The sequence below is a fragment of the Streptomyces sp. iso_384 genome, from assembly GCF_056172905.1.
In genome coordinates this window covers 1,075,860-1,133,530 of the sequence record NZ_JBWBTT010000001.1, presented here as the reverse complement: position 1 = coordinate 1,133,530, position 57,671 = coordinate 1,075,860, and the positions used below count along the sequence as shown (strand labels likewise).

The 57,671-nt window shown below is 69.9% G+C and carries 41 protein-coding genes and 3 rRNA genes (2 of these 44 cut by a window edge); 17 read left to right on the top strand and 27 right to left on the bottom strand.

Annotation, left to right across the window (positions count from 1 at the left end):
• A protein-coding gene (locus AC0VY3_RS05105) for a hypothetical protein (protein ID WP_475549046.1) crosses the window boundary here: on the top strand, positions 1-1,187 show its 3' portion. It extends 52 nt beyond the left edge of the window; only the last 1,187 of its 1,239 coding nucleotides appear in the window; its start codon lies beyond the left edge, outside the window; its stop codon occupies positions 1,185-1,187.
• Between the two features lie 6 nt (positions 1,188-1,193).
• Here AC0VY3_RS05105 and AC0VY3_RS05100 read toward each other — a convergent pair whose 3' ends face one another.
• Positions 1,194-1,814 (bottom strand): TetR/AcrR family transcriptional regulator, encoded by a 621-nt coding sequence (locus tag AC0VY3_RS05100; protein ID WP_103512580.1) that lies wholly within the window; start codon positions 1,812-1,814, stop codon positions 1,194-1,196.
• A 144-nt stretch (positions 1,815-1,958) separates the two neighbouring features.
• On the opposite strand from AC0VY3_RS05100, the gene AC0VY3_RS05095 reads away from it, so the two are divergent.
• Positions 1,959-2,891, top strand: coding sequence for an ABC transporter permease (locus AC0VY3_RS05095; protein WP_103512579.1), 933 nt, complete (start codon positions 1,959-1,961; stop codon positions 2,889-2,891).
• Positions 2,884-3,675, top strand: a complete 792-nt coding sequence (locus AC0VY3_RS05090; protein WP_475549045.1) for an ABC transporter ATP-binding protein — start codon at positions 2,884-2,886, stop codon at positions 3,673-3,675. The genes AC0VY3_RS05095 and AC0VY3_RS05090 overlap by 8 nt, the downstream gene beginning before the upstream one ends.
• Before the next feature lie 158 nt (positions 3,676-3,833).
• Here the strand turns inward: AC0VY3_RS05090 and AC0VY3_RS05085 are convergent, their stop codons facing one another.
• Positions 3,834-8,816, bottom strand: a complete 4,983-nt coding sequence (locus AC0VY3_RS05085) for an NAD-glutamate dehydrogenase (RefSeq protein ID WP_475549044.1) — start codon at positions 8,814-8,816, stop codon at positions 3,834-3,836.
• Between the two features lie 432 nt (positions 8,817-9,248).
• Here AC0VY3_RS05085 and AC0VY3_RS05080 point away from each other — a divergent pair, with 432 nt between their 5' ends.
• The gene (locus tag AC0VY3_RS05080; RefSeq protein WP_103512576.1) at positions 9,249-9,803 is read left to right on the top strand and encodes a DJ-1/PfpI family protein; all 555 of its coding nucleotides are present in this window, start codon (positions 9,249-9,251) and stop codon (positions 9,801-9,803) included.
• 374 nt (positions 9,804-10,177) lie between these two features.
• On the opposite strand, the gene AC0VY3_RS05075 is transcribed toward AC0VY3_RS05080, so the two are convergent.
• Complete coding sequence (locus AC0VY3_RS05075; protein ID WP_475549043.1) at positions 10,178-10,864, bottom strand: HAD family hydrolase; 687 nt, start codon at positions 10,862-10,864, stop codon at positions 10,178-10,180.
• 73 nt (positions 10,865-10,937) lie between these two features.
• Positions 10,938-11,444 (bottom strand): DUF6912 family protein, encoded by a 507-nt coding sequence (locus AC0VY3_RS05070; protein ID WP_103512574.1) that lies wholly within the window; start codon positions 11,442-11,444, stop codon positions 10,938-10,940.
• A gap of 274 nt (positions 11,445-11,718) precedes the next feature.
• Between AC0VY3_RS05070 and AC0VY3_RS05065 the strand changes: the two genes are divergently transcribed.
• A complete protein-coding gene (locus tag AC0VY3_RS05065) occupies positions 11,719-12,165 on the top strand; it encodes an Rv3235 family protein (RefSeq protein ID WP_103512573.1) in 447 nt (148 codons plus the stop codon).
• A 68-nt stretch (positions 12,166-12,233) separates the two neighbouring features.
• Here the strand turns inward: AC0VY3_RS05065 and secA are convergent, their stop codons facing one another.
• Positions 12,234-15,053 (bottom strand): preprotein translocase subunit SecA, encoded by a 2,820-nt coding sequence (gene secA, locus AC0VY3_RS05060; protein WP_103512572.1) that lies wholly within the window; start codon positions 15,051-15,053, stop codon positions 12,234-12,236.
• Between the two features lie 240 nt (positions 15,054-15,293).
• Between secA and AC0VY3_RS05055 the strand changes: the two genes are divergently transcribed.
• Together AC0VY3_RS05055 and AC0VY3_RS05050 are read left to right on the top strand one after the other, a co-directional pair.
• Positions 15,294-15,905, top strand: a complete 612-nt coding sequence (locus AC0VY3_RS05055; RefSeq protein ID WP_103512571.1) for a GNAT family N-acetyltransferase — start codon at positions 15,294-15,296, stop codon at positions 15,903-15,905.
• Between the two features lie 73 nt (positions 15,906-15,978).
• A complete protein-coding gene (locus tag AC0VY3_RS05050; RefSeq protein ID WP_103512570.1) occupies positions 15,979-17,166 on the top strand; it encodes a winged helix-turn-helix domain-containing protein in 1,188 nt (395 codons plus the stop codon).
• A gap of 18 nt (positions 17,167-17,184) precedes the next feature.
• On the opposite strand, the gene AC0VY3_RS05045 is transcribed toward AC0VY3_RS05050, so the two are convergent.
• The 7 genes from AC0VY3_RS05045 to mtnA form a co-directional block, all read right to left on the bottom strand.
• Positions 17,185-17,940 carry a response regulator gene (locus tag AC0VY3_RS05045; protein ID WP_103512569.1) on the bottom strand — a complete coding sequence of 252 codons (756 nt, stop codon included), beginning with the start codon at positions 17,938-17,940 and terminating at the stop codon, positions 17,185-17,187.
• Between the two features lie 182 nt (positions 17,941-18,122).
• A complete protein-coding gene (gene hpf, locus AC0VY3_RS05040) occupies positions 18,123-18,812 on the bottom strand; it encodes a ribosome hibernation-promoting factor, HPF/YfiA family (protein ID WP_030089160.1) in 690 nt (229 codons plus the stop codon).
• Between the two features lie 327 nt (positions 18,813-19,139).
• On the bottom strand, positions 19,140-19,883 hold the full coding sequence (locus tag AC0VY3_RS05035; RefSeq protein WP_475549042.1) for a ComF family protein: 744 nt from the start codon (positions 19,881-19,883) through the stop codon (positions 19,140-19,142).
• Positions 19,884-19,968: 85 nt separating this feature from the next.
• Entirely contained in the window at positions 19,969-21,804 is a 1,836-nt protein-coding gene (locus tag AC0VY3_RS05030; protein WP_475551641.1) for an LpqB family beta-propeller domain-containing protein, read from the bottom strand.
• A 28-nt stretch (positions 21,805-21,832) separates the two neighbouring features.
• Positions 21,833-23,872 (bottom strand): MtrAB system histidine kinase MtrB, encoded by a 2,040-nt coding sequence (mtrB, locus tag AC0VY3_RS05025; RefSeq protein WP_475549041.1) that lies wholly within the window; start codon positions 23,870-23,872, stop codon positions 21,833-21,835.
• Between the two features lies 1 nt (position 23,873).
• Entirely contained in the window at positions 23,874-24,563 is a 690-nt protein-coding gene (mtrA, locus tag AC0VY3_RS05020; protein ID WP_007448372.1) for a two-component system response regulator MtrA, read from the bottom strand.
• Positions 24,564-24,567: 4 nt separating this feature from the next.
• Positions 24,568-25,710, bottom strand: a complete 1,143-nt coding sequence (mtnA, locus tag AC0VY3_RS05015) for an S-methyl-5-thioribose-1-phosphate isomerase (protein ID WP_475549040.1) — start codon at positions 25,708-25,710, stop codon at positions 24,568-24,570.
• A 152-nt stretch (positions 25,711-25,862) separates the two neighbouring features.
• Between mtnA and AC0VY3_RS05010 the strand changes: the two genes are divergently transcribed.
• Genes AC0VY3_RS05010 through AC0VY3_RS04990 form a run of 5 tightly spaced genes read left to right on the top strand, consistent with a single transcriptional unit; the run spans position 25,863 to position 31,364 of the window.
• Complete coding sequence (locus AC0VY3_RS05010; protein ID WP_103512564.1) at positions 25,863-27,074, top strand: DUF7847 domain-containing protein; 1,212 nt, start codon at positions 25,863-25,865, stop codon at positions 27,072-27,074.
• Positions 27,075-27,078: 4 nt separating this feature from the next.
• Positions 27,079-27,768, top strand: a complete 690-nt coding sequence (locus AC0VY3_RS05005; protein WP_475549039.1) for a DUF4129 domain-containing protein — start codon at positions 27,079-27,081, stop codon at positions 27,766-27,768.
• Positions 27,765-29,015, top strand: a complete 1,251-nt coding sequence (locus AC0VY3_RS05000; RefSeq protein WP_475549038.1) for a DUF4350 domain-containing protein — start codon at positions 27,765-27,767, stop codon at positions 29,013-29,015. Before AC0VY3_RS05005 ends, AC0VY3_RS05000 begins: the two co-directional genes overlap by 4 nt.
• Positions 29,012-30,040, top strand: a complete 1,029-nt coding sequence (locus AC0VY3_RS04995; RefSeq protein WP_475549037.1) for an AAA family ATPase — start codon at positions 29,012-29,014, stop codon at positions 30,038-30,040. The genes AC0VY3_RS05000 and AC0VY3_RS04995 overlap by 4 nt, the downstream gene beginning before the upstream one ends.
• Before the next feature lie 10 nt (positions 30,041-30,050).
• A complete protein-coding gene (locus AC0VY3_RS04990; protein WP_475549036.1) occupies positions 30,051-31,364 on the top strand; it encodes a DUF58 domain-containing protein in 1,314 nt (437 codons plus the stop codon).
• 108 nt (positions 31,365-31,472) lie between these two features.
• Here AC0VY3_RS04990 and rrf read toward each other — a convergent pair.
• From rrf to AC0VY3_RS04970, 4 genes are all read right to left on the bottom strand, one after another.
• Positions 31,473-31,589, bottom strand: a 5S ribosomal RNA gene (gene rrf, locus AC0VY3_RS04985).
• Positions 31,590-31,667: 78 nt separating this feature from the next.
• Positions 31,668-34,792 (bottom strand): 23S ribosomal RNA (locus AC0VY3_RS04980).
• A gap of 302 nt (positions 34,793-35,094) precedes the next feature.
• Positions 35,095-36,620 (bottom strand): 16S ribosomal RNA (locus AC0VY3_RS04975).
• The 16S, 23S and 5S rRNA genes sit together here, the layout of an rRNA operon.
• Positions 36,621-37,329: 709 nt before the next feature.
• Complete coding sequence (locus AC0VY3_RS04970) at positions 37,330-38,337, bottom strand: stage II sporulation protein M (protein WP_475549035.1); 1,008 nt, start codon at positions 38,335-38,337, stop codon at positions 37,330-37,332.
• 119 nt (positions 38,338-38,456) lie between these two features.
• Here AC0VY3_RS04970 and AC0VY3_RS04965 point away from each other — a divergent pair, with 119 nt between their 5' ends.
• Positions 38,457-39,407 (top strand): RDD family protein, encoded by a 951-nt coding sequence (locus tag AC0VY3_RS04965; RefSeq protein WP_475549034.1) that lies wholly within the window; start codon positions 38,457-38,459, stop codon positions 39,405-39,407.
• Here the strand turns inward: AC0VY3_RS04965 and AC0VY3_RS04960 are convergent.
• The 8 genes from AC0VY3_RS04960 to AC0VY3_RS04925 form a co-directional block, all read right to left on the bottom strand.
• Positions 39,404-40,072, bottom strand: coding sequence for a hypothetical protein (locus AC0VY3_RS04960; RefSeq protein ID WP_475549033.1), 669 nt, complete (start codon positions 40,070-40,072; stop codon positions 39,404-39,406). The two genes, AC0VY3_RS04965 and AC0VY3_RS04960, sit on opposite strands and share 4 nt — an antisense overlap.
• A 150-nt stretch (positions 40,073-40,222) precedes the next feature.
• The gene (ahcY, locus tag AC0VY3_RS04955; protein ID WP_103510261.1) at positions 40,223-41,680 is read right to left on the bottom strand and encodes an adenosylhomocysteinase; all 1,458 of its coding nucleotides are present in this window, start codon (positions 41,678-41,680) and stop codon (positions 40,223-40,225) included.
• Between the two features lie 277 nt (positions 41,681-41,957).
• Positions 41,958-42,962 (bottom strand): cation diffusion facilitator family transporter, encoded by a 1,005-nt coding sequence (locus tag AC0VY3_RS04950; protein ID WP_475549032.1) that lies wholly within the window; start codon positions 42,960-42,962, stop codon positions 41,958-41,960.
• Positions 42,963-43,049: 87 nt separating this feature from the next.
• On the bottom strand, positions 43,050-44,225 hold the full coding sequence (gene manA, locus AC0VY3_RS04945) for a mannose-6-phosphate isomerase, class I (protein WP_103510259.1): 1,176 nt from the start codon (positions 44,223-44,225) through the stop codon (positions 43,050-43,052).
• Between the two features lie 126 nt (positions 44,226-44,351).
• Positions 44,352-45,488 (bottom strand): SIS domain-containing protein, encoded by a 1,137-nt coding sequence (locus tag AC0VY3_RS04940; protein WP_475549031.1) that lies wholly within the window; start codon positions 45,486-45,488, stop codon positions 44,352-44,354.
• 224 nt (positions 45,489-45,712) lie between these two features.
• Positions 45,713-45,895 carry a Trm112 family protein gene (locus AC0VY3_RS04935; RefSeq protein ID WP_003968734.1) on the bottom strand — a complete coding sequence of 61 codons (183 nt, stop codon included), beginning with the start codon at positions 45,893-45,895 and terminating at the stop codon, positions 45,713-45,715.
• 248 nt (positions 45,896-46,143) lie between these two features.
• The gene (locus tag AC0VY3_RS04930) at positions 46,144-47,532 is read right to left on the bottom strand and encodes a phosphomannomutase/phosphoglucomutase (RefSeq protein ID WP_475549030.1); all 1,389 of its coding nucleotides are present in this window, start codon (positions 47,530-47,532) and stop codon (positions 46,144-46,146) included.
• 67 nt (positions 47,533-47,599) lie between these two features.
• On the bottom strand, positions 47,600-47,977 hold the full coding sequence (locus tag AC0VY3_RS04925; protein WP_030086004.1) for a DUF3499 domain-containing protein: 378 nt from the start codon (positions 47,975-47,977) through the stop codon (positions 47,600-47,602).
• A 424-nt stretch (positions 47,978-48,401) separates the two neighbouring features.
• On the opposite strand from AC0VY3_RS04925, the gene AC0VY3_RS04920 reads away from it, so the two are divergent.
• On the top strand, positions 48,402-48,830 hold the full coding sequence (locus AC0VY3_RS04920) for a metallopeptidase family protein (RefSeq protein WP_218526203.1): 429 nt from the start codon (positions 48,402-48,404) through the stop codon (positions 48,828-48,830).
• Positions 48,831-48,955: 125 nt separating this feature from the next.
• On the opposite strand, the gene AC0VY3_RS04915 is transcribed toward AC0VY3_RS04920, so the two are convergent.
• The 3 genes from AC0VY3_RS04915 to AC0VY3_RS04905 form a co-directional block, all read right to left on the bottom strand.
• Positions 48,956-50,512, bottom strand: a complete 1,557-nt coding sequence (locus AC0VY3_RS04915) for a DUF5719 family protein (protein WP_475549029.1) — start codon at positions 50,510-50,512, stop codon at positions 48,956-48,958.
• The gene (locus AC0VY3_RS04910; RefSeq protein WP_475549028.1) at positions 50,509-54,360 is read right to left on the bottom strand and encodes a glycosyltransferase; all 3,852 of its coding nucleotides are present in this window, start codon (positions 54,358-54,360) and stop codon (positions 50,509-50,511) included. Before AC0VY3_RS04910 ends, AC0VY3_RS04915 begins: the two co-directional genes overlap by 4 nt.
• 297 nt (positions 54,361-54,657) lie before the next feature.
• The gene (locus AC0VY3_RS04905) at positions 54,658-54,921 is read right to left on the bottom strand and encodes a WhiB family transcriptional regulator (RefSeq protein WP_003968728.1); all 264 of its coding nucleotides are present in this window, start codon (positions 54,919-54,921) and stop codon (positions 54,658-54,660) included.
• A gap of 671 nt (positions 54,922-55,592) precedes the next feature.
• On the opposite strand from AC0VY3_RS04905, the gene AC0VY3_RS04900 reads away from it, so the two are divergent.
• The 3 genes in view from AC0VY3_RS04900 to AC0VY3_RS04890 are tightly spaced (at most 13 nt apart) and all read left to right on the top strand, a layout consistent with a single transcriptional unit that may run on beyond the window.
• Positions 55,593-56,093, top strand: a complete 501-nt coding sequence (locus AC0VY3_RS04900) for a cysteine dioxygenase (protein ID WP_103510695.1) — start codon at positions 55,593-55,595, stop codon at positions 56,091-56,093.
• A 13-nt stretch (positions 56,094-56,106) separates the two neighbouring features.
• On the top strand, positions 56,107-57,063 hold the full coding sequence (gene cofD / locus AC0VY3_RS04895; RefSeq protein WP_103510696.1) for a 2-phospho-L-lactate transferase: 957 nt from the start codon (positions 56,107-56,109) through the stop codon (positions 57,061-57,063).
• A protein-coding gene (locus AC0VY3_RS04890; RefSeq protein ID WP_103510697.1) for a coenzyme F420-0:L-glutamate ligase crosses the window boundary here: on the top strand, positions 57,060-57,671 show its beginning. 702 nt of this gene lie beyond the right edge of the window; only the first 612 of its 1,314 coding nucleotides appear in the window; its start codon is at positions 57,060-57,062; the stop codon falls past the right edge of the window. The genes cofD and AC0VY3_RS04890 overlap by 4 nt, the downstream gene beginning before the upstream one ends.

The window sequence follows — 57,671 nt, the reverse complement described above, 5'->3', positions numbered from 1 at the left end:
CCGGCCTCCCGCCCGCCGCGACCGGAGGCGGCGGGGCCGACGGGGCGGTCCGGCCGCCCCTGTGGCTGCCGTCGCCGTACCTCGTGCTGGGCGGGCTGCTGTGGGCGGTGCTGTCGGCGGCGGCCTGGCAGGCTCCGCTGTGCTGCGAGGCCGGGCTCCAGGCGGCGGTCGTCGAACGGCTGCGGGTGAACCTGCTGCACCCGGCGTTCCCGATGACCGACCTGCCCGCCGTGGCGAGCGCGCACTACTCCCCGTACGCGCTGATCCAGGGGCTGGCCGCCCGTGCCGCCGGGTTCTCGGGTCCGTCCGTCGTCGCGCTGGCCGCGTCGGTGAACCTGCTGCTCCTGCTCACCGGGATCGGCCGGCTCACCCGGCTGCTGACCCCGAACCGCTGGGTGCCGGTGCTCCTCCTCGTACCACTGGCCCTGATCCACTGGGCGGACCCGGCCCGGTGGAGCGCGCCGAGCACGTTCGCGGTCGCGGTCACGCTGCACCTGTGGGCGTGGACGGGCCGCGCGGCAGCCCGGACCGCCCGCCCCGGCGACCCGAGGCCCGGCCGGGCGCCCCGGTGGCCGGAGGCGGCCGGGATCGGTGTGCTGCTCGGGCTGGTCCTGCTGGTCCACCCGCCGACGGCGGTCGGCGCGGCGATCGGGTGCCTGGCCCTGATCGCGATCCGGACGCGGACCCGGATCCGGCCGACCGTGTGGCGGTGGGCGTTCGCCGTCGTGTGCGCGGTGACGGTGGCGGCGCTGTGGCCGTACTACAACGGGCTCACCGCCGAGCGCACCCCCGCCGACGGCCGGACCACCGGGCCTCCGGCGGCCGAGGGGGTGCGGGCGGCCGGGGAGCCGTACGCCTGGGCGACCGCGTACGTGCCTCCGGGCGAGGTGGTCCTGACGGACAGCCGCCCGGCGATGTACGCGCTGGCCGGGCACGGGGCGTACGTGCTGGCCGACGCGCTGCCGGACGCGGGGCTCGCGACCACGGAGCGGCGGGAGCGGAGCCGGGCGGTCGCCGCCTACCTCGACACATCGACCCCGCAGGCCCGGCGGGACGGGATCACCGCCCGGTACGGGGTGCGGTGGCTGCTGCTGACCCGCTTCCAGCGGCTGCCCGAGAACGCGACGGTGCTGGCGTTCAGCCCGCGCACGGGCGAGGTGCTGGCGCGGGTGCCGGCGACGGGATGAGCGTCCTCAGGCGTGCTTGAGGGCGGCGACCGCCGAGGCCGCCAGATCGTCCAGGTAGCCCCGGGGCAGTTCGCCGCGGACGACGACGAGCCGCCAGTACAGCGGCCCGACGATGAGGTCGAGCGCCCGGTCCGGATCGCTCCCTTCCGGCAGCTCCCCCCGGGCCACCGCCTCCCGCACCACCACGGCGGCGACGCCCTGCTGCTGGTCCAGGAGCGCGGCCTTGATCGCCTCGGAGATCTCCGGATTGCGGGCCGCCTCGACCAGCAGGTCCGGGATGACCTGCGAGGCGACCGGGTGGCGCAGGGCGTAGGCGGCCAGTTCGAGGACGGCGCGCACATCCCCGTACAGCGATCCGGTGGCCGGGGCGGGCATCCCCTGGGCGGCGACGGCCGCGACCAGGTCGAGGACGAGCGCCAGCTTGGACTTCCAGCGGCGGTAGACGGCGGTCTTGCCGACGCCCGCGCGCCGGGCGATGCCCTCGATGGACATCCGGGCGAACCCCACCGCGGCGAGTTCCTCGAAGACGGCGGCGCGGATGGCGTCGGTCACGTCCTCACGCAGGACGGCGGCGCCTGCGGGGGCGCGGCGGCGGGTTCCCCGTTCGGTGGTCATGGCCCGCAGCATAGTCGGCCGCGACGAAACGGTTGCGTTGCGACGTACAAGCGTCCTACTCTCAGCGTTACGACGATACGGCCCCGTCCCAACGAGGGCGTCCCCACGGGACCGTACCGTCCCATCCCCCTCCGCTTCCGTCGAAAGCGATCGTCCGTGGTGAGCCAGACAGCAGCTCCGCCGTCCCCGGTGAGCACCCCCGGCCAGGCCGTTCCCACCTACGCACCCGGTGAGCTGGCGGCCCTGGCCGCCCGGCACGGCCTGACGGTCAGCGGTGCCCGGCCCTCGTTGCCCGCGTACATCCGGCAGCTCTGGGGGCGGCGGCACTTCATCGCCGCGTTCGCGACGGCCAAGCTGACGGCCCAGTACAGCCAGGCGAAGCTCGGCCAGATCTGGCAGATCATGACGCCGCTGCTGAACGCGACCGTCTACTACTTCATCTTCGGCGTCCTGATGGACACCAGACGCGGGGTGGAGGACTTCGTTCCGTTCCTGGTCACCGGGGTCTTCATCTGGACCTTCACCAGCAGTTCGATCACCGCGGGCACCCGGGCGATCAGCGGCAACATCGGCCTGGTGCGGGCCCTGCACTTCCCGCGCGCCTCGCTGCCGGTGGCGCTGGCGCTCCAGCAGTTGCAGCAGCTGCTGTTCTCGCTGGGCGCGCTGACCCTGATCCTGCTGGTGTTCGGCCAGTACCCGCGGCCGTCCTGGCTGCTGGCGATCCCGGCCCTGGCGCTCCAGGCACTGTTCAACACCGGCCTGTCGATGGTCATGGCCCGGCTGACGGCCAAGACCCCCGACATCGCGCAGCTGACCCCGTTCGTGCTGCGGACCTGGATGTACTCCTCCGGCGTGATGTGGAGCCTGGACCATCTACTGGCCGGCGACCGGGTGCCGCACGCGGTGCTGGTGCTGCTGGAGTACAACCCGGCGGCGATCTACATCAACCTCGTGCGGTACGCGCTCATCGACAGCTACAGCGGGCTGCCGGCGCACGTGTGGGCGGCGGCACTGGGCTGGGCCCTGCTCTGCGGAGTCGCCGGCTTCGTGTACTTCTGGAAGGCCGAGGAGACGTACGGACGTGGCTGACACCGAGAACGTTCCCGCGGACCGGCGCGTCCCGACCGTCGTCGTCGACGACGTCCACATCACGTACACGGTCAACGGCGCCCGTACGGGCAGGGGCAGCGCCACCTCGGCGCTCAGCCGGCTCACCACCCGCCGCGCGACTCCCGGCGCCCGCAAGGTGCACGCCGTGAAGGGCGTCAGCTTCGCCGCGTACAAGGGCGAGGCGATCGGCCTGATCGGCTCCAACGGCTCGGGCAAGTCCACGCTGCTCAAGGCCGTCGCGGGCCTGCTCCCGCCGACCCGGGGCCGGGTCCACACCCAGGGCCAGCCCTCGCTGCTCGGCGTGAACGCGGCCCTGATGGGCGATCTGACCGGCGAGCGCAACGTGGTGCTGGGCGGACTCGCGATGGGCATGACGCGCGAACAGATCCGCGAACGCTACGACGGGATCGTCGACTTCTCCGGCATCAACGAGAAGGGCGACTTCATCACGCTGCCGATGCGTACGTACTCCTCGGGCATGGGCGCACGGCTCCGCTTCTCCATCGCGGCGGCCAAGAGCCACGACGTACTCCTGATCGACGAGGCCCTGTCCACGGGCGACGCCAAGTTCCAGCGCCGCAGCAAGGACCGCATCAAGGAACTGCGCGCCGAAGCGGGCACGGTGTTCCTGGTGAGCCACAGCAACAAGTCCATCACCGACACCTGCGACCGGGCCCTGTGGCTGGAGGCGGGCACCCTGAGGATGGACGGCCCGGCAAAGGACGTAGTGGCAGCGTACGAGGCCTTCACGAACCGCAAGTAGCCTTCCCACCCGCACAACCCCAGCCCGCCCGGCGATTGAGGGCATCCTTTCAGCCCGTCCACACGCCCCCAGCCCGCCCGGCGCTTGAGGACAAACCCCCACGCCGAGGGGCCGGCACCCCACCAGGTACCGGCCCCTCAGACGTACGACAACAACCTCTACGCGTGCGTACGCAACAACGTCCGCATGGTGCGCATGGCCACCGACAGATTCGCCAGATCGAACGCGTCCGACCCCTGGATCTCCTCCAGCGTCGACCGCGACCGGGCAAGAATCGCCGCGTTCTTCGCCTCCCACGCCCGGAACCGCTCCTCCGGCGTCGAGGACCCGTTCCCCACGCTCAGCACGTCCGACGTGAGCGCCGCATGCGCCGCGTACAGGTCCTCGCGGATGGACGCGCGGGCCATGGACTGCCAGCGGTCGGCCCGCGGCAGCTCGATGATCCGGTCCATCAGCTGGGTGATCCGCAGCCGGTCCGCGAGGTCGTAGTAGACCTCGGCCACCTCCAGCGGCTCCTTGCCCGTACGGTCGGCGATGGCCACGATGTCCAGCGCCGGGAAGGCGGAGGAGAATCCGGCCACCCGCACCGCCAGCTCGTCCGGCACACCCGCGGCCGTCAGCTCGTCCAGGATCGAGTGGTACCAGTCCAGGTCCGCGCCCTTGACCAGCTTGGGCAGCTCGTTCCAGACCTGCTCGACGCCGTCCCGGAACAGGTCGATGGTCTCCGCGATGGCGACGGGCTGCGGCCGGTTGCCCAGCAGCCAGCGCGAACCGCGCTCGACCAGTCGCCGCGAGTGCAGCCGGATCCGGGTCTGGACATCGGCGGCGACCTTGTTGTCGAGCGCCTCGACGGCGTCCCACACCGAGGACAGGCCGAAGATCTCGCGGGCCGTGTACTGGGCCCGCACGATCTCCTCGATCGACGCCCCGGTCTCCTCCCGCAGCCGGTGCAGGAAGGTCGAACCGGCGGTGTTGACCGTGTCGTTGACCAGTACCGTCGTGATGATCTCGCGCCGCAGCGCATGCCCGTCGACCGCCTCGGGGAACCGCTCGCGCAGCTCGCTCGGGAAGTAGGCGTGCACCAGCTTCTGCAGATGCGGGTCGTCCGGCAGGACGGTGGAGATCAGCTCGTCCGCCGTCGTGATCTTCGTGTACGCGATCAGCACGGCCAGCTCGGGCTGGCTGAGCCCCTTCTCGTTGCTCAGCAGCTCCCGGATGTGCCGGTCGGCGGGCAGGAACTCCAGCGCCCGGTCGAGCGCGCCGTCCCGCTCCAGCCGGCGCATGAAGCGCTGCTGGGCGTGGAGCAGTGAGGGCGCCTGCGCGGAGGCGTTGGAGAGCGCCACGTTCTGCGCGTAGTTGTTGCGCAGGACGAGCGCGCCGACCTCGTCGGTCATGTCGGCGAGCAGCTTGTTGCGCTGCTTGACGGTCATGTCGCCGTCCCGGACCAGGCCGTTGAGCAGGATCTTGATGTTCACCTCGTGGTCGGAGGTGTCCACACCGGCGCTGTTGTCGATCGCGTCGGTGTTGATCCGGCCGCCGCTGCGGGCGAACTCGATCCGGCCGAGCTGGGTGGCGCCGAGGTTGCCGCCCTCGCCGACGACCTTGGCCCGCAGGTCCTCGCCGTTGACGCGGATCGCGTCGTTGGCCTTGTCGCCGACGTCGGCGTTGGATTCGGGGACGGCCTTGATGTACGTGCCGATGCCGCCGTTCCACACCAGGTCGACCGGGGCCTTGAGGATGGTCTGCATCAGGTCGGCGGGCGTCATCTTGCTCACCGAAGCGTCGATGCCGAGCGCCTCGCGGATGTGCGCGTTGAGCGGGATCGACTTGGCGCTGCGCGGGTGGATGCCGCCGCCCGCCGAGAGCAGGTCGGTGTCGTAGTCGGCCCAGGAGCTGCGCGGCAGGTCGAAGAGCCGGCGCCGCTCGGCGTACGAGGTGGCGGCGTCCGGGTTCGGGTCGATGAAGATGTGCCGGTGGTCGAAGGCCGCGACCAGGCGGATGTGCTCGGAGAGCAGCATGCCGTTGCCGAACACGTCGCCGGACATGTCGCCGACGCCGACGACGGTGAAGTCCTCGGTCTGGGTGTCGTGGCCCAGCTCCCGGAAGTGCCGCTTGACGGACTCCCAGGCGCCGCGGGCGGTGATGCCCATGCCCTTGTGGTCGTAACCGGCCGAGCCGCCGGAGGCGAACGCGTCGCCGAGCCAGAAGCCGTACGCGACGGCGACCTCGTTGGCGATGTCGGAGAAGCTCGCGGTGCCCTTGTCGGCGGCGACGACGAGGTAGGTGTCGTCCTCGTCGTGCCGGACGACGTCGACGGGCGGCACGACCTCGCCGGCCACCATGTTGTCGGTGATGTCGAGCAGCGCCGAGATGAACGTGCGGTAGGCGGCGATGCCCTCGGCGAACCAGGCGTCGCGGTCCACGGACGGGTCCGGGAGCTGCTTGGCGACGAAGCCGCCCTTGGCGCCGACGGGCACGATGACGGTGTTCTTCACCATCTGCGCCTTGACCAGGCCGAGCACCTCCGTACGGAAGTCCTCGCGCCGGTCCGACCAGCGCAGCCCGCCGCGGGCGACCTTGCCGAAGCGCAGGTGGACGCCCTCCACGCGCGGCGAGTAGACCCAGATCTCGAACGCCGGCCGGGGCGCGGGCAGGTCCGGGATGGCCTGCGGGTCGAACTTCATCGAGACGTAGGAGTGCGGCGTGCCGTCCTCCGTGTGCTGGAAGAAGTTGGTGCGCAGGGTGGCCTTGATGACGGTGAGGAAGGACCGCAGGATCCGGTCCTCGTCGAGCGAGGCGACCTGGTCCAGGGCCCCGTCCAGCTCCTCCAGGAGCCCGTCGGTCAGCTCGGTGCCGGCGCTCTGGCGGCCCGGCGACATACGGGCCTCGAAGAGCGAGACGAGCAGCCGGGTGGTGTGGACGTTGTTGCGGAGCGTGGACTCCATGTAGTCCTGGCTGAAGGTGGATCCGGCCTGCCGGAGGTACTTCGCGTAGGCGCGCAGCACCATGGCCTGCCGCCAGTTCAGCCCGGCGCCGAGGACCAGCGCGTTGAAGCCGTCGTTCTCGGCCTCGCCCTTCCAGACGGCGGCGAAGGCTTCCTGGAAGCGGACGCGGGCGTCGTCGGCGAGGTAGCCGCCGTTGCCGTTGACCAGGGGCATCCGCAGCCCGAAGTCGTAGATCCAGGCGTGCGTGCGGTCCGCGCAGCGCAGCTCGTACGGCCGCTCGTCGACGACCTCGACGCCGAGCTGCTGGAGCGCCGGGAGGACGGCGGAGAGGGAGACCTGCTCGCCGGTCCGGTAGATCTTGAAGCGGCGCTCGCCGGGGCCCGCGCCGACCGGCTCGTACAGGCTGAGGGCGAAGTCCTTCTCGCCCTGCTTGAGGGTTTCCAGGTGGACCAGGTCGGCCACGGCGGCGCGCGGCGAGTGGTCGGCCTTGTAGCCCTCGGGGAACGAGTGGCCGTACTGGCGCTGCAGTTCCGCGCCGCGTTCCTCGCCCAGCTCGGCGTTGAGCGCCTCCTGGAAGCCGTCGGCCCAGGAGCGGGCGGCCTCGACGAGACGGGCCTCGATCCGGTCGGCGTCGGCGTCCGTCAGATGCGGCAGCTCGGTGCCGGCCGGGACGCGGATGACGAAGTGCAGCCGGGAGAGGATCGACTCGGTGTTCCAGGCGGTGAAGTCGACGCTGTTGCCGCCGAGCTCCTCCTTGAGGATGTCGATCAGCCGCAGGCGTACGCCGGTGGTGTAGCGGTCGCGCGGGAGGTAGACGATCGCGGAGTAGTAGCGCCCGTACTCGTCCTGACGCAGGTAGAGCCGCAGCCGGCGGCGCTCCTGGAGGTAGAGGACGGAGGTCGCGATGGAGCGGAGCTGGTCGACGGGCGTCTGGAACAGCTCGTCGCGCGGGTAGGTCTCCAGGATCTGCAGCAGGTCGCGGCCGTCGTGGCTGTTGTACGAGAAGCCCGCGCCCTCGACGACCTCGGCGACCTTGCGGCGGATGACGGGCACCCTGCGCACGGACTCGGTGTAGGCGGCGGAGGAGAAGAGCCCGAGGAAGCGCCGCTCGCCGATGACGTTGCCCTTGGCGTCGAACTTCTTGACGCCGATGTAGTCGAGGTAGCTGGGGCGGTGCACGGTGGCCCGGCTGTTGGCCTTCGTCAGGACGAGGAGCTTGTGCTCACGGGCCTTGGCGCGGGCGTCGGCGGGCAGCCGGTCGAAGGACGGGCTGACCGGGTGGGCCTCGTCCTCGCTGTGCTGCGGGTCGGAGCGCAGGATGCCGAGGCCGGTGCCGGGCACGGCGGCCAGTGCGTCGCTGTCCTTGAGCTCGTACTCGCGGTAGCCGAGGAAGGTGAAGTGGTCGGCGGCCAGCCAGCGCAGCAGCTCGCGGGCCTCCTCGACCTCCTCGTCGGCGAGGTCGTCCAACGGTTCGCCGGGCAGGTCGTCGGCGATCCGGAGGGCGGCGTCGCGCATCTTCCCCCAGTCCTCGACGGTCTCCCGTACGTCGGACAGGACGCGCAGCAGGTCGGCGGTGATCTGCTGGAGGTCGGCGCGGTCGGACTCGCGGTCGGTCTCGACGTGGATCCAGGACTCGACGAGCGCGTCGTGCGGCAGCTCGGCCTTCTCACCGGGCTTCGGGGTGCCGGGTCCGCCGGAGAGGACCTCGATGAGCTTGCCGGTGACATCGCGGCGGACGGTGACCTGGGGGTGGATCACGAGATGGATGCCGCGCCCCTGCCGGGACAGCTCGTTGGTGACGGAGTCCACGAGGAAGGGCATGTCGTCGGTGACGACCTCGACGACGGAGTGGCTGCAGGTCCAGCCGTTCTCCTCGACGGTCGGGGTGTGCACCCGGACGTTCGCGGTGCCCTGGGGACGATTCTCGGCCAGCCGGTAGTGCGAGGCGGCGGCGCCGAAGACGTCGACCGGGTCACGGCCGCTGAGGTCCTCCGGAGCCGTATGCAGGTAGTAGCGCTGGAGGTAGGCGAGCACCGTGTCCTGACCGGGACGGTCGCTCGCGTCGGCCCCGGCAGCGGCGACCCGCGCCCGGGGGGCACCTCCCGGGCCACCGACACCACCGCCCGGACCGTCTTCAGCTACCTTGGCGGCCCCTGCGAGCAGCTCGGCCTTGGCTTCGTCCAGCTTGGTCTGCATGTCCTCTGGCTCCTGTCGCGCGCCGTTGCGTGACGTAGGTGAGAAAAGCGGCGTACCGCCACGACGCGGGGTTTCCGGTCTGGGTCGACGCTATGCCGCTTCGAGAGATACCCGGGACCATATTGGCCATTTTCGGCAGCCGGTCCGGAGTCGGAAGATCGCGGATCGCCCGGGTGCTGTGGCACTCCGGGCGGCGGCCGGGGGCTTCGCTGCCCCCGAGGCGTATCGCGCTGATCACGGCACCAGGCTATCGCCCTCGCACCCCACCGCGTCATGAGCTGCTTGTGTACAAAAGAACCCCCCGAACTTTGACACTCTGGACAGTGCGCCGCGCCGCCTTGGCGAACTCCCGGAACCGGGGCAATCTGTCCCTACCGCACGGATTCAGGCCCTGGACACGCCATCGGGGCCACCGGCCCCGAGGAGCCCGCCATGCCGCAGAAGATCCTCATCGTCACCGGCGACGCCGCCGAATCGCTCGAAGTCCTCTACCCGTACCAACGGCTGCTGGAGGAGGGGTACGAGGTCGACATCGCGGCCCCCGAACGCAAGACGCTGCGCTTCGTGGTCCACGACTTCGAGCCCGGCTTCGACACGTACACGGAGAAGCCCGGCTACACCTGGCCCGCCGACCTGTCCTTCTCCGAGGTCGACCCCGGCGCCTACATCGCCCTGGTGATCCCCGGCGGCCGGGCCCCGGAATACCTCCGCAACAACGCCGAGCTACGGAAGATCGTCGGCGCCTTCTTCTCCGCGGACCGCCCGGTGGCCCAGATCTGCCACGGCCCCCTGATCACCGCGGCCACCGGCAACCTCAGCGGCCGCGCCGTCACGGCGTACCCCGCCCTGGAACCGGACATGCAGAGCGCGGGCGCAACGTTCCAGGACACGGAGGCGGTGGTGGACGGCCCCCTGGTCTCATCGAGAGCCTGGCCGGACCACGCAGCCTGGATGCGAGAGTTCCTGAAGGTACTCCGCACCCGGTAAGCCCACCCGCCACGCACTCCCCTCAAGCCCGCCCGGGCACGCCTTCCAGCCCTTCCGGCACCCTCAAGCCCGCCGGGCACACCCTCAAGCCCGACCGGCACCCCCTCAAGCCCGACCAGCACCCTCAAGCCCGTCCGGCACACCCTCAAGCCCGACCAGCACCCTCAAGCCCGACCGGCACACCCTCAAGCCCGTCCGGCGATTGAGGACATCTTTCCCCCGGGAAGCGCCGCACCTCCAAGCCCGCCCGAGCACACCTCCAAGCCCGCCCGGCGCTTGAGGGCATCCTTTCCAGCCCGTCCGGCGCTTGAGGACCAGGGCCCGGGGCAGCGCCCCGAAAACCCGCACCACCCGCACCACACCCGCTACGCGGATTACGCGGCAAACGTCTCCGCCAACGCCACAGCCTCCCCCAGACTGTCCACGACCGGCACCCCCGCCCCCTCCAGACTGCTCCGGCTGTGCGACCCACCCGTGTACAGCACAGCCCGAGCCCCCACATGCGCCGCCGCCACCGCGTCATCGAGCGCATCCCCGATGACCACCGCGTTCTCCGGCGAGAACCCGTCGACACCCCCCGCCCCGGCCAGCGCGGCGAAGTGCCGCTCCATGTGCAGCGCCTTGCTCCCGCCCGACGGCCCCGTACGCCCCTCGACGCGGACGAACCGCGGCTCGATCCCGTACCCCCGCACCACCGGCACCAGCTGCTCGTGCCCGTACATGCTCAGCAGCGACTGACTGCGCCCGGCCCGCTGCCACTGGTGCAGCAGCTCCTCCACCCCGTCGGTGAGACCGCAGGCGGCCCGCTGCTCCGCGTAGTACCGGTGGAAGATGCCGTCCATCCGCTCCCACTCCTCCTCGGTGGGCAGCCGGCCCAGGAAACGCTCGTAGAACCGGGGTATGGGGATCGTGTACATCTCCCGGTAGTGCTCCAGCGTGATCGGCTCCAGCTCGACCTCCGCGAACGCGGCGTTCGTCGCCTGGATGACGGCATGAGTGTCGTCGAGCAGCGTGCCGTTCCAGTCCCAGACCAGATGTGTGCGTGTCGTCCCGGAAGTCATACAGAAAAAAATACCCGCCGGGTCCGACAACGCCGCCGGCTCAGCACCGACTCAGCACCGGCCCGCCGCCGGCTCAGCCGATGAGCTGCGGAATCTCCTGGACGCCGAACCAGAGCAGCTCATGGTCCTCCGCGCCGTCCACGGTGAACTGCGCGTCGTCGTCTCCGAGGTCCGCCGCCCCCAGGGCGGCCGCCGCGGCGGCCACGTCCTTCTCCGCGTCGTCGGCGTCCACGTGCACCGCCGCCGCCTTGGCCAGCTTCAGCGCGGCGGCGATCCGCACCTCGCCGAGCGAAGCCGCGCTCAGCCCGTGATCGGGGTCGGCGGCAACGGACCCGTCCGGTACGTCGACGGCGAGGACGACCCGGCGGCGCACCTCGTCCGGGTTCCCGGCGATCATCCGGAGCGAGGCGGCGGCGGCCCGGTTGAGCGCCGCGTACTCCAGCTCCTCGATGTCGTCGGAGACGTACCACTCGCGCAGCCCGGGCGTCACCGCGTAGGCCGTCAGCGGCCCGGGGCCGACCTCGCCCGCACCGTGCGCCGCTGCGAGACCGGAGAGGGTCAGGGGGACGTACACGCGCATGGCAGGTCGCTTTCGTAGAGGGAAACGTCCTCAGGATACGTGGGAGCGTCCCCTTTCGGGTTTCGGCAACCGGGGGCGTCCGTCCACCGCCGACGGCCCGTCACCCTCGCGGTAGCCCTTGTCGCACAAGGGGCGAGCCACTGATAGGTGAACCGTGCCGCACCCGTTCACCGCCGAGAGGCCCCTTGCGTCGCTGACGACCGCACCCGTAGAAGATTCCCGACACAAGTTACCGCCCGGTATTTACCGGGCCCGGTCAACGGGGGCGACGATCATGAGCACGGACAGGACGAGGCCCGCAGGACGACGCGACCAGAGCGGTCCCCGGTCGGTACCTCCGCAGCGGTCCCGCAGGCTGCAGCCCCACCGGCCGCAGCGGCCCCACCAGTGGTTCGCCGAACGCCTGCTCGCGGTCCTCAGCGGCCAGCGGCCGGTGCACTGGATGCTCGGCCACACCATCGGCGAGGCCTACGACCAGCTCGCCGAGCTGGCCCCGAGCACCCCGCTGGGGGCCGTCCGGGGCAGCCGCCCCGTCCTTCGGCACTGCCGAGGGGCCCAGCCCGCCACGGGCGTGGTCGAGGCCTTTGCCAGCATCACCGCGGGCGACCGGGTCCGGGCGATGGCCTTCCGCCTGGAACAGGGCGCCGACCAGCGCTGGCGCTGCGCCGCGGTGGAGCTGGGCGGCGAGCGCCTCACCGCCGGGGCCCCGGGCTCCCGGTGACCCGTCGGACGCGGCAGGGGCCGGACACCGCATGGTGTCCGGCCCCTGCCGGGGTACTGCCCGTGCTGCTACTTCTTGCGACGGCGACCGCCGCCGCCGCCGCTCTTCTGGGCCTTGCGGCGCTCGGCACGCGTCATGCCGTCCGAGGAACCGGACCGCGCGCCGTCCTCGTCGCTGGCGAAGTCGCCCTCGACGACACCTCCCTCGCCGTCCACCGTGGGAGCGGAGAAGTGGAGCCGGTCCGGCCGCTGCGGGGCCTCCAGGCCCTTGGCGCGGATCTGCGGGGCAGCGGTGGCGCTCTCCTTCTCCAGCGAGGTGCGCTCGGCGCCGTCCTGCACCGGAACCTCCTCGACCTGCTGCTCGACCTGGACCTCCAGGTTGAACAGGTAGCCGACGGACTCCTCCTTGATGCCCTCCATCATGGCGTTGAACATGTCGAAGCCCTCGCGCTGGTACTCGACCAGCGGGTCCTTCTGCGCCATGGCCCGCAGGCCGATGCCCTCCTGGAGGTAGTCCATCTCGTAGAGGTGCTCGCGCCACTTGCGGTCGAGCACCGAGAGGACGACGCGTCGCTCCAGCTCACGCATGATGTCGGAGCCGAGCGTGCTCTCGCGCTCCTCGTACTGCTCGTGGATGTCGTTCTTGACCGACTCGGCGATGAACTCGGCGGTGACGCCCGCCAGGTCCCCGGCCGCCTCCTCCAGCTCCTCGACGGTGACCTTCACCGGGTAGAGCTGCTTGAAGGCGCCCCACAGCCGGTCCAGGTCCCACTCCTCGGCGAAGCCCTCGGCGGTCTCCTGCCGGATGTAGTCGTCGATCGTGTCGTCCATGAAGTGCCGGATCTGGTCCTGGAGGTCCTCGCCCTCCAGAACACGGCGGCGCTCGCCGTAGATGACCTCGCGCTGCCGGTTGAGCACCTCGTCGTACTTCAGGACGTTCTTACGCGTCTCGAAGTTCTGCTGCTCGACCTGCGACTGGGCGGAGGCGATGGCGCGGGTGACCATCTTGTTCTCGATCGGGACGTCGTCGGGGACGTTCGCCATCGACATGACGCGCTCGACCATCTGCGCCTTGAACAGACGCATCAGGTCGTCGCCCAGCGACAGGTAGAAGCGGGACTCGCCCGGGTCGCCCTGACGGCCGGAACGACCGCGCAGCTGGTTGTCGATACGGCGCGACTCATGGCGCTCGGTGCCGAGCACATAGAGCCCGCCGAGGTCCTTGACCTCTTCGAACTCCGCCTTCACGGCCTCCTCGGCCTGCTCCAGCGCGGCGGGCAGCGCGGCCGCCCACTCCTCAACATTCTCCACCGGGTCGAGGCCGCGCTGGCGCAGCTCCGCCTCGGCGAGGTCGTCCGGGTTGCCGCCGAGCTTGATGTCGGTGCCTCGTCCGGCCATGTTCGTCGCGACGGTGACGGCGCCCTTGCGGCCCGCCTGGGCGACGATCGTCGCCTCCCGGTCGTGCTGCTTGGCGTTGAGGACCTCGTGCTGGACACCGCGCTTGGAGAGCTGCTGCGAGAGGTACTCGGACTTCTCGACCGAGGTGGTGCCGACCAGGATCGGCTGGCCCTTCTCGTGCTTCTCGGCGATGTCGTCGACGACCGCGGCGAACTTGGCGACCTCGGTGCGGTAGATCAGGTCCGACTGGTCGGCGCGGACCATCGGCCGGTTCGTCGGGATCGGCACCACGCCGAGCTTGTAGATCTGGTGGAACTCGGCGGCCTCGGTCATCGCCGTACCGGTCATGCCGGAGAGCTTGTCGTAGAGGCGGAAGAAGTTCTGCAGGGTGATCGTGGCGAGGGTCTGGTTCTCGTCCTTGATGTCCACCCCTTCCTTCGCCTCGATCGCCTGGTGCATGCCCTCGTTGTAGCGACGGCCGGCGAGGATACGGCCGGTGTGCTCGTCGACGATCATGACTTCGCCGTCGATGACGACGTAGTCCTTGTCCTTCTTGAACAGTTCCTTGGCCTTGATGGCGTTGTTCAGATAGCCGACGAGCGGGGTGTTCACCGACTCGTAGAGGTTGTCGATGCCGAGCCAGTCCTCGACCTTGGCGACACCGGGCTCATGGATGGCCACGGTCCGCTTCTTCTCGTCGACCTCGTAGTCGCCGGTCTCCTCGATGCCCTTGAGCTGGTTGCCCGCCTCACCCTTGGTGAGACGCGTGACCAGCTTGGCGAAGTCGCCGTACCACTTGGTGGCCTGGTCGGCCGGGCCGGAGATGATCAGCGGCGTACGGGCCTCGTCGACGAGGATCGAGTCGACCTCGTCGACCACGGCGAAGTTGTGGCCGCGCTGGACGAGCTCGTCCTTGGACCACGCCATGTTGTCGCGGAGGTAGTCGAAGCCGAACTCGTTGTTCGTGCCGTACGTGATGTCGCAGGCGTACTGCTCGCGGCGCTGGGCCGGGGTCATGTTGGCGACGATGCAGCCGACGGACAGGCCGAGGAACTTGTGGACCCGGCCCATCAGCTCGGAGTCACGCTCGGCGAGGTAGTCGTTGACCGTGATCAGGTGGACGCCCTTGCCGGAGAGCGCGTTCAGATACGCGGGCAGGGTGCCGACGAGGGTCTTGCCCTCACCGGTCTTCATCTCGGCCACATAACCGAGGTGCAGGGCGGCTCCGCCCATCATCTGTACGTCGTAGTGGCGCTGTCCGAGGACGCGCTTCGCGGCCTCACGGACCGTGGCGAACGCCTCGGGGAGCAGGTCGTCCAGGCTCTCGCCGTCCGCGTACCGTTCCTTGTACTCGTCGGTGAGCGCCCGCAGCTCGGCGTCGGAGAGGTTGACGAAGTCCTCTTCGATGGAGCTGACCTGGTCCGCGATGCGGTGCAGTTTGCGCAGGATCTTGCCTTCGCCTGCACGCATGAGCTTGTTGAAGACGGACACTGAGGCTGGTCTCCTTGCCGGTCGGGCCTGGCACTGGGTCGTGTAATGGACTCTGGCGCGGGCACGGCAGGTGGGCCCCACCGCAACGGCCATCGTAAGCGAGGACACCACCGCGTCGGGAGGGCTGCCGTCGCGTGGACCTCGCCGCACCCTTACAGGACAACGGTCCAAAGGCACGGAAGGTGCCGGGAAGCCCGAAAAGTGCTCGCATCGCGGGAGCGGGTTCACAAGAATCGGTTCATGGAACCGATCACGCTCACCACGGAACGACTGCTCCTGAGGCCCTTCGGCCCGCAGGACACGGCCGAGGTGTACGCCGCCTGCCAGGACCCGGAGATCCAGCGCTGGACGGTGATCCCTTCCCCGTACCGCCTCACCGACGCGGAGCTGTTCACCACGAAGCTCTGCGCGGCGGGCTGGCAGGACGACTCCGTCTACAACTTCGCCCTGGCGCTGCGGGAGACCGGGACGCTCGTCGGGGCGCTCGGCATCGACCGCCGCAGCCGGCCGGGGACGTACGAGGTGGGCTACTGGTCCGCCAAGGAGCACCGGGGCCGTGGATACGTCACCGAGGCGGTGCTCGGCTCCGCCCGCTGGGCCTTCGCCTCGCTGGGCGCGGACCGGCTGGAGTGGCGGGCCGAGACCGGCAACCTGGCCTCGCGGGCCGTCGCCCTGCGGGCGGGGTTCCGGCTGGAGGGCGAACAGCGGTCCGGGCTGCTCAACAAGGGGGTGCGGCGCGATGCCTGGACGGCGGCCCTGCTCCCGTCCGACCTGGGGCTCGCGGGCGCCCACCCGTACGTCCCCGGGCCGCACCCGCCCCGGTCCGGCGGATCCCCCGACTCCGGACGGTGACCCGGGCGGCGCCCGTGATCCACGGCCGGAATCCGGATCCGGACTGTCAGTGGCGCCGTCTAGGGTTCGACGTATGACGCCTGTGCCTCCTCCCGCAGTCGAACTCTCCGCCGACCAGGCCCGCCGCATCGCGCTGCGCGCCCAGGGCTTCCTGGGGGCCCCGGACCGCCGGGCGGGGGTGCCCGGGGTGCTGCGTCACCTCGGCGCGGTCCAGCTGGACACGATCTCGGTGCTGGCCCGCTCGCACGAGCTGATTCCCTACGCCCGGCTCGGCTCCGTGGGCCGCCGGACGGTGGAGGACGCCTACTGGTCGGGCGGCCGGACCTTCGAGTACTGGTCGCACGCCGCGTGCATCCTGCCCGTCGAGGAGTGGCCGCACTTCGCGTTCCGCCGCCGCGCCTACCGCTCCCGCTCGCACTGGGGCCACGATCTGCCCGACGGTGTGTACGACACCGTGATCAAGCAGCTGCGCGACGAGGGCCCGTTGACGGCGACCGAGCTGGGCGGCGCGAAGAACGGCGGCGAGTGGTGGGACTGGTCGGCGTCCAAGGTCGCCGTCGAGCGGGCCCTGATGTACGGCGAGGTGGTGTGCACCGAGCGGCGCGGCTGGAAGCGGGTCTATGACCTGGCCGAGCGGGCCATTCCGGATGCCGTGCTGCACGACGAGCTGAGCAACGCCGAGTGCCGGCGGCGGCTGGTCGCGCTGGCCGGCAAGTCCCTGGGCGTCGGCACCCGTAGCGACATCGCGGACTACCACCGGCTGAAGGGCGAGGAGTTCGACGCCGTGGTGGCGGACTCGGGGCTGGTCCCGGTCGCGGTGGAGGGCTGGGCGAAGCCGGCCTGGGCGGACCCGGAGGCCCTCGCCAAGGAGCCGCGCGGACGCCACCGTACGACGCTGTTGTCGCCGTTCGACTCGCTGATCTGGGAGCGGGCGCGCACGGAGCGGATCTTCGACTTCACGCACCGGCTGGAGGCCTATGTGCCCAAGCAGAAGCGGATCCACGGCTACTTCGCGATGCCGCTGCTGGCGGGCGGGAAGCTCCACGGCCGGGTCGACCCGGCGCGCGAGGGCACCACACTGGTCGCCAAGCAGGCGTCGTTGGCCGGCCCGAAGGCGGTGGCCCCGATGGCCGAGGCACTGGTGGAGGCGGCGGCCTGGGTCGGCTGCACGGACATCCGGGTGGACCGGGTCGACGCCCCGGAGCTGCGCGAGCCGCTCAGGACGGAGATCGGCCACGCGCTCCGGCGTGCCTACCGCTGACCGGCCACCGGCCTTCCGTTACCTGATCTCCAGAATCTTCTCGCGCATGGCATAGACCACGGCTTCCATCCGGGAGTGCAGCTGCAGCTTCTCCAGGATATTGCGGACGTGGTTCTTCACCGTGTTCTCGGAAATGAACAACTCCTTGGCGATATCCCGGTTGTTCATGCCGGTCGCCACGAGTTTCAGCACTTCCAGCTCGCGTTCGGTGAGCCGGGGCGCCGGAACGAGCCGACGCTCGTCGGTGCGCTGGATCATCGATTTGAACTCGGTGAGCAGCTTGGAGGCCATGGAGGGGCTGATCTGGGACTGTCCGTCGGCGACCGCGCGAATGGCCGTGGCGACCTCGTCGGTGGAGATCTCCTTGAGGAGATATCCGGTCGCGCCCGCCTTGATCGCCTCGTAGAGGTCGGCCTCCTCGTCGCTGATCGTCAGCATGATGATCTTCGCGCTGGGGGCTACCTCCTTGATGGCGGTGCAGGCCTCGATGCCGCCGCGCTTGGGCATCCGGACATCCATCAGAACGATGTCGGGCAGCAGGTCGGCGGCCTTGTCGACCGCCTCGGAGCCGTCCCCGGCCTCGCCGACGACCTGGATGTCCTCCTCCTGCGCGAGGACGATCTCCAGACCCCTGCGGAAGAGCGCGTGGTCGTCGACCACGAGGACCCTGATCGGCTCCTTGCGTGAGGCGCCGTCCGCGTCCGTGCCGGCATACGCACCGGCGTCGTCGTCGGAGCCATTCGCATCGCGCACGGGCCCGAAGGTGTCTGCCATCGTTCCTCCCCCTGAGGCCACGGCCTGAAGTGTCGGTCGTTCGCCAACGGCACTTCACAGAACACCGATTGGCTCGGGCCGCCATGATTCCATGCCCGGCCCCCGGCACGGTGGCCCCGTGCCCGTGCGCGGGTGCCCCCGGTGGCGTGAAAACGCCCCGGGGGCACCTCGCCGACAGTGCCTCAGCCTCCGAGCGCGCCGCCCGCGCCGCCTGCCTCGTCCGCGGCGAGCGGGTCGGTCCTCAGGTGGATGACGCCGTAGTCGTAGGCGTGTCGCCGGTAGACGACGCTGGGCTCCTTCGTCTCGGAGTCGACGAACAAGTAGAAGTCGTGGCCGACCAGTTCCATCTCGTAGAGCGCCTGGTCGAGCGACATCGGTGCGGCGGTGTGGGTCTTCTCGCGCATCACGAGCGGCCCTTCGCCCTGTACTTCGAGCGAGCCGATCTTCGTGGTGGGGACGGGCGCCGTCGGCTGGTCGCCGACCAGCTCACCGTCCTCGTCGAACGAAGCGACGCCGGGGACCACGTCCCCGACCTCGGCAGCAGACAGACGGCCGTTCCCACGGCGGCTGTAGCGCTTGTCGTGCTGCTTGCGCAGCCGGGCCTCCAGCTTTCCGGTGGCCAGGTCGAGCGCTGCGTAAGGGTCGCCCGCCGCCGCTTCCGCCCGGATGACCGGTCCCCGGGAGCGGAGCGTGATCTCCACCCGGTCGGAACGGTCGGCCTGACGGGGATTCGGCTCCTTGGACACCTCGACGTCGAGGCTGATCACCTTGCCGTCGAACTTCTGGATCTTGTCCAGCTTCAGCTTCTCGGCCACGTGCTTGCGGAACCGCTCGGGCACCTCGGTCTTGCGGCCCTTGACGACGATGTCCACGCAGAACTCCGTTCCCGGATCGCCCCGCTCAGCGGCGGAGTATCTCCCTTTTGCACCAGGCCCCGGAGATCACCAGGGCCTCGGACTCGGTGGCTTTCGCCTCCTCCTCCCCCGCCGGAAGGGTCGCAACCCCACCGACTTTGCGTGCTTCTCCTACCGGTGAGTTACCTGCCCGAAACCTGATGGTGCATTCATCGAGGTCCGGCATTCACCGTTCCTCACAACCGAACATAGCCTGCGCACCAGGGTCTCGGCACCCGCTACTGGCACGTACCTCCGTTCAGGGGGTATTGCCCTCTCATTACCTGCAACGATGCAGCTTCTCGGTCAGTTCCGGTTTATTTCGAAGGCGGAGGGAGAGGCTGCTACGACCGCCGCCCGGCACCCTCCGTGCACGAAGGGCTCCCGACCGGCGCCACGTGCCTCCCCGACGGCCCGTGCCGCCTCCGCCAGCGTCGATCCCGTCGTCAACAGGTCGTCGACCAGGATCACTCTGCTGTGACGGAACAGTCCGTGCCGGACCAGCCGCCCGCCCTCCGCCGTGAGCTCCAGGGCACCGGCCAGATTCGCCCGCCGCTGCCGCGCCCCGAGACCCGCCTGGTCGGCGACCGCGCGCCGCTGCCGCAGCAGCGGGAGCATCCGGGCCGGCAGACCCCGGCGCCGCAGGTCCCGGGCGGCCGTGGCGGCGATCCTGCGCACCGGGTCATGGCCGCGCGCGGCGGTCGAGGAGCGCGCGGAGGGCACCGGGACCAGCAGCAGGGGACCCGCGCCGCCCGGTCGCCCCGTCCCGGCCCGTACCGAACCCGCCAGGGCCCGTCCGAGCGCCCCCGCCAGCCCGAGTACCCCTCGCTCCTTGTGGGCCAGCAGAACCGCGCGTACGGCGTTCTCGTAGGGCGCGGCGGCGTACACCGCCGGGAGGCCCGGGGGCCGGGGCGAGGGCCGGACCCGGCGGGCCGGCCCACCGTGCAACGCAGCAGCGCAGGCCGGGCACAGCTCGGTGCGCGGCCTGCCGCAGCCGGCGCAGACCACCGGCAGGAGCAGACCGGACAGCTCGTGCCACACGTTCCGCATGACCCCACAGTGCCGGGCCCTCACGGACCGGACCACCCCTGTGGAAAACCCCGGGCGCTCCGGCCGGTCCGGGCGCGCTCCCGGATCAGCCGGGGTAGACCAACGACGTGCCCTGCTTGAGAACCGTCTGCCAGTTGTCGCCCGGCGAGAGCTTCACTATGCCGTCGCCGACGGTCTCCGCCATCAGCGGAAGCTGTTCGTCGTCGGCCGCGGCGACCGACTGGACCTGGTTCACCCCGGGCAGCGCACCCGAGGCCGACGTGGAGCCGTCCGCCTGCACGTAACGCACCTGCTGGACGCCTCCCTCCTCCTTGCCGACCACCACCAGACGGCTGCGTCCGGACCAGGAGATGGCCGTGACGTCCGCGAGCTGCGGTGCGGCCTGGCGCAGGTCCTCGACCGAGATCTCGGGCGACACCGAGGATCCCCGGCGCTCGACCCGGCCGATGTTCAGCGTCGTACGGCCGTCCTTCGCCAGCAGCAGGGCGATCCGCACCCCGTCCGCGGACATCCGCAGTTCCTCGATGCGGGCGCCGTCGAGGCCCGGCACCCGGACCTCCTGCGGCTCGCCCGCTCCGCCGGCCAGCCGCAGGAGCCGGGAACCGGCCGGATCACGGTCGGCGACCCACAGATCACCGCGGCCGTCCCAGCTCGGCGGCGACAGCCGGTCGGCGGCCTTCTTCGCCGCGCTGGTGACGAGGGGCTCGGCCAGCTCGCCGTCCGCCTCCAGGGAGGACACGTAGAGGTTCTGCCCGTCGGCGGAGACCGCGGCGGCCCGCTTCTCGTCCCGGGCCACCCCGACAGCGCCCATCGGAACGACGCCCACGCCGAGCGGACCGGTCACCGGCTCGGGTGTGCCGGTGCCGTCGGTGGCGCCGGGGATCCGCTCCACCTGGCCCTTGTCGTTGATGAAGTACTGGCTGTCGTCCCCATCCGAGCCGTGGTCGGCGGAGAGGTCCAGCGCGTCGTCGGCGTCCAACGCGCAGAGCTTGCCCTCGCCGCCCTCCAGCTCCACCCGCTCGACCCATGCCGAGGTCAGGTCCCGGAGCGTGAAGAGCACCTGGGCGGCCATCATCCGGCAGGCGCTCCGGCTCGCCTTGTCGGCCTTCTGGTTGAGCGGCACCTTCAGGACGTTCTGATCGTCAGGCGCCAGTGCGGTGACGCCCTTGCGCAGCGCGGTCCCGGTCGGGAACCGGGAGTCGACGACGGGCCGCAGCCAGTTCGTCGGCCCGGCCAGCAGCGTCCTGACGGTCTGGGTGGCGGTGTCCATGCGCGTGACCGGATCCGTACGGTTACGTACGTAGACGGGGTCCGCGACGAGCGTCGACCGGCCGTTCGTACGCCCGGTGGCGAAGTAGTACTTGTTCACGGAACGGTAGAGACGCTTGAAGTCGGACTGCCCGAGGACCAGGCCGTCCGGCACGGCGTCGATGCGCCACTCCTGCTTCCCCTCCGCCACCTTCTCCAGCACCAGGTGCAGGGTCTGGGAGTAGTCGGTGGGCGCGAGCGGCTGGTAGGAGCTCTGGGCGTCGACCGCCGCCACCTTCTCGCCGGTCAGCGTGTAGGTGGTCTCCCGGTCCCGGGTGGCCCGGTTGTCCTCGTCGTGGAGCAGAGGGCCGCTGCGGTTGGGGGCCTGGGCGAGCACCGTGGTGCCGCCGCTCGGCTGCCAGGTCTGCCGGGCGTCGGCGCTCAGATACTTCCGCGTGGTCGCGAACGCGGGATCGTCGCTGGTCATCGACTCCAGGAAGCCGTCGACGATCTCGCTGGGCGGCGCGCCCTCCCGGGGCGCCACCGCGTACACCTGCACCTGGGAGTCCCCGGGCTGCGAGGCGTCGACCGCCTTGACGTCCCCGGTCACCGGCATCGAGCCGCATCCGGCCAGCACGACGATGCCGCAGGCCAGCAGCGCGGACATCCGCACCGCCCGTCCGTGGCCGCCCGGACGGCGGTCAGTACCCACGAGTGGTGTCCTCCTGGTCGGAATTCGGTACGCCGTCGGCCGCGCGCCCACCGGGACGCTCCTGGGCCGGGCGCGTCACGACACGTGCTCCGTTGCCGGGCAGCGCGGCGGGGTGCACCGACGAGGGGGCGGCGGTGCGGACGGCGGGGCCGCGGCCGGGCACGGGCAGCGGCGAACGGTCGCCGGCCCCGGGCTGCGGCGGCACCGACATCAGCCGGTGGTCGTCCGAAGCGGACGCCCCGGCCTCCTCACGCTCCCGGCTGTCCCGGTTGCGCCGCGAGTCCTCGGGCTCCAGCGGTATCGGCGAACCGCGCAGGGGCTCGTCCGCCGTACGCGGCAGGGTCAGCCGGAACTGGGAACCGCCGCCCGGCTCGCCCCAGGCCTGGAGCCAGCCGCCGTGCAGCCGGGCGTCCTCCACGGCGATCGAGAGGCCGAGACCGGTCCCGCCGGTCGTCCGGGCGCGCGCCGGGTCGGCGCGCCAGAACCGGTTGAAGACCCGGGTCGCCTCGCCGGGCTTGAGCCCGACCCCGTAGTCCCTCACGGCCACGGCGACCGCGCCCTGTGCGACACCCATCCGCACCACGACGTCCCGGCCCTCGCCGTGCTCGACGGCGTTGACGACGAGGTTGCGCAGGACGCGTTCGACGCGACGGGCGTCGGCCTCGGCTATCACCGGCTGGTCGTCACCGATCACGAGGATCCTGCTGCCCTTGCGCTCGGCGAGCGGCTCGGCGCCGCCGATCACCCGGTGCACCACGGTCCGCAGGTCTATCGGCTCGGCCTCCAGGGCAGCGGCGCCCGCGTCGAAGCGGCTGATCTCCAGCAGATCGGCGAGCAGCGACTCGAACCGGTCGAGCTGGTCGCCCAGCAGCTCGGCGGAGCGAGCGGTGACGGGGTCGAAGTCGGCACGCGCCTCGTGGATGACGTCGGCGGCCATCCTGACCGTCGTGAGGGGGGTGCGCAGCTCGTGCGAGACGTCGGAGACGAAGCGCCGCTGCATCCGGGAGAGCTCCTCCAGCTGCTGGATCTTGAGCTGGAGGTTCTGGGCCATCTTGTTGAAGGCCTCGCCGAGCCGCGCGATGTCGTCCTCGCCGGTGACCTTCATGCGTTCCTGCAGCTTGCCGGCGGAGAGCCGCTCGGCGATGCCCGCCGCCATCCGCACCGGTGTCACGACCTGCCGCACCACGAACCAGGCGATGGCCCCGAGCAGCACGACGACGAACAGCCCGGCGGTCGCCAGGGTCGTCTTGACCAGCGTCAGGGACTTCTCCTCCTGCGTGAGCGGGAAGAGGTAGTAGAGCTCGTAGGGGTGCTGATCGATGTCGTAGAGGCGCTTGCCGACGACGAGCCCCGGCTGCGACTCCTTGCCGTACGAATACCGGATCAGGGAGTACGTCTGGAAGGCGCCCTGCCCCTTGCCCACGTCCTGGCGCAGGCGCTCGGGCACGCTGGACGCCTCGACGCTGCCCGAACCACGTGGGGCACGACTGCTCGCACCCTCGGTGACCGAGTCCACGCTGAGCGCGACCACGTTGAAGGCGTTCTTACCGCCGCTGGCGAGCTGGTCGACGAGTTCGGTGCGCCAGGAAGTGCTGCCGGTCATGCCGTCGGTGCCGTCGCTGCCCTGCCCACCGGGGGTGAGGGGAGCGTTCGCCTTCTCCTGGGCCGCGGCGAAACCGCCGGCGGCCTGTGTCTGGGCGGCCTTGCCCTTCGCGTCGAGCAGGCCGTTGCGCACCTGTCCGATGACGACGAAGCCGAGCAGCAGCACGACCCCGATCGACATCAGCAAGGTGCCCGCGACGACGCGAAGCTGCAGGTTGCGCCGCCACAGACGGACGGCGGGCAGCAACGGACGGCGTACCCACCGCATCAGCAACCGCGGTACGGGCCCGCCGGGCGTCCGGTCCTCGAACAGCCGGCCGCCCTGCAGGAAACGGCTCATACGTGACGCCTTCCGTCCCGGGCCGGCAGCCCGCTCCGTACGGACTCCCGGCTCCCCGGGCCCCGGAGCAGCACTGCCTCCGGCCATCTCAGCTCGGACCGGCCTTGTAGCCGACGCCTCGGACCGTCACGACGATCTCCGGCCGTTCCGGGTCCTTCTCGACCTTGGAACGCAGACGCTGGACATGCACATTCACCAGGCGGGTGTCGGCCGCGTGGCGGTAACCCCACACCTGCTCCAGCAGGACCTCACGGGTGAAGACCTGCCACGGCTTGCGGGCGAGCGCGACCAGCAGGTCGAACTCCAGCGGAGTCAGGGCGATGGACTGCCCCTCCCGCTTCACGGAGTGGCCGGCCACGTCGATGACCAGGTCACCGATGGTCAACTGCTCCGGTGCGGGCTCTTCGGACCGCCGCAGACGTGCCCTGATCCGGGCAACCAACTCCTTAGGTTTGAACGGCTTGACGATGTAGTCGTCGGCCCCTGATTCCAGGCCGACCACGACATCGACGGTGTCGCTCTTGGCAGTGAGCATGACGATCGGCACACCGGACTCGGCCCTGATCAGCCTGCACACCTCGATGCCGTCCCTTCCGGGCAGCATGAGGTCGAGCAGCACCAGGTCCGGCTTGGCCTCACGAAATGCGGCCAGTGCCTTGTCGCCGTCCGCTACGAACGACGGCTCGAAACCTTCTCCACGCAGCACAATCCCGAGCATCTCGGCCAGTGCGGTGTCGTCGTCGACGACAAGGACGCGTCCCTTCATAATCGACATCATCCCATTAGCTAATCGTTACCTGCGATGACCTGGCACACAGCTCTGCCAGTCCGACCCCCGTGACCGGCGAAATGGCGCCCTCCTCGGTGACGATCGCCGTGATCAGTTCCGGCGGTGTGACGTCGAAGGCCGGGTTGTACGCCGGGGCCCCGAGGGGTGCGACGACCATCCCGCCTCCTTCACCGGCCGATACACCCTGCGGCGATGTGAGCTCTGTCACTTCTCGCCCGGAACGCTGTTCGACGATGATCGACGTGCCGTCCGGGGTCTCCAGATCCACGGTCGTCGTCGGCGCCACCACGATGAGGGGTACGTGGTGGTACTTCGCGAGCACGGCCAGCGGATAGCTCCCCACCTTGTTGGCCACCGAACCGTCCGCCGCGATGCGGTCCGCACCGATGAGCACCGCGTCGACCTCCCCGGCCGCGAACAGCGACCCTGCCGCGTTGTCCGTGAGCAGGCTGTACGCCAGACCGTTGCGCGCCGCCTCGTACGCGGTCAGCCGGGCCCCCTGGAGCAGCGGCCGGGTCTCGTCCACCCACAGCCGACGCAGCCGCCCGTGCCGGTGCACCCGCAACGCCACGGCGAACGCCGTCCCCTCACCCCCGGAGACCAGCGCCCCGGTGTTGCAGTGGGTCAGCAGCTGATACCCGCGGCCCGGCAGCAACTCCTCGAGCAGCGCCTCACCGAATTCCGCCATACGCCTGCTGGCCCGGGCATCCTCCTGGTGCAGGACCCGCGCCTCGGCCAGTGCCGCCGCAGCCGCCGCCTCGTCCCCCGCTCCCTTACGGGCCGCTTCCCAGTAGGCCGCCGCCACCCGCCGCACCCCGTAGCCGAGGTTCACCGCGGTGGGCCGCGCCCCCTCCAGCAGACCGGCCGCCTCCGCGACGTCGTAGCCCCGCGCCGCCGCGAGCGCCACCCCGTACCCCCCGGCGATCCCGAGCAGCGGAGCCCCTCGCACCGCCAGCGTCCGGATCGCCCGCACCAGCGCGGGCACATCGGTGCACACCAGCTCGACCTCCTCGGCGGGCAGCCGCGTCTGGTCGAGAAGCACCAGCACGGGCCCTTCCGGAGGCTCGTCCCAGCGGAGTACGGAAAGGGCGGGAGGCTCGCTGCCCACCGGTGATTGCGCGTCCTGATCAACCATCTGTCCAGTCTGCCCGGTGAGCCGCCCGCACATGAAGGCACGAAGGAGATCGCGCGGGAGACAGAGCGGCCGGTCCGCCCCGGGCCGCCGCGTGGCACGATGGCTGCCAACCTGCCGCCCCGATGAGCGGTCAGGACGGTGAAGGAGCGAGAATGAACGACTCTCCGGGCTGGGCGTCGCCCGGATCTGCCCCCTCCGACGGCAAGGAGGCGGCGATTCCCCGCCCCTCCGACCCCCAGGACGGAAGCGGTGCGACGGGACAGTGGTCCCCCGAGCAGCCGCCGCCCGGGCAGTGGTCCCCACCGAGCAACCCCGGCAGCGGCCCCGGAACACGGCCGCCGGCACCCGGCTGGGGCGGCGGCCCACAGCGGCAGGGCTGGGCAGGACCGCCGCCGGCCGCGAAGCCCGGCGTCATCCCGCTGCGCCCCCTGAGCCTCGGCGAGATCCTCGACGGCTCGGTGTCCGCCCTGCGCGCCCACTGGCGTACCGCACTCGGCTTCAGCCTCGCGGTCTCGGTGGTCACCCAGATCGGCATCATCCTCATGCAGCGCTACCTGCTGCCGGAACCGACCTCCGTCGACCCGAACGCCACCGGCGCCGAGGCCCTCCGCCAGACCGCCGATTCGGCCCGCTCGACACTGCTCTCCCTGGGCCCGGCCTCTCTCGTCTCGATGATCGCCACGCTCTTCACCGCGTCGATCGTCACTGTGGTCATCAGCCGCTCCGTGCTGGGCCGTCCCACTACGCTCTCCGACGCCTGGGCAGAGGCCCGCCCCCGGATCCTGCCGCTGCTCGGACTGACCGTCCTGGTGGCCGTGATCATGGCGACGGTCATGGCCGTGGGCATCGGCCCCGGTCTGCTGCTGGGCTCCGAGGCAGGAGCGGCACTCGCCTTCCTCGGCTTCGCCGCCGCCTGCGTCGTGATGCTCTGGCTGAACGTCAGCTTCGCCCTCGCCGCCCCCGCACTGATGCTGGAACGACAGAGCATCGTGGCCGCGCTGCGCAGGTCGGCGAAGCTGGTCCGCGGCGCCTGGTGGCGAACCTTCGGAATCCTCGCCCTGACCTGGCTGCTGACCTTCCTGCTGACGTTCCTCGTCTCCATCCCGTTCGGCGCCATCGCGGTGATCGCCGACGGAACCGACGTCAGCGAGTTCTTCAGCAGCAACCCGCCCTCCTTCGGCTGGCCCTTCCTGATCATCACCGGGATCGGCGAAGTGATCGTCTCGACGCTGATCTATCCCTTCGTCGCCGGTGTGATGGCCCTCCTCTACGTGGACCAGCGCATCCGCCGCGAAGCCCTGGACCTGGACCTGGCACGGGCCGCGGGACTTCCCGGCTACGGCGCCGACACCTCCGGGAGCTGATGCCGTGTCGGGGGCGGGGGGCATCACCACAGCAGGGCGGGACACCGCAGCGGGCGACATACCCGTGGACACTCCACGTCTCCCCGCGCGGGAGGCGGCCGAGAGCGAGCTGTCCAAGCCGATGTACCACGAGAACGACCCGAACTTCCTCCAGCGCGCCCTGAACCGGTTCTGGGACTGGGTCGCCGGGGTGTTCGACGCCGCCGCGGGCGCCGCCCCCGGTGGCCCGGCCGGACTCGTCGTCCTGGTCGTCATCGTCGTCGGCCTGGCCGCCGCCCTCTGGTGGCGGCTCGGCACTCCGCAACGCTCCTCCCGGAGCGCCGACGCCCTCTTCGACAGCGACGGCCCCCGCAGCGCGGCCCAGCACCGCACCGCGGCCGAGACCCACGCCGCGGCCCTGCGCTGGACCGAAGCCGTACAGGAACGGATGCGCGCCATCGTCCGGTCCCTGGAGGAGCGCGCCCTGCTCGATCCCCGCCCCGGCCGCACCGCGGACGAGGCCGCGGCCGAAGCGGGCCGCAGTCTGCCCGAGCACACCGCCCGACTGCGCGCCGCCGCCCGGAGCTTCGACGACGTGACATACGGCGGCCGCACCGCGGACCAGACGGCATACCTGTCCCTGCGCACCCTCGACCTGGAACTCGACGCGGCCAAGCCGCTGCTGCCCGGAACCTCCCGAGGAGCCACCGGATGACCGCGGCGACCACCACTTCCCCCACCTCGACGGCGCCCACCCCCGGCCAGGTCTGGACCCGAGCCCGGGCCGTCCTGGCTGTCGTCCTCATTCTCGTCGTCGCCGGCATCGCATTCGCCGCCGTACGCTCCGGAACGAACTACGGACAGCTCGACCCCCGCTCCGCGGAGCCCAAGGGCAGCCGCGCCGTCGCCGAACTCCTCGAAGCACGCGGCATATCCGTCACCGTCGTCACCACCCTCGACCAGGCCACCGCCGCGACCGGCCCGGACACCACCCTCCTGGTCGCCGGCCCCAACCTCATGACCCGGTCGCAACAGCTCCGGCTGAACGAGGCGACCGCCGCCTCCCCAGGACGCACCCTGCTGATCGCCCCGGGCCCGGGGGCCACCGCCCGGCTCGCCCCCGACGTCCGCGCCGAAGCCCACCACGCCGTCAGCGCTCTCGCCCCGTCGTGCGAGCTCCCCGCCGCCCGCAGGGCCGGCACTGCGGACCTGGGCGGCACCCGCTACGCGACGCAGGACCCGGCCGCCGTCACCTGCTACCCGAGCGCAGGCCTCCCCAGCCTGGTCGTCCTCCCGACCGGAACGAGCGGCGACACCGTCGTCCTCGGCTCCCCCGACTTCCTCCACAACGAGCGTCTCGACAAGCAGGGCAACGCCTCGCTCGCCCTGCAACTGCTCGGTTCCCGTCCCCATCTCGTCTGGTACCTCCCCTCTCTCACCGATCCGACCGCAACAGCCGATGACAACGCCCCTGGCGACGGAAGCGAAGACCAGTCGGAGGGCGGGGCGCGAGACGAAGCGTCCGACGAGAGCAGCTTCCTCGACCTCGTCCCCTCCGGCTGGCTGTGGGGAACGCTTCAACTCGCTCTCGCCGCAGTCCTCGCCGCAGTCTGGCGGGCCCGCCGACTCGGCCCCCTCGTGACGGAACAGCTGCCGGTAGCCATCCGAGCATCCGAATCCGCCGAAGGCCGTTCCCTCCTCTACCGCAAGGTCAACGCCCGCGACCGGGCCGCCGACGCCCTCCGAGCCGCCACCCGCACACGCATCGCCCCCCTCGTCGGCGTGCCCGCCCGCGACGCGCACACCCCCGACGTCCTCCTCACCGCCGTGTCCACCCGCGTCACCGCAGTCGGCCAGGACCTCATCACCCTGCTTTTCGGCACGGCTCCCGCCACCGACGCAGCCCTGGTCCTGCTCGCCGATCAACTCGACGCCCTCGAAAGAGAGGTACGCACTTCATGAGCGCCCCGACCCCCGAGCCGGCCGAGCCCACGGCGCCCGCTGCGGCTCCCGCGAGGCCCGCGGCACCGGATCCTTCCGACAGCGCCCGCGCGTCCTTGGAGGCTCTGCGCTCCGAGATCGCCAAGGCCGTCGTCGGCCAGGACCCCGCTGTCACCGGACTCGTCGTCGCGCTGCTCTGCCGGGGGCACGTGCTCCTCGAAGGCGTGCCCGGCGTCGCCAAGACCCTGCTGGTGCGGGCCCTTGCATCTTCGCTCGAACTGGACACGAAGCGGGTCCAGTTCACCCCTGACCTGATGCCCAGCGACGTCACCGGCTCACTGGTCTACGACGCGCGCACCGCCGAGTTCTCCTTCCAGCCCGGCCCTGTCTTCACCAACCTGCTGATCGCGGACGAGATCAACCGCACCCCTCCCAAGACGCAGTCCTCCCTCCTCGAAGCGATGGAGGAACGGCAGGTCACCGTCGACGGAACACCGCGGCCACTGCCTGACCCCTTCCTCGTCGCCGCGACCCAGAACCCCGTCGAGTACGAAGGCACCTATCCCCTCCCCGAAGCACAGCTGGACCGCTTCCTGCTCAAACTGACGGTTCCGCTCCCCTCACGGCAGGACGAGATCGACGTCCTCACCCGCCACGCCGACGGTTTCAACCCACGCGACCTGAAGGCCGCAGGGATACGGCCGGTCGCCGGCCCAGCCGATCTGGAAGCGGCACGCGAAGCCGTCGCGAAGACGACCGTCTCCCCCGAGATCGCCCGCTATGTCGTGGATATCTGCCGTGCCACGCGCGATTCCCCCTCGCTCGCCCTCGGTGTCTCCCCCCGAGGCACCACCGCACTGCTGTCGACCGCCCGCGCCTGGGCCTGGCTGACCGGCCGGGACTATGTCATCCCGGACGATGTGAAGGCCCTGGCGCTTCCCACGCTCCGTCATCGCATCCACCTGCGGCCCGAGGCGGAAATGGAAGGAGTCACCCCGGACTCCGTCATCGCCTCAGTGCTCGCCCACGTCCCCGTACCCCGATGAGGCGGTGACCATGGCCCTCACCGGACGTACTGCTCTGTTGGCCGCTCTGGGGTCACTCCCCGTGGGCATCCTCGCTCCTAGTTGGACCGGGATGCTCGCGGTCAACGCACCGCTCTCACTGGCAATTCTGTGTGACTATGCCCTGGCAGCGCCAGTGCGCACGCTTCGATTCACTCGATCCGGTGATACATCTGTTCGACTCGGTGACGCGGCGGAAGTGCAACTGACGGTGACCAACACGTCGCGGCGCCGTCTGCGCGCCCAGCTCCGGGACGCCTGGCCCCCCAGCAGCTGGGCCGGGGGCACCGAGCAGGGCGCTTCACGTCACACGCTGACGATTCCCGCCGGCGAACGTCGACGCCTGGTCACGGTCCTGCGCCCGACCCGGCGCGGTGAACGGCGGTCGGAGCGCATCACGATCCGCTCGTACGGCCCGCTCGGCCTAGCCGCACGGCAGGGGCAGCACCGGGCCCCGTGGACCGTACGCGTCCTGCCCCCGTTCACCAGCCGCAAGCACCTGCCTTCCCGGCTCGCCCGACTCCGCGAACTCGACGGCCGCACCAGCGTTCTGACACGCGGTGAGGGAACGGAGTTCGACAGTCTGCGGGCCTACGTACCCGGCGACGACACCCGCTCCATCGACTGGCGGGCCACCGCACGCCAGTCCGCCGTAGCGGTCCGGACATGGCGACCCGAGCGTGACCGGTACATCCTGATCGTCCTCGACACCGGGCGCACGTCCGCGGGCCGGGTGGGCGACGTCCCCCGCCTGGACGCCTCGATGGACGCCACACTCCTCCTCACCGCACTCGCCACGCGGGCGGGCGACCGCGTGAGCCTCCTCGCCTACGACCGCCAGGTACGAGCCAGGGTCCAGGGCCGGACAGCCATGGGAAATGTGCTGGCGACCGTCATCGACACCCTGGCCACGCTGGAGCCCGAGCTCATCGAAACGGATGCCCGCGGCCTCAGCAACGCGGCCCTCACCGACGCACCCCGCGGTTCGCTGATCGTTCTCCTCACGACGCTGGAGGCCGCTCCCATCGAGGAAGGGCTCCTCCCGGTACTGCCTCAGCTCACCCAGCGCCACACCGTGCTGCTGGCCGCAGTCTCCGATCCCAGGATCGAGGAGATGGCCCACGGCCGGGACACGGTGGACTCGGTGTACGACGCGGCAGCCGCCGGCCAGGCCCAGGCCGACCGTCGCCGCACGGCCGACAGGCTCCGTCGCCACGGCGTCGTCGTCGTGGACGCCACCCCGGACAATCTTGCTCCCACACTTGCCGACACGTACCTGGCCCTGAAGGCCGCAGGCCGCCTCTGAGAGCTCTGCTGAGGCGGCCTGCCGGCTGTCTGCCGGACTCGCTGCTGATTGTGCCCAGAACGCAGGAAAGCCCCGCACCAAAAGGTGCGGGGCTTTCCCGGAAAAATTGTTCGGCGGCGTCCTACTCTCCCACAGGGTCCCCCCTGCAGTACCATCGGCGCTGAAAGGCTTAGCTTCCGGGTTCGGAATGTAACCGGGCGTTTCCCTAACGCAATGACCACCGAAACACTATGAAAATTTGAACACCGGATGTTTACACGGCTGTTCATTATTTCAGAACTAACACAGTGGACGCGAGCAACTGAGGACAAGCCCTCGGCCTATTAGTACCAGTCAGCTCCACCCGTTACCGGGCTTCCACATCTGGCCTATCAACCCAGTCGTCTACTGGGAGCCTTAACCCTTCAAGAGGGTGGGAATACTCATCTCGAAGCAGGCTTCCCGCTTAGATGCTTTCAGCGGTTATCCTTTCCGAACGTAGCCAACCAGCCATGCCCTTGGCAGGACAACTGGCACACCAGAGGTTCGTCCGTCCCGGTCCTCTCGTACTAGGGACAGCCCTTCTCAATATTCCTACGCGCACAGCGGATAGGGACCGAACTGTCTCACGACGTTCTAAACCCAGCTCGCGTACCGCTTTAATGGGCGAACAGCCCAACCCTTGGGACCGACTCCAGCCCCAGGATGCGACGAGCCGACATCGAGGTGCCAAACCATCCCGTCGATATGGACTCTTGGGGAAGATCAGCCTGTTATCCCCGGGGTACCTTTTATCCGTTGAGCGACAGCGCTTCCACAAGCCACTGCCGGATCACTAGTCCCGACTTTCGTCCCTGCTCGACCCGTCGGTCTCACAGTCAAGCTCCCTTGTGCACTTACACTCAACACCTGATTACCAACCAGGCTGAGGGAACCTTTGGGCGCCTCCGTTACTCTTTAGGAGGCAACCGCCCCAGTTAAACTACCCATCAGACACTGTCCCTGATCCGGATCACGGACCCAGGTTAGACATCCAGCACGACCAGAGTGGTATTTCAACGACGACTCCACAACCACTGGCGTGGCCGCTTCAAAGTCTCCCACCTATCCTACACAAGCCGAACCGAACACCAATATCAAACTATAGTAAAGGTCCCGGGGTCTTTCCGTCCTGCTGCGCGAAACGAGCATCTTTACTCGTAGTGCAATTTCACCGGGCCTATGGTTGAGACAGTCGAGAAGTCGTTACGCCATTCGTGCAGGTCGGAACTTACCCGACAAGGAATTTCGCTACCTTAGGATGGTTATAGTTACCACCGCCGTTTACTGGCGCTTAAGTTCTCAGCTTCGCCGACCCGAAAGTCAGCTAACCGGTCCCCTTAACGTTCCAGCACCGGGCAGGCGTCAGTCCGTATACATCGCCTTACGGCTTCGCACGGACCTGTGTTTTTAGTAAACAGTCGCTTCTCGCTGGTCTCTGCGGCCACCCCCAGCTCACCGAGTAAATCGGATCACCAGTGATGGCCCCCCTTCTCCCGAAGTTACGGGGGCATTTTGCCGAGTTCCTTAACCATAGTTCACCCGAACGCCTCGGTATTCTCTACCTGACCACCTGAGTCGGTTTAGGGTACGGGCCGCCATGAAACTCGCTAGAGGCTTTTCTCGACAGCATAGGATCATCCACTTCACCACAATCGGCTCGGCATCAGGTCTCACCCTTAACGTGTGACGGATTTACCTACCACACGGGCTACACCCTTACCCCGGGACAACCACCGCCCGGGCTGGACTACCTTCCTGCGTCACCCCATCGCTTACCTACTACAAGTCTGGTTCATCGGCTCCACCACTACCCTCAACTCCGAAGAGATCGGGCCGGCTTCACGGACTTAGCATCGCCTGATTCAGTACTGGGCGTTTCAAAGCGGGTACCGGAATATCAACCGGTTGTCCATCGACTACGCCTGTCGGCCTCGCCTTAGGTCCCGACTTACCCTGGGCAGATCAGCTTGACCCAGGAACCCTTAGTCAATCGGCGCACACGTTTCTCACGTGTGTATCGCTACTCATGCCTGCATTCTCACTCGTGAACCGTCCACAACTCGCTTCCGCGGCTGCTTCACCCGGCACACGACGCTCCCCTACCCATCCACACAGGCGTTGGCCCTATATGTGTGAATGACACGACTTCGGCGGTACGCTTGAGCCCCGCTACATTGTCGGCGCGGAATCACTTGACCAGTGAGCTATTACGCACTCTTTCAAGGGTGGCTGCTTCTAAGCCAACCTCCTGGTTGTCTCTGCGACTCCACATCCTTTCCCACTTAGCGTACGCTTAGGGGCCTTAGTCGATGCTCTGGGCTGTTTCCCTCTCGACCATGGAGCTTATCCCCCACAGTCTCACTGCCGCGCTCTCACTTACCGGCATTCGGAGTTTGGCTAAGGTCAGTAACCCGGTAGGGCCCATCGCCTATCCAGTGCTCTACCTCCGGCAAGAAACACACGACGCTGCACCTAAATGCATTTCGGGGAGAACCAGCTATCACGGAGTTTGATTGGCCTTTCACCCCTAACCACAGGTCATCCCCCAGGTTTTCAACCCTGGTGGGTTCGGTCCTCCACGAAGTCTTACCTCCGCTTCAACCTGCCCATGGCTAGATCACTCCGCTTCGGGTCTAGAGCGTGCAACTCAAACGCCCTATTCGGACTCGCTTTCGCTACGGCTTCCCCACACGGGTTAACCTCGCTACACACCGCTAACTCGCAGGCTCATTCTTCAAAAGGCACGCAGTCACGACTGACAGCACAAGTACTGCCAGCGACGCTCCCACGGCTTGTAGGCACACGGTTTCAGGTACTATTTCACTCCGCTCCCGCGGTACTTTTCACCATTCCCTCACGGTACTATCCGCTATCGGTCACCAGGGAATATTTAGGCTTAGCGGGTGGTCCCGCCAGATTCACACGGGATTTCTCGGGCCCCGTGCTACTTGGGTGTCTCTCAAACGAGCCGTTGATGTTTCAGCTACGGGGGTCTTACCCTCTACGCCGGACCTTTCGCATGTCCTTCGCCTACATCAACGGTTTCTGACTCGTCTCACAGCCGGCAGACTATGAAAGAGAGATCCCACAACCCCGAATGCGCAACCCCTGCCGGGTATCACACGCATACGGTTTGGCCTCATCCAGTTTCGCTCGCCACTACTCCCGGAATCACGGTTGTTTTCTCTTCCTGAGGGTACTGAGATGTTTCACTTCCCCTCGTTCCCTCCACACTGCCTATGTGTTCAGCAGCGGGTGACAGCCCATGACGACTGCCGGGTTTCCCCATTCGGAAACCCCCGGATCAAAGCTTGGTTGACAGCTCCCCGGGGACTATCGTGGCCTCCCACGTCCTTCATCGGTTCCTGGTGCCAAGGCATCCACCGTGCGCCCTTAAAAACTTGGCCACAGATGCTCGCGTCCACTGTGCAGTTCTCAAACAACGACCAGCCACCCATCACCCCACCCTTCACAGGCGAGTTCACTGGGGCCGGATCAGAAGGACAGCCATTCCGGCCGCACCCTCAGACACCCAACAACGTGCCCGACACAACCGATCTCTCACCACGTTCCACGCCGAAGCAGTACTAGCAGTAATCAACCTGTCGTGCCGAATAGTCAACGTTCCACCCATGAGCAACCAGCACCGAACATTCGCCGGTGTACTGGCCTCTGACCAAACCGAAGCCTGGTAAGAAGTGCTCCTTAGAAAGGAGGTGATCCAGCCGCACCTTCCGGTACGGCTACCTTGTTACGACTTCGTCCCAATCGCCAGTCCCACCTTCGACAGCTCCCTCCCACAAGGGGTTGGGCCACCGGCTTCGGGTGTTACCGACTTTCGTGACGTGACGGGCGGTGTGTACAAGGCCCGGGAACGTATTCACCGCAGCAATGCTGATCTGCGATTACTAGCAACTCCGACTTCATGGGGTCGAGTTGCAGACCCCAATCCGAACTGAGACCGGCTTTTTGAGATTCGCTCCGCCTCGCGGCATCGCAGCTCATTGTACCGGCCATTGTAGCACGTGTGCAGCCCAAGACATAAGGGGCATGATGACTTGACGTCGTCCCCACCTTCCTCCGAGTTGACCCCGGCAGTCTCCTGTGAGTCCCCATCACCCCGAAGGGCATGCTGGCAACACAGAACAAGGGTTGCGCTCGTTGCGGGACTTAACCCAACATCTCACGACACGAGCTGACGACAGCCATGCACCACCTGTATACCGACCACAAGGGGGGCACCATCTCTGATGCTTTCCGGTATATGTCAAGCCTTGGTAAGGTTCTTCGCGTTGCGTCGAATTAAGCCACATGCTCCGCTGCTTGTGCGGGCCCCCGTCAATTCCTTTGAGTTTTAGCCTTGCGGCCGTACTCCCCAGGCGGGGAACTTAATGCGTTAGCTGCGGCACCGACGACGTGGAATGTCGCCAACACCTAGTTCCCAACGTTTACGGCGTGGACTACCAGGGTATCTAATCCTGTTCGCTCCCCACGCTTTCGCTCCTCAGCGTCAGTAATGGCCCAGAGATCCGCCTTCGCCACCGGTGTTCCTCCTGATATCTGCGCATTTCACCGCTACACCAGGAATTCCGATCTCCCCTACCACACTCTAGCTAGCCCGTATCGAATGCAGACCCGGGGTTAAGCCCCGGGCTTTCACATCCGACGTGACAAGCCGCCTACGAGCTCTTTACGCCCAATAATTCCGGACAACGCTTGCGCCCTACGTATTACCGCGGCTGCTGGCACGTAGTTAGCCGGCGCTTCTTCTGCAGGTACCGTCACTTTCGCTTCTTCCCTGCTGAAAGAGGTTTACAACCCGAAGGCCGTCATCCCTCACGCGGCGTCGCTGCATCAGGCTTTCGCCCATTGTGCAATATTCCCCACTGCTGCCTCCCGTAGGAGTCTGGGCCGTGTCTCAGTCCCAGTGTGGCCGGTCGCCCTCTCAGGCCGGCTACCCGTCGTCGCCTTGGTAGGCCATTACCCCACCAACAAGCTGATAGGCCGCGGGCTCATCCTTCACCGCCGGAGCTTTTAACCCCGTCCCATGCGGGACAGAGTGTTATCCGGTATTAGACCCCGTTTCCAGGGCTTGTCCCAGAGTGAAGGGCAGATTGCCCACGTGTTACTCACCCGTTCGCCACTAATCCACCCCGAAAGGCTTCATCGTTCGACTTGCATGTGTTAAGCACGCCGCCAGCGTTCGTCCTGAGCCAGGATCAAACTCTCCGTGAATGTTTACCCGTAATCGGGTGCACACATCACGAGAGCGGAACAACCGGTCGGAATAAGACCCGTTGTTCACAGCGTCCTCGCTGTGTAATTGCCTACCCGGTCACCGAAGTGAACCCGGTAGGACTTTCAAAGGAACCACCAACCTGCCGAAGCAGGCCGGGGTATCAACATATCTGGCGTTGACTTTTGGCACGCTGTTGAGTTCTCAAGGAACGGACGCTTCCTTCGGTCCCGTTTCACCGGGGCCCTCCGGGCGCTTCCCTTCGTTCTTGCGTTTCCGACTCTATCAGACTCTTTCGTGTCCGATTCCCGGCCGAAGCGGGTCAAGCAGTTTTCGCTTTCCAGGTCCTTCGCTTTCGCGTTTTCCCTTTCCGGCGGTTCCAACTTTACCAGACTCTTTTTCGTTCCGTTTCCGGTCCGAATTCGATTTCCGGTGGCCTGTGGAGTGGCCTTGCCTTTCGGCGGATCCGACTTTATCAGAAATTCTCGGGGTGAAACGAACGGCCCGGAGATTCGAAAAAGGAGAATCATTTGGCCCGGCGGAGCGACAAGTCCTCCTGCACGAGCGGGGTAGACGCTACGCGCTCAACTCGGACTTGTCTAGTCCGAGGCAACCGTTCGAATCTACCTCCCCACATCTGCCGTGTCAACGGTTTTTGTGGGCGAGGAGGACACTAGCAGTTCAGCCGGGGTGAAGGCACATCGGCGGTCAGGCTGCGGTGGGGAGTTCGGCGCTGCGTTCGACCGCTGTGAGGTCACCCGTGTCGCCGGCGCGTGCCGCGCGGCCGCCCAGGATGTAGACGTACGCGAGAAACGCCAGCTCAGCGGCGATGCCGATGGTGATCCGGGCCCAGGTCGGGAGGCCGGACGGGGTCACGAAGCCTTCGATGAGTCCGGAGACGAACAGGACCAGCGCCAGGCCGATGGCCATGCCCAGTGCGGCGCGTCCCTGCTGGGCCAGGGCGGTCCGGCGTGACAGGGGGCCCGGGTCTATCACGGTCCAGCCGAGGCGCAGTCCCGTGCCGGCGGCGACGAACACGGCGGTCAGTTCGAGCAGGCCATGGGGAAGCACCAGGCCGAGGAAGACGTCGAGGCGGCCCGCCGAGGACATGAGGCCTATGCCGACGCCGAGGTTGAGCATGTTGAGGAAGAGGATCCAGATCACCGGTATGCAGAGGAACGCCCCCAGGACCAGGCAGAGGGCCGCGGCCTGCGCGTTGTTCGTCCATACCTGGGCCGCGAACGACGCCGCCGGATGGCTGGAGTAGTAGGTCTCGTACTCGCCACCCGGCCGGGTCATCGCACGGAGGTCCTCCGGTGCGGCGATCGCGGCCTGGACCTCGGGGTGGGTGCCGATCCACCAGCCCAGCAGTGCCGCCAGCGCGGTCGAGAGCACCGCGGTGGGGACCCACCAGTGGCGCGAGCGGTAGACGGCGGCGGGGAATCCCTCGGTGAGGAATCGGGCCGCGTCCCGCCAGGAGGCCTTGCGGGTGCCGGTGACCGTGGACCTGGCACGGGCCACGAGCTGGGTGAGTCGGCCGGTGAGGAGCGGGTCGGGGCTGCTCGACTGGATCAGCGAAAGATGGGTCGCGGTGCGCTGGTAGAGGACGACGAGTTCGTCCGCTTCCGCGCCCGTGAGGCGGCGCCCGCGGCGCAGGAGGTGTTCGAGGCGGTCCCACTCCGTGCGGTGGGCGGTAACGAAGACGTCGAGGTCCATGGGCGTCTGTTGCTCCAGGCAAGGGTGCGTACGGGTCCGTACTACTGCGGCGCGCTGGCGGTCAGCTTGGCAGACTGGGCCCGGCTGGGGCAGAGAAGGTCGGCGAAGGGTGGGGCCCGATGAGTGAGCTGGTGACCGGGGACGCGGTCGTTCTGGGGTTGAGGCCCGCGCGGCTGCCGAGCCGGGCGCTGGCCTCGGCGATCGATCTGGCGGTGGTATTCACCGTCTTCATCCTGATATCGGTCGTACTCGGTATCGCTTCCGCTTCTTTGGACGAGGCGGCCGTGGCGGCGATCGGGGTCGCCTCGTTCCTGCTGATCCTGATCGGTGGGCCGGTCGCGGTGGAGACGCTGAGCCATGGCCGGTCCCTGGGGAAGCTCGCCTGCGGGCTGCGGGTGGTGCGGGACGACGGTGGGCCGATCCGGTTCCGGCACGCGCTCGTTCGAGGGGCCATGGGGCTCGTCGAGATTCTGATGACCTTCGGCGCCCTGGCCTCCATCGCGTCCTTGGTGTCGGCACGGGGGCGGCGGATCGGTGACGTGTTCGCCGGGACGCTGGTTGTCCGGGAGCGGGTCGCGGCCACGGGCCGGTCCGTCGCCGTGCCGCCTCCCCCGCCTTGGCTGGTCGGCCGGTTCGCGCAGCTGGATCTGTCGGCCGTGCCGGACGAGCTCTGGTCCTCGATACGGCAGTACCTGACGCGGATGCAGCAGCTGGACCCCGGCGTGGGGCGTTCGATCGCGGAGCGGCTGGCCGGTGAACTGGTCGCGCGGACGGGAGCCACCGCGCCGCAGGGCGTCCCCGCGGCCGCGTTTCTGGCCGCGGTGGTTCATGAGCGGCAGGCGCGGGATGCGCGGCGTGTGTTCGCCGGGCCCCGCGCGGAGGGGCCCGTGGGCTCCGTAGCGGTTGTACCTGGTGTGCCGTCCGCGACTGCCGGGCCGTCTGTACCTGCCGGGCCGTCTGTGCCGTCCATGCCTGCCGTGCCTGCTGCGCCTGCCGGGGGCGGTGCCGGTGGTGCTCGTGAGCAGTGGCGTGGGGATGCGTCCTCGGGCGGGTTCGCTCCGCCCGGCTAGGCGAGGTCCTGCCTTGGTCCGGGCGATGTCTCCAGGGTGGCCGGGTCGCCCGCCGCGCGGGGGGACGGGGGTGATTCCAGGTGTTCGAGTTCGATGCCGGGGGCCGCGAGGACCACGTCGCCGGCGATGTGGACGGTGTGCTGTTCGCCGGTGTCCAGGGCGCTGACCTGGTATGCGTCCACGATCAAGGGGCCGTTGTCAGTGGTGTGCGCTTCACTGTTCACCAGAGCCCAGGACTGGTCGACGGTCCTGGGTGCGAGGACCGGGTCCGTGAAGGTGACCACGCGGACGCGGGTCGTGGGGGAATCGGGGGTGAGACGCAGAAGGCGGGTCATGGCGATGAGGAATGCGGGGGATGTGCCGGAGAAGGTGTGGGCGCGGACGTTGCCTTCGGTGGCGTGGCTGCCGGTCGGGTCGGTCCGGACCCAGGTGACCCCTTCGAGGGCGGCTCCTCGCACCTGCCAGCTCGCGGCATGGAGTTCGAGGCGGATGGGGCGGCCCAGCTCGTCCAGGGCGAGGTCGACGGAGCCGAGGTGGTCTCCGGAGGGGGACGTGGTCTGGGAGACGTAGCGCCAGCCGGAGGGGCCGGGGGCGCAGTGGAAGTGTTCTTCACCGAGGGGGGTGTGATCGTGAAGGTCGTGGAGCGAATACCTGCCGCGGGGCATGGGGTCCTTCGGGTTCCTCGGGCTGTGCGGGGGCGGTGACGGGAGCAGGCCCCCGCCACGGGGGTGCGGGGGCCTGCGCTCGGATCTGCTGCTGAGGGCTTGACGCCGTCCGGTGTTCGGGAGGTCGGCCTCCCGAACACCGGGGGTGGATCAGTAGCGGTAGTGGTCGGGCTTGTACGGGCCTTCGACCTCGACGCCGATGTACGCCGCCTGCTCGGGGCGCAGGGTGGTGAGCTTGACGCCGAGGGCGTCGAGGTGGAGGCGGGCGACCTTCTCGTCCAGGTGCTTGGGCAGCACGTAGACGTCGGTCGGGTACTCCTCGGGCTTCGTGAACAGCTCGATCTGCGCGAGGGTCTGGTCGGCGAAGCTGTTGGACATCACGAAGGACGGGTGTCCGGTCGCGTTGCCCAGGTTGAGGAGGCGGCCCTCGGACAGAACGATGAGGACCTTGCCGTCCGGGAACGTCCAGGTGTGGACCTGCGGCTTGACCTCGTCCTTGACGATCCCGTCGATCCGGGCGAGACCGGCCATGTCGATCTCGTTGTCGAAATGACCGATGTTCCCGACGATCGCCTGGTGCTTCATCCGGGCCATGTCCTTGGCCATGATGATGTCCTTGTTGCCCGTCGTGGTGACGAAGATGTCCGCCTGCTCCACCACATCGTCCAGCGTGGCGACCTGGTAACCGTCCATCGCCGCCTGCAGCGCGCAGATCGGGTCGATCTCCGTGATGATCACCCGGGCGCCCTGGCCGCGCAGGGACTCCGCGCAGCCCTTGCCGACATCGCCGTAGCCGAAGACGACGGCCGTCTTGCCGCCGATCAGGACGTCGGTGGCACGGTTGATGCCGTCGATGAGGGAGTGGCGGCAGCCGTACTTGTTGTCGAACTTCGACTTCGTCACCGCGTCGTTCACATTGATCGCGGGGAACAGGAGGGAGCCGTCGCGGTGCATCTCGTACAGGCGGTGGACGCCGGTGGTCGTCTCCTCGGTGACGCCGCGGATCTCGGACGCCAGCTGCGTCCACTTCTGCGGGGCCTCGCCGAGGGTGCGGTTCAGCAGGGTGAGGATGTGCGCGAACTCCTCACTGTCCGCCGTCGACGGATCCGGGGCCGCGCCGGCCTTCTCGAACTCGACACCCTTGTGGACGAGGAGAGTGGCGTCGCCGCCGTCGTCCAGGATCATGTTCGGACCGCCGGTCGGGGTGTTCGGCCAGGTCAGCGCCTGCTCCGTGCACCACCAGTACTCCTCCAGCGTCTCGCCCTTCCAGGCGAAGACGGGGACGCCCGCGGGGGCTTCCGGGGTGCCGTTCGGGCCGACCGCGATGGCGGCTGCGGCGTGGTCCTGGGTGGAGAAGATGTTGCAGGAGGCCCAGCGGACCTCGGCGCCGAGGGCGACGAGGGTCTCGATGAGCACGGCGGTCTGCACGGTCATGTGCAGCGAACCGGTGATCCGCGCGCCCGCCAGCGGCTGAGCGGCGGCGAACTCCTTACGGATCGACATCAGACCGGGCATCTCGTGCTCGGCGAGCGTGATCTCCTTGCGCCCGAACGGGGCGAGGGAGAGGTCGGCGACCTTGAAGTCCTGGCGGTTGGTGGCCGTCGTCATAACGGGCTGCTCCTCGTGATGGGTCGAGGGTGGGCTGTCTGGGCTGACTCTGCGGCGCGGCGGGCACACGAATGCCCGGGCAGTTCGCAGTGCAGTCCGTCGGAGGCCCTCTGTCCCTCGCCCGGCTCGCTCCCGCCAGCCGGTCGACCGCCATCAGCAGCGACGTCTGTTTTCCGTATCCGAATCTACACCGAACGGCCCAGTGAGCCCCAGCCCGTTCGAGGAGAGGGGCGTGTGTGAGGCGTCACCGGGCCGATCGGGGCTGGTGCGTGGTGGGTCAGTGGCCGGAATCCGTCGGGGCCGGGCCCTCGTCGGCGCCGGCGTCCGGGGCTTCGGCCGTCCTGCCCGGGTTGGTGCCGGTCACCGCGGCCTCCGCGTTGTAGATGTCCGGCTCCAGGTAGATGACCCGGGCGATCGGGACCGCTTCGCGGATGCGGTTCTCGGCGGCGTTGATGGCGTCGGCGACCTCGGCCGCGGTCTCGTCGTGCCGGACCGCGATCTTGGCCGCGACCAGCAGTTCCTCGGGGCCGAGGTGAAGGGTGCGCATGTGGATGATGCGGGTGACGGTGTCGCCGTCGACCATGGACGCCTTGATCTTCTCGACGTCCTCCAGGCCGGCGGACTCACCGAGCAGGAGGGACTTCGTCTCCACGGCCAGGACGATCGCGATGAGGATCAGCAGGACGCCGATGCAGAGGGTGCCGATGCCGTCCCAGACGCCGTCGCCGGTGGCGAGGGCGAGGCCGACGCCGCCGAGCGCCAGGATCAGGCCGACGAGCGCGCCGAGGTCTTCCAGGAGGACGACCGGCAGCTCCGGGGCCTTGGAGCGGCGGACGAACTCGGTCCAGGAGCGGTCGCCGCGCGTCTGGTTGGACTCCTTGATCGCCATACGGAAGGAGAAGAGCTCGGCGATGATCGCGAAGACCAGCACCCCGACCGGCCAGTACCAGGCCTCGATCTCGTGCGGGTGCTTGATCTTCTCGTAGCCCTCGTACACCGCGAACATGCCACCGACCGAGAAGAGGACGATGGAGACGAGGAACGCGTAGATGTAGCGCTCGCGCCCGTAGCCGAAGGGGTGCTCGGGGGTGGCTTCGCGCTTCGCCTTCTTGCCGCCGAGCAGCAGCAGTCCCTGGTTGCCCGAGTCGGCGAGCGAGTGGACGCTCTCCGCGAGCATCGACGAGGAACCACTGAAGAGGAACGCTACGAATTTGGCCACGGCGATCGAGAGGTTGGCGGCGAGTGCCGCCACGATCGCCTTGGTTCCGCCTGACGCGCTCATGAGTGCGTGGTGTCCCTTCGTCGGTGCGCGGCACGTGCCGTCGCGGTGAGGCGGCACATTGTTGCAGCCGTCGGGATGGTCCGTCGGTCAGGCCGCCACGGTGGCCCGGAAGAGGGTGCCCGCTCCCGCCGCCTCGACCGTCTCGCCGGCCGGAACGTAGGCGGACTCCCCCGGTCCGAGGGCGAGTTCGCCGACCGTGACCGAGCCCGCCGTGCAGAGCAGGATCTGGGGGGTGGGGGCGGTCAGGCCGGTGGGAGCCGCGCCCGACGCGAGCGTGTAGCGGGACAGGGCGAACTCGTCGACGGGCGTCTCGTAGCGTTCCTCGCCGGACGGGGCGGCCTCCGGGCGCAGCACGCCGGGCTCGGTGGCCTCGAAGCGGACGATCCGCAGGAGTTCGGGGACGTCGATGTGCTTGGGGGTCAGACCGCAGCGCAGGACGTTGTCCGAGTTGGCCATGATCTCGACGCCGAGTCCGTCGAGGTAGGCGTGCGGGACGCCCGCGCCGAGGAACAGGGCTTCGCCGGGCTGGAGTTGTACGTAGTTCAGCAGCATCGCGGCGAGGACGCCGGGGTCGCCGGGGTAGTTGTGGGCGATGCGGGCGTACGGGGCGTGGGCGCCGCCGAGGCGTTCCGCGGCGGCCGCCGCCTCGGCCACGGTGTCGGCCATCTCCGCCGGGTCCGCGGCGAGGATCGCCGTGAGCACTTCGCGGAGGGCCGCCTCCTCGGGGTGGGCACGGAGGAGGTCCACGTACGGCTTGAGGGAGTCGACTCCCAGCGCCTCCATCGCGTCCGCCGCCTCGGTGGGCCTGCGGAAGCCGCACAGTCCGTCGAAGGGGGTGAGGGCGCAGATCAGTTCGGGCTTGTGGTTCGCGTCCTTGTACGTGCGGTGCGGGGCGTCGACGGGGACGCCCCGGGCCTCCTCGTCGGCGTAACCCTCGCGGGCCTGGTCCAGGTTCGGGTGGACCTGGAGGGAGAGGGGGGCGCCGGCGGCGAGGAGCTTCAGGAGGAAGGGGAGGCGGGGGCCGAACCGGGCGACGGTGGCGGTGCCGAGCTCGCCTTCCGGGTCGGCCTCGATGGCCTCGGTGAGGGCCAGTTCCGTCTCGCCGGACGCGGTGGTACGGGTGATGCGTGAGGGCGCTCCGGGGTGGGCGCCCATCCACATCTCGGCCTGCGGTTCGCCGGTGGGTGCGATGCCGAGCAGGGCGGGAATGGCCGTGGTGGACCCCCAGGCGTAGGGGCGCACGGTGTTGGACAGGCGGTCCATGGAGTCGTCCTCGGGTGGGGCGGGCGTAAGTGTCTGCGTCACCAGGGATACCAGGGTTGTGTGAGGTCCTGGCGTCGTGGGGGTGGCCGGGGGGTGTGGGGTCGGTCGGGGCCCGGCGGCGAGGTCTCAGTGCTGGGGGGCCGAGGCCAGGGACAGGTAGACCGCTGCGAAGTCGGTGATCGCGAGCAGTTCGGCCAGGGTCTCCAGTTCGCTGCCCTCGTCCGGTTCCAGTTCGCTGACCGGGGTGTCGTGGCCGAGCGCCAGTTCCCGGGCCGCCGGGTAGGCGCTGAGGCCTCCCGTCGGGCGGTCCCTGAGCAGGACGACCCGGGCCCTCAGCGTCTCTCCCTCGTCGACCCGGTCGCGGAAGAAGTCGTCGGGGTCCGCGCCGGCGGCGAAGTCCCCGGTGAGGAGCGTGCCGTGCGAGGGCAGCGCCTCGGGGAGCTGTGCGGTGAGGGCGGGGCGGCCCGCCAGCTCGGACAGCACGGCGGCGAAGCGGCGGCCGACGGGGCCCGCGGCTTCGCCCTCCGTCCAGAGCAGCGGCAGGCTGTCGGCGAGCTCGGCGGCGAGCGTCTTGGCCGGGTTGCTGTACGTGGCGATGGCCGGGCCGCAGCGTTCCGCGGTGCGGTCCAGGCGGTCCGCGACCTTCTGCAGGTCCTCGGGCGGCGCGGTCACCAGGCCGACCCGGTCCAGGAGCGCCAGCAGGGGCGTGAGCAGGGCCCACAGGGTGCCGGGGCCGGCGGCGGAGGTCTCCGCGTCGTACTCGCCGTGCGGGGCGGCGGCCATCGGGACGACCAGGCCGTGCACCCCGTCGACCGCCTCGCGCAGCGGGGATCGGGTGGGGGCGACGGCGACGACGGTGCAGCCTCGGCGGTAGGCCTGCTCGGCGAGCAGGGCGAGGCCCGGTTCGGAGCCGTCGGCGGTCGCGATGAGCAGGAGGTCCACGGATCCGGCCCAGCCGGGCAGGGTCCAGCGGAGGGCGCCGGGGGCGGGGGCGACGCCGGTGGGGTGGATGCGTACGACGGGGGCGGCCGCGCCCGCGAGTGCGCCGATCAGGTCGGCGACGCCGGAGGCGGCGGTGCCGGGGCCCGCGACGAGGACGGCCCGGGGCCGGCCCTCCGGGGTCAGGCCGCCGATGCCGGCCTCGGCGGCGTGCCGGGCGGCGGTGCGGACCCGCGCGCCTGCCTCGGCGGCGCCGCGCAGCAGGTCGCGGCGGTCGGCTCGGGCCAGGGCTTCCGGGGCGTCGAGCAAGGACTCGTCGAGCATGACGGTGGGCCTCCGATCACCGGGTGGGGTGCGGGCTGCGGCTGCGACCGCGGATGCTGCGTGCGTACCGGCCGGGCGGTGGTGTGGCTGTCGGGGCGGGCGAGGTGCCTGGCGGGTGGCCTCGTCCTTCGGCTGCGATCCGACGCGGGGTCGGCTGCGGCCTGCTGCGGTCGGCTGTCGTGCGTTGCCTTGCGCCGTTGTGCCCGTACGCGGGTCGCTCGCGGTCAGGCGGGGCGGCGGGCCTCGTCGACGAGAAGGACCGGGATGCCGTCCCGGACCGGGTAGGCCAGTCCGCAGTCGTCGCCCGTGCAGACCAGTTCGGGGCTGTCGGCCGCCGAACGGTCGTCGAGCGGGGAGTGGCAGGCCGGGCAGGCCAGGATCTCCAGGAGGCCGGCTTCGAGCGCCATGGGGTGAGTCCCTTCGAGCATGCGAGTTCCGATCCGCGTGGATCAGGCGTGGTCAGCCTACCGCTGGGGTGGTGGGGACGCGGCCTGGCCGGGGGGATGGAACGGGGGATGTGGTGGGCGGTGGCGCGGGGTGGGTGGACGGGCGTGCGGTGGGTGGGTGGCGGGTGTGCGGTGGTGGGCGCCTGCGGCGGGCTTTCTCCTCGCCCCGCCCCTTCCCGTGACCGGGGATCCGCCCCGGACCCCGCTCCTCAAACGCCGGAGGGGCTGGAATGCGTGCGGATCAGGGTCAGGACCTCGTCCCGTACCGCTGTCATCGTCTTCTCGTCCCTCGCCTCGACGTTCAGGCGCAGCAGCGGTTCCGTGTTCGAGGCGCGGAGGTTGAACCACCAGTCGGCGGCCGTGACCGTGAGGCCGTCCAGGTCGTCGAGGGTGATGTCGTCGCGGGTGCCGTAGACCGTCCTGACCTCGGCCAGGCTGGCCGCCTGGTCGGCGACGGTGGAGTTGATCTCGCCGGAGCCGCTGTAGCGGTCGTACTCCGCCACCAGCTCGGAGAGCGGCTTCTGCTGGTTGCCGAGTGCGGCGAGTACGTGGAGGGCGGCGAGCATGCCCGTATCGGCGTTCCAGAAGTCGCGGAAGTAGTAGTGCGCCGAGTGCTCGCCGCCGAAGATCGCTCCGTGTCGCGCCATCTCCGTCTTGATGAAGGAGTGGCCGACCCGGGTGCGGACCGGGGTGCCGCCGTTCTCGCGGACCACCTCGGGGACGGACCAGGAGGTGATCAGGTTGTGGATGACGATGCCCTCGCCGCCGTTGCGGGCCAGCTCACGGGCGGCCACCAGGGCGGTGATCGCGGAGGGGGAGACGCCCGCACCCCGCTCGTCGACCACGAAGCAGCGGTCCGCGTCGCCGTCGAAGGCGAGGCCCAGATCGGCGCCCTCGGCGAGGACGCGGGCCTGGAGGTCCACGATGTTCTTCGGGTCGAGGGGGTTGGCCTCGTGGTTGGGGAAGGTGCCGTCCAGCTCGAAGTACATCGGTACGAGGTCGAGCGGGAGGCCCTCGAAGACCGTGGGGACCGTGTGGCCGCCCATGCCGTTGCCCGCGTCGACCACGACCTTCAGGGGGCGGACCGCGGTCAGGTCGACGAGGCCGAGGAGGTGGGCCGCGTAGTCGGCGAGGGTGTCCCGTTCGGTGATCGTGCCGGGGGTGGTGGCGGCGGCCGGCTGCGGGGCCCCTTCCGACCACTGCTCGACCAGGGTGCGGATCTCGGCCAGGCCGGTGTCCTGGCCGACCGGGGCGGCGCCCGCCCGGCACATCTTGATGCCGTTGTACTGCGCCGGGTTGTGCGAGGCCGTGAACATCGCCCCGGGGAGGTCCAGCGCCCCCGACGCGTAGTACAGCTGGTCCGTCGAGCAGAGGCCGATGAGGGTGACGTCCGCGCCTCGGGCCGCCGCTCCGCGCGCGAAGGCGCCCGACAGACCCGGTGAGGTGGGGCGCATGTCGTGGCCGATCACGATCGCGTCGGCGGCCGTGACCTGGACGAACGCGGCTCCGAAGAGTTCGGCCAGCGACTCGTCCCACTGGTCGGGCACCACTCCGCGTACGTCGTACGCCTTCACGAGCTGCGACAGATCAGCGACCACGGCCGGTCCTCCTGGTGTTTACGGAGAGCCCAAAATACCCGGCCGTGCAGGGCCTTGAGAGTCGGCCTCAGGAGTCCGGGGAGCGCAGCACCCTCAGGTGGCCCCGGCGGGCCACCTCCACCGGGTCCGCGGCGCGTGGGCCCCTGCCTCCGCCGCCCGGGCCGCGGTCCTGCGGGCGGGCCGCCTCGCGGACCGCGTTGGCCAGTGCTTCGAGGTCGTCGCCGCTGGGGTGCGCCGGTGCGGAGCCGTCGGAGAGCCGCACCACTTCCCAGCCCCGTGGCGCGGTGAGCCGCTCACTGTGTTCGGCACAGAGGTCGTAACAGTGGGGCTCGGCGTAGGTGGCGAGCGGGCCGAGGACCGCAGTCGAATCGGCATAGACGTACGTCAGTGTCGCGACGGCAGGGCGGCCGCACGCGGTGCGCGAACAGCGACGTACAGGGCTCACGATGTTGGACGGTACCGCACTCTTGAGCGGGCTGCGACGACTCCCCCTCGGGTCACCCCACCGTGTCGCCCTGTGACCTGCGGCACAGCGGTGCTTCCGGTGGCTACCCTGACCTGCGCCAGGGCCGGGGCCCGTTGACCGCGCGGTGTCCGTGCCGGTCTCGGGCGGTGCTTCGTCGCGGCGGGCTGTGCGGGGTCGGCGATCGGATGACGGGCCTGAAAAGGTCTCAACCTTGGCCGAAATGTTCAACTGCGGACATCCGGAGGCCGGTCCGCCTCCCCCGCGTTCGTACCCGCCCGCACCATTCGGTGAACCGGCCGATGGACCGGCCGATGGGCGATCGACGAACCGATGCGGTCGCCCCCGGTCGGCCGCGTCGTTCACCTGATCGTCATGGTCCCCGGAGCGTTACGCTGCGTCGGTGATGGACAGCTCCGTACCTCCCCACCCGTTCGAGCCGCGGCCCCGACGCCGTGACCGTCATGGCCGCGGTATGCGGGGGCCGGTCGCGCCGCCCCAGGTGCCGCTGTCGGCCAGCCGGGGGCAGACCTTCCGGGATCTGGTCCAGGACTCGGTGGAGCGGCTGGAGAGGCGCTGGCCCCAGCTGGCCGAGGTCGACTTCGTCGTCCTCGATGTGCCCGGCACTCCGGAGGAGGTCGTTCCGCTCGGCAGCGCGGTGGCCGCGGGCAAGGGGCGGCCCGCCCAGATCGTCGTCTACCGGCGGCCCGTCGAGATCCGTACCAAGAGCCGCGACGAGCGCGCCCTGCTCGTCCACGAGGTCGTCGTCGAGCAGGTGGCCGAGCTGCTGGGGCTGGCCCCCGAGTCGGTCGATCCCCGGTACGGACAGGACTAGGGCCCGTCAGGACCGGAGCCTGCCGTACCGGGGCCCGATCGGGCAGGACCAGGGCCTGTCCGTACCGGACCCGATCCGGCAGGACCAGGGCCTGTCCGTACCGGGCCCGATCGTGGGACGTGGGCTCAGTCGTCCAGGACCGAGAGGTCCTGGCGGGCCGACGGGACCTCGACCGCGCCGCCGTCGTCGGGGAGCGTCTGCACGGTGAACATCTGGATGCCGCCCTCGGTGCGCGCCAGGGTGCGCGACGCGTGGACCGGGCCGCCCGAGGTCGTCTCGACGGTCAGCGCGTAGGCGCCCTTGAGGCCCTCCGGCGCCGTCGGGGTGACGGCGAGGGTCGTGCCTGCCTTGACGGTGTACGTCTCCACGGACGGTTCGCCGCCCCCGCTGCCCGCCGACGCGGTGACCTTCACCTTGGCCGTGGCGCCCGGCGCGGTCAGGGAGAGTGTGGAGCCCTTGGCCCGGTTGTCGGGGACGCTCGCCCGGGCGCCGACCGGTCCGGTGGCCGGGATGTAGGCGACCTCCTGCTGATCGCCCTTGCCGCGGACCACGCGCAGTGCCGCCACGATCGGGGTCGCCCGGTCCTTCTGCACCGGGCTCAGGCGCAGGGAACCCGGTTCCTCGCGGGTGACGTCCTTGAGGTCGACGGTCGCCGTCATCGAGGACTTGATGTGCAGGGTGGCGTTGCCCGCCGGGGAGAAGGTCGCGTTCTTCCCCATGAGCTGGACCTTCACGTCCGCGTCGTCCTCGCCGGGAGCGAACGCCACCAGCTGTACGGAGGTGGCGTCGGCCGGGATACCGGGCAGCACGAGCGTGCCGGACGGGTCCGCGGACGCGGTGATCCAGTCGCTGCCCACGTTGTCCTCGGCGCTCATGACGACCGCTCCGATCCGCCCGGAGCGGGTGGTGACGTGTGCGGTCAGCTGGTCGACGGCCTCGGTGGTGAGGGTGGACAGCAGGACGGCGACGCTGGAGCGGGCCGGCACGGTGATGCCGTCCCCGACCTCGGACTTGAGGGCTCCTTCGGGGCCGTACAGCTCGATGTCGGCCACGGCGCCGGTGTCGTCGGGGTTGGTGAGGTGGATGTAGTCCTGGCGGGACTTGGCGGTGCTCGCGCCCGGGAACCAGAAGTCGGTGTCGGGGGCGGTGCAGGTGACCCCCAGGAGCCCGCGGGCGCCGCCTGCGGTGACCTCGGTGGTCTGCTGGGCGGCCCAGCCGGGGGCCAGCCGGCCGGTGGCCGTGCCGACGAGGGCCGGGGCTTCGGAGCCGTTGGCCTCTGCGACGACCGGCTTTCCGGGCTCCTTCACGGCGAGGACCGGCTTGTCGGCCTTCTCCTTCGCCTTCTTCGCGGCTTCCTCGGCCTTCTTGGCCTTCTTGGGGTCGGTCTCGGCCTCGTCGTCCTCGTCGTCCTCGTCGTCCGCGACCGGCAGGGCCGGCTTCAGCTCGGCGGTGCCCTTGGCTTCGCCGCCCGTGCCCGCCGGGGTGACCGCGGTGTACTGCGTCTCCGCCAGGTCGGAGTTGCTGGGCGCCGGGCAGACCAGGCTGGAGCGCTCGACCGGCAGCAGCGTGGCGGACTTCGCCCCGGAGTCGGCCGGGGCGCCGGGCGCGGTGACCGTGGCGAATCCGGTGATGGCGGCCAGGACTGCGGCGCCCGCGATCAGGGACAGGTGGGTGGACTTCACTCGGACTCGCCTCGCGATGCGTTACCGGTCTGCCACGGGGCCTGGCCCGGGGCCGGAGGGTCGGTGTGTTCGCCGTTCTCGCCGTACGGGTGCTGGGGGTGCTGCTGCCCGCCGACGTACTGGCCGTACTCGTCGTACGCGCTCTGGTTGTTGTACGCGGCACTCCGGTCGTTGTACGTGCCCTGGTCGTTGTACGTGCCCTGGTCGTCGTACGTGCCCTGGTCGTCGTACTGCTGCGCGTACGGGTCCTGGACTCCGTAGCCGCCCTGGTAGTCGGCGCTCCGGTGCCCCGGCTGTTGTTGCTGATGCTGTTGGGCGTACGGGTCCGGCTGCTGGTACGTCGCGTAGTAGTCGGCGGTCGGCTGCTGCTGCCCGTCCCACTGCGCGTACTCGTCGTACTGCTGCTGCGGGGCCGAGGGGACCGCCGCGTAGCCGCCCGTGGCCTCCTGCGGGTCGTACTCCGGAGGGTTCTCGGCGTACGGGTCGGCGGACTGCTGCGCGGGGATGTACTCCCCCGGGTCCGCGGTGCGCGACGGGTCGTCGTTCCCGGTCTCCTCGGCGGCGGCCGCCGCCTCTGCCTGGGCCGCGGCGCGCAGCCTGCGGGCGCGGCGGCCCTCGCCGTCGACCGGCTCGGCGGCGACGGCGAGCGCCTCCTCGGGCAGGTCGTCGTCGATCTCCCGGCGGCGGCCCGGCAGGGCCATGACCACCAGGACCACGAGGAGCGCGGCCTGGGACCAGATCCACGCGGTGTGGGTGATCGGGGCTTCGTGGGTGAGGTCCAGGCGGCCGCCGTTCGCAGGCAGTTCGAAGCCCTGGGCCCAGCCGTCGACGGTCTTGCGGGCCAGCGGCTTGCCGTCCAGCGTGGCCGTCCAGCCCGGGTCGGCGACATCCGCGATCCGCAGGACGCGGCCCTCCTCACCGGCCGGGACCCTGGAGTGGGCCTCGACGGCGGCCGAGCCGACCGGAAGGTGCTCGCCCTCGCCGGACGCCGGGGTGATCATGACGCGGGCGACCTGGCGGTCCACGCGCCACAGGGCGCTGCCGTCGAGCTGGCTGAGGCGGCTGAGGCCGGGGGTCGAGTCGAGCACCCGGCTCATCTGGCGCGGCGCTCCGTCCCGGACGAGGACGTAGCGGATCGCGAAGCCGCTGAGCTGGCCGCCCTGGTCGGCGCCGGAGCCGGCGACGAGGTTGGCGACGACCTTGTCGAGGTGGCTGTTGCCGCCGACCGCCTCGGTGAGTTCGCCGTCGCCGAGGCGCGCGCCCGAGCCGCGGACCAGGCTGTACGCCACGGAGTCGGGCGAGGTGCCGCCGAGGACGAGGGTGCGGGGCTGGTCGCGGGTGGTGCTCTCCTCCGCCACGAAGGCGGGCACCTGTACGGGGTCGCGTCGCTCCAGCGGGCCGTCCGCGCCGCCGATCATCCAGCCGGCGGCGGCCAGGACCGGGGCCAGCCCGGCGGCGAGCGCGATCAGGGCGGCGACGGGCTGACGCCAGCCGAAGCTCTGCTCGGCGACCCGGATGCGGGCGCCGTCAGCGCCCACCAGGGCGGCGGCGATCAGGGCGGTGCCGTAGACGAGGGTGGCGGGTCCGGCCCAGGTGGATCCGTTGGCGACGGCGGCGAAGAGGAAGCCGACGAGCGCGACCGCCCAGGCGGTGCGGACGGCGAACTGCCGGTCCTCGCGCAGCAGGGCGGCGAGCGCGGCCAGCACGATGCCGAGGAGCAGGATGCCGCCCGCCGCACCGGGGCCGCCGGGGCTGATGCCGAGCAGGTCGAGGCCCGAGGCATCTCCCGTACCGATGTCCAGGCCCGCCTCGGTCAGGAGCGCGGACGGGTTCGTCAGGAGGCTCAGCGACCAGGGGGCGAGGACCAGCACCGGGGCACCGACGGCGGCGACGAAGCGGAGCCCGTACGCCGTGATGTCGCCGCGCCGCAGTACGAGCACGCCGAGGCCGAGGACCACGGCGAGCGGCCAGACGATCGGGGTGAACGCCATGGTGACGGTCAGCAGCAGCGTGTACGCCCAGGTGGCGCGCCAGCTGCCGCGCTCCCCGGCCGAGCTGTCCGCGCGCAGCCCGTGGGCGGCGACGCCCGCGCGGGCGATCAGCGGAAGCAGGACGAGGAGGACGGCGGTGCCGAGGCGGCCGGTGGCCAGGGCGCCGGTCGCGGCGGGCAGGAAGGCGTACGCGACGCTCGCCCAGGCCCGCAGCAGCCGGGAGGGGAGCAGCGGGCGGGAGGCGAAGTAGGCGGTGGCGCCGGCCAGCGGGATCGAGCAGACCAGCAGCACGCTGACGGCGAGCCCGGTCGAGCCGAGGAACAGGGCGGACAGCGCGGCCAGCAGGGCGAGGTAGGGCGGGGCGGTCTGGGTGCCGCCGGTGCCCACCGTGTGCCAGGCGTCCGCGTACCGGTCCCAGAGCGCGCCGGCCTCGGCCGGGGCGGGCAGCAGCGCGCCGCCCGCCAGGGCTCCGCCGCTGAGCAGGTTGCGGCAGGCGATGAGCGAGACGGCCAGGAGCAGGAGGAAGAGGACGGGGCCGGGCTTGCGGCCGATGCGCTTGAGGCGGGCGAACTGGTCGACTTCGAGGAAGTCGGCGTCGTCGCCGCCGGGGCCGGATTCGACGGCTCCGTGGCGCGAGCCGCCCGCGTCGGATTCCGTACGGCCGCCGAAGTTGCCCGCGACCTGGTCGACGGTGGCCCGGACGGTGGCGCCGGGCGGCGGGAACAGGGCGCGCAGCTCGGCCGCGTCGACGACGCCCTTTCCGCGGTTACGGCGGGCGGCCAGGATGCGGCCGGGGCGCAGCAGGGTGCCGAGCAGGCCGGTGACCTCGTCGAGGGCCTGGCCGGGCACCTTGCCGACGAGGTAGGCGAGGGTACGCAGGAGGGTGCCCACGACGAGCCGGATCAGGACCCAGGGCAGGGCCTTGCCGCGGGCGTTGACGAGCATCGTGTAGACCGCACCCGCCTTGTCGACGCGGTGCGGGCTGGCGACCGAACGCCCGGCGCAGTCGATGGGGCGGCGTTCGCGGGCGGAGGCCTCGGCGTGCCGCAGGACGGCGTCCGGGGCGACGAGGACCCGGTGTCCGGCGAGGTGGGCGCGCCAGCACAGGTCGACGTCGTCGCGCATCAGCGGGAGCCTGCGGTCGAAGCCGCCGAGCTCCTCGTAGACGTCACGGCGGATGAGCATGCCGGCGGAGGAGACGGACAGGACGGTACGGACCTGGTCGTGCTGGCCCTGGTCCTGCTCGCGGCGGTCCAGGCCGGTCCAGCGGCGGCCGCTGTTGGCGATGGAGACGCCGACCTCGAGGAGTTGCTTGCGGTCGTACCAGCCGCGCAGCTTGGGGCCGACGATCGTGGCGTGCCGGTCGTTGTCGACGACGCGCAGCATCTCGGCGAGCGCGTCGGGCTCGGGCGCGCAGTCGTCGTGCAGCAGCCAGAGCCACTGGACCGGTTCGCCGTGCGGCAGCTCGGGAAGGTCGTAGTTCTCGTCGACCCAGGTGCGGGTCTCCGGGTCCCAGCCGCCGGGGCGCTTGAGGTACGGCAGGTCGTCCGGGGTCAGGATCCCGGCCGTGCGAGCCGCCTCGTCGACGGCCGTGCCGAAGCTCGTACGGCGTGCGAGGTGCAGGACGCGTTCGTCGCCGAGCGCCTCGGTGACCAGCCGGGCCGAGTCGTCGGCGCTGCCGGTGTCGGCGGCGACGACGTTCTGTACGGGGCGTTCCTGCCCGAGCAGCCCGGCCAGCACGTCGGGCAGCCAGCGGGCGCCGTCGTGGGAGACGAGCACGGCGGTGACGACGTGCCGGGGGAACTCTGGGGCGGCGGCGGCCGCGTTCGGCGCCGCCGAGTGGCTGTGCACGGACATCGGGGTACGGGCCCTCCGGCCGGGTCCGGGGGCGTCCCCGGGGGCTGCATCGGTGTACGCGCGCGCCCCGGCGGGGCGTTGGCGCGTCTCGGACGGGGCCCCACACTAACGGTACGGACAGGTGACGGAGGTCCGAGCGGGTGAAGCGGCCGGGGGCGGACCTGCCGACGGCCCGTCGGCCGAGCCCTGTGGAAGGGGTCGGCGGACGGGCCGTCGGGGGGCTGTCGGGGTGCGAGGAGTGCGGCGGCTCTGTGGCTCGCGGGTGGAGCGGCCCGGAGGAGGTTCCGGGGGCGTACGTCAGATGGCGGCCTTCTTGAGGCGTCGTCGCTCCCGCTCGGAGAGTCCGCCCCAGATGCCGAAGCGTTCGTCGTTGGAGAGGGCGTACTCAAGGCATTCCGAGCGCACCTCGCAGGCGAGGCAGACCTTCTTGGCCTCGCGGGTGGATCCGCCCTTTTCGGGAAAGAAGGACTCGGGATCGGTCTGGGCGCACAGTGCGCGCTCCTGCCAGCCGAGTTCCTCGTCCGCGTCCTCGACCAGCAGTTGCTGGAACAGCTCGGTCATGTGCGCCCCTCGTCTGTCTCTTGCGTCCCGTGTTGCAGCCGTTTGCGACTGAACGACACGAGTGAAATTACAAGTGTGTAGCTCCGGGCCAGTCAAGCGAGGATCTGCTATTGGCCCAGGGATTCACTCTGCGGAACCAAGCGTATGCGGAAAGTGTTCAAATCAGCAAAAACCTGACATATGCCACAGGCCCCACAGTCCCACGCCCTCCCACGAGGGAGACGAGTGGAGGCGCCCCCGTGTTGCGATTCGATCACTGAAGCGATCAAGATCACATTCAGGTCACGGAGCGTCAGCCGCGTTTGGGAGCGCGGATGATGCGCCACATGTCCTCGCCCCTGGATGCATAAACCTTTCTCCGGATCCGGCGACCGGAAGGAGTGAAACATTGCCTCCATATCGGGCATAGGGTTGACAGCGGACGGCCGAGCCGGTCTGCTTGACCTCATGCCAGCGACCACAGCCATGCACGTCGCCCACGTCCGTGGGTTCCGTAGCGCTGTCCAGGCCCGCTGTTGCTGTTCCAGCTGTCACAGCTGTTGATGCCGTAGCGCTCCAGCTCTGATCCAGCCTCTCCGGTCGAGCGGCCTTCTTCTTCGTTTTCCGCTCCTCCCTGCGTTCACCGCGACTCTCCGCACGTGCACCCCCCATGCCGAGGAACCACCGCAGCCATGAACAGCGACAGCGACCTTCAGATCGCCGGCGACATCCTTGAGGTCCAGCACCTCCTGCAGCCCGCCCGCGAGCACCCCTCCACCGTCTCCGAGTTCGTCGGCCTCGCGCGCTCCATCGCGGCCGACCGCGCGCAGTGGGCCGGAATCGTCCAGTACGACTCCGCCTCCCGCTGGTACCACCGTCTGCACCAGGGCCCCGGCTACGAGGTGTGGCTGCTCAGCTGGGTACCCGGGCAGGGCAGCGGGCGTCACGACCACGGCCTCTCCGCCGGCGTACTGACCGTCCTGGAAGGCGAGTTGACCGAGCACACGGAGAACGGGACGCGGTCACTCGGCGCGGGCGCGCAGCGTGCCTTCGCCCCGGGGTACGTCCACGAAGTGGTCAACGACTCGCTCGAACCGGCCGTCAGTCTGCACATCTACCACCCGGGTCTGACCGAGATGCCGATGCACGCCACGCAAAGCGCCCCGACGGCCGTGGACGTCGTACCCGCCTGACAAACTGCTGTGCATGCGCATTGTTGTTCTGGCCGGTGGTATCGGCGGTGCCCGCTTTCTGCGCGGCCTCAAGCAGGCCGCGCCCGACGCGGACATCACGGTGATCGGCAACACGGGTGATGACATCCATCTGTTCGGGCTGAAGGTCTGTCCCGACCTCGACACCGTGATGTACACCCTCGGCGGTGGCATCAACGAGGAGCAGGGCTGGGGGCGTACCGACGAGACCTTCCAGGTCAAGGAGGAGCTCGCGGCGTACGGCGTGGGGCCGGGATGGTTCGGGCTCGGCGACCGTGACTTCGCGACCCATATCGTCCGTACGCAGATGCTGGGCGCCGGCTATCCGCTGAGCGCGGTCACCGAGGCGCTCTGCGCCCGCTGGCAGCCCGGTGTGCGGCTCCTCCCCATGTCGGACGACCGGGTCGAGACGCATGTCGCCGTCGAGATGGACGGCGAGAGCAAGGCGATCCACTTCCAGGAGTACTGGGTGAAGCTGCGCGCCTCCGTCGAGGCGCAGGCGATCGTGCCGGTCGGGGCGGAGCAGGCCAAGCCGGCTCCGGGGGTGCTGGAGGCCATCGGTTCCGCCGATGTCATCGTCTTCCCGCCGTCGAACCCGGTGGTGTCCATCGGCACGATCCTCGCCGTGCCCGGGATCCGCGAGGCCATCGCCGAGGCCGGGGTGCCGGTGGTCGGCCTCTCCCCCATCGTCGGGGACGCGCCCGTGCGCGGGATGGCGGACAAGGTGCTCGCGGCCGTGGGCGTCGAGTCGACGGCGGCCGCCGTGGCGCAGCACTACGGGTCGGGGCTGCTGGACGGGTGGCTGGTGGACACGGTGGACGCGGGTGCGGTCGGCGACGTCGAGGCGGCGGGGATCCGCTGCCGGGCGGTGCCGCTGATGATGACGGACCTGGACGCGACCGCCGAGATGGCCCGGCAGGCGCTGGATCTGGCCGGGGAGGTCAGGGCGTGAGTGGTTCTTCCGGTGCGCCTTCCTTTCGGGTGTGGGCGCTGGGTGGGATTCCCGAGGTGCGGGCCGGTGACGATCTCGCCAAGCTGATCGCTGCGGCCGAACCCGGGCTGGTCGACGGTGACGTGCTGCTCGTCACCTCGAAGATCGTCTCCAAGGCGGAGGGCCGGATCGTCGAGGCCGCCGACCGGGAGTCCGCGATCGACGCGGAGACCGTACGGGTGGTGGCCCGGCGCGGGCCGCTGCGGATCGTGGAGAACCGGCAGGGCCTGGTCATGGCCGCCGCCGGGGTCGACGCCTCGAACACCCCGGCCGGGACCGTGCTGCTGCTGCCCGAGGACCCCGACGCCTCCGCGCGGGCCGTCCGGGACGGGCTGCGGGACACCCTCGGCGTCGATGTCGGCGTCGTCGTCACCGACACCTTCGGGCGGCCATGGCGCAACGGGCTGACCGATGTCGCGATCGGTGCGGCCGGGGTGCGGGTGCTGGACGATCTGCGCGGCGGTACGGACGCGCACGGCAATCCGCTCAGCGCCACGGTCGTGGCCACGGCGGACGAGCTGGCCGCTGCCGGGGACCTGGTCAAGGGCAAGGCGGACGGGCTGCCGGTG

Coding starts and splice junctions, on each gene's coding strand:
- AC0VY3_RS05100 (WP_103512580.1), bottom strand. CDS start 1,814: ATGCTGCGGGCCATGACCACCGAACGGGGAACCCGCCGCCGCGCCCCC.
- AC0VY3_RS05085 (WP_475549044.1), bottom strand. CDS start 8,816: ATGCAGACCAAGCTGGACGAAGCCAAGGCCGAGCTGCTCGCAGGGGCC.
- AC0VY3_RS05080 (WP_103512576.1), top strand. CDS start 9,249: ATGCCGCAGAAGATCCTCATCGTCACCGGCGACGCCGCCGAATCGCTC.
- AC0VY3_RS05075 (WP_475549043.1), bottom strand. CDS start 10,864: ATGACTTCCGGGACGACACGCACACATCTGGTCTGGGACTGGAACGGC.
- AC0VY3_RS05070 (WP_103512574.1), bottom strand. CDS start 11,444: ATGCGCGTGTACGTCCCCCTGACCCTCTCCGGTCTCGCAGCGGCGCAC.
- AC0VY3_RS05065 (WP_103512573.1), top strand. CDS start 11,719: ATGAGCACGGACAGGACGAGGCCCGCAGGACGACGCGACCAGAGCGGT.
- AC0VY3_RS05055 (WP_103512571.1), top strand. CDS start 15,294: ATGGAACCGATCACGCTCACCACGGAACGACTGCTCCTGAGGCCCTTC.
- AC0VY3_RS05050 (WP_103512570.1), top strand. CDS start 15,979: ATGACGCCTGTGCCTCCTCCCGCAGTCGAACTCTCCGCCGACCAGGCC.
- AC0VY3_RS05045 (WP_103512569.1), bottom strand. CDS start 17,940: ATGGCAGACACCTTCGGGCCCGTGCGCGATGCGAATGGCTCCGACGAC.
- AC0VY3_RS05035 (WP_475549042.1), bottom strand. CDS start 19,883: ATGCGGAACGTGTGGCACGAGCTGTCCGGTCTGCTCCTGCCGGTGGTC.
- mtrB (WP_475549041.1), bottom strand. CDS start 23,872: ATGGCCGGAGGCAGTGCTGCTCCGGGGCCCGGGGAGCCGGGAGTCCGT.
- mtrA (WP_007448372.1), bottom strand. CDS start 24,563: ATGATGTCGATTATGAAGGGACGCGTCCTTGTCGTCGACGACGACACC.
- mtnA (WP_475549040.1), bottom strand. CDS start 25,710: ATGGTTGATCAGGACGCGCAATCACCGGTGGGCAGCGAGCCTCCCGCC.
- AC0VY3_RS05010 (WP_103512564.1), top strand. CDS start 25,863: ATGAACGACTCTCCGGGCTGGGCGTCGCCCGGATCTGCCCCCTCCGAC.
- AC0VY3_RS05000 (WP_475549038.1), top strand. CDS start 27,765: ATGACCGCGGCGACCACCACTTCCCCCACCTCGACGGCGCCCACCCCC.
- AC0VY3_RS04995 (WP_475549037.1), top strand. CDS start 29,012: ATGAGCGCCCCGACCCCCGAGCCGGCCGAGCCCACGGCGCCCGCTGCG.
- AC0VY3_RS04990 (WP_475549036.1), top strand. CDS start 30,051: ATGGCCCTCACCGGACGTACTGCTCTGTTGGCCGCTCTGGGGTCACTC.
- AC0VY3_RS04970 (WP_475549035.1), bottom strand. CDS start 38,337: ATGGACCTCGACGTCTTCGTTACCGCCCACCGCACGGAGTGGGACCGC.
- AC0VY3_RS04965 (WP_475549034.1), top strand. CDS start 38,457: ATGAGTGAGCTGGTGACCGGGGACGCGGTCGTTCTGGGGTTGAGGCCC.
- AC0VY3_RS04960 (WP_475549033.1), bottom strand. CDS start 40,072: ATGCCCCGCGGCAGGTATTCGCTCCACGACCTTCACGATCACACCCCC.
- ahcY (WP_103510261.1), bottom strand. CDS start 41,680: ATGACGACGGCCACCAACCGCCAGGACTTCAAGGTCGCCGACCTCTCC.
- AC0VY3_RS04950 (WP_475549032.1), bottom strand. CDS start 42,962: ATGAGCGCGTCAGGCGGAACCAAGGCGATCGTGGCGGCACTCGCCGCC.
- manA (WP_103510259.1), bottom strand. CDS start 44,225: ATGGACCGCCTGTCCAACACCGTGCGCCCCTACGCCTGGGGGTCCACC.
- AC0VY3_RS04940 (WP_475549031.1), bottom strand. CDS start 45,488: ATGCTCGACGAGTCCTTGCTCGACGCCCCGGAAGCCCTGGCCCGAGCC.
- AC0VY3_RS04935 (WP_003968734.1), bottom strand. CDS start 45,895: ATGGCGCTCGAAGCCGGCCTCCTGGAGATCCTGGCCTGCCCGGCCTGC.
- AC0VY3_RS04920 (WP_218526203.1), top strand. CDS start 48,402: ATGGACAGCTCCGTACCTCCCCACCCGTTCGAGCCGCGGCCCCGACGC.
- AC0VY3_RS04910 (WP_475549028.1), bottom strand. CDS start 54,360: ATGTCCGTGCACAGCCACTCGGCGGCGCCGAACGCGGCCGCCGCCGCC.
- AC0VY3_RS04905 (WP_003968728.1), bottom strand. CDS start 54,921: ATGACCGAGCTGTTCCAGCAACTGCTGGTCGAGGACGCGGACGAGGAA.
- AC0VY3_RS04900 (WP_103510695.1), top strand. CDS start 55,593: ATGAACAGCGACAGCGACCTTCAGATCGCCGGCGACATCCTTGAGGTC.
- cofD (WP_103510696.1), top strand. CDS start 56,107: ATGCGCATTGTTGTTCTGGCCGGTGGTATCGGCGGTGCCCGCTTTCTG.